The following is a 43,325-nucleotide window of genomic DNA, read 5'->3' as shown; positions in this document are numbered from 1 at the left end:
CGTAGCAGCTGTCGAGCCGCGGCGAGGCTGCGTTTACGGCCTGCCTGGCACACCGCTGACGCAGCCTCGCTTGCGCTCGGCAGCTGCTACGGGGGGGAGGTGGTGATGGGGATTGGCATTCGTAGCAACTGTCGAGCCCCGGCGAGGCTGCGTTTACGGCCTGCCAGGCACACCGCTGACGCAGCCTTGCTACGCAAGGGGTCAGTAGATGTCCTTGGACAGCAGCGTAAACGGCGTCTTCAACAGGATCTTGATGTCCAGCCACAGCGACCAGGTATTGATGTAGCGCAGGTCGATGTCGACGCGCTGTTGCATCTTCTCCAGGGTCTCGGTCTCGCCCCGGCAGCCATTGACCTGGGCCAGGCCGGTGATGCCGGGTTTGATCCGATGGCGGGCCATGTAGGCGCGGATTTTCCCCGAGTAGTAGTCGTTGTGTGCGATCGCATGGGGGCGTGGGCCGACCAGTGCCATGTGGCCTTGCAGCACGTTGAACAGCTGCGGCAATTCATCGATGGAGGTACGCCGGATAAACCGGCCGACCGGCGTAATGCGCGAATCGTTGCGACTGGCCTGGCGTACCTCATGGTCGTCATGCACACGCATGGAGCGGAATTTCCACACCTTGATCACCTCGCCATTCCAGCCGTGGCGGTCCTGCTTGAAGATCACCGGGCCGGGGGAGGTGAGCTTGATCAGCAGCGCGACCAGCAGCAGCAACGGGCTCAGCACGATGATCGCCAGAGCAGCCAGGCTCTTGTCCAGCAGCGACTTGCTCAGTGCAGCGGTGGGGCGGCTGGTCAGCGGGCTTTCGTTGAGGTAGATCGCTGGCAGCCCATCCACTTCGGCCACGCAATGGTTGAGCAGCAGCATGTTATTGAGGTCGGGCACCCAGATCACATCCACGCTGATCTCCAGCAGGTTGAGGTACAACGCCTCAATGTGGGTGGCGTCCTGCAATGAATGGGTGATGTAGAGCCGGCGGATGCCGTGTTGCCGGATCAATTGGGGCAGTTGCGGCAGCTCGCCGAGGATCTGCGCTTGCGCATCCTCGGTCGCCTCGGCACGGCTGCCGACCAGACCCACCAGGGGCGAGCGTTTTTGCCGTGAGAGGGTCCTGGCCAGGTCCACCGCAAGCTTGCCAGTGCCCACGATCAATGATTTTTGGCGTTCGTGAAGTTGGCGGTGGTAATACCGGGACAGGCTGTGCAGCGGTATGTAACACAGTGCCAATAACGGGTAACTGACCGCCGCCCAGAGTAATAAGGTTTCCACAGGGAACAGTGCGCTGGCATTACAGGCTACGCCCACGGCAAACAATATACCCATGGTTAACAGCCAGCCCATGAACAAGCGTCCAAGGCCCACGGCATAATCATCTTTCTTGCTGTAGACATCGCACAAGGTATACGCCGGGAGAGAGGCCAATATCGTAAAGGCGGCCAAGACGCGGTAGTAATACTCCAGTTGGCCAGTCTTCAAGATAACCAGCGTAAATAACAGTGCAACAACTAAGCTCGATGCGAGTGTCCATTGCCCCCAGAACGTCAAACCCCTGGGGGTCAGGTTGCGATGCATTCTAGTGTTATTAAGCATAGTTCTGCTCCCGGTGATGACCGCGCACGTGGTGGCAGGCGTTAAGGGTTAACGGTTAACTTTTATAAACGACAGGCACGCGCAGGCGCGTGCCCATTGATAGTAATGAACGGCAGGGGGCAGTGGCTGACGACTTATAACAAGGTCAGGAGGGTCTGGCGAAGTGAATGTTATAAAAGGGCAGGTAGAAGAGCTTTTAATAGGCAGGGTGAATTAAAAAAGTCTGGGTTGTTTTTATTTTTGTTAACGGCGTGGCTGACTAAGCTCGAGCGGCTTTTTGATTTTTTGCGTCAGGCAATAACCACGGTTTCTTACCGCACGAAACAGGCGTTCACCGTCGTTGACCCGCTTGAACTTTTCCTGCAAACGACTCAGGCACATTTCCAATCCGCGGTATAAATCGGGTTCACGACCTATATTACGGATCAACTCTTCTTTGCTGACCACGCGTTCTTCATGATGCAGCATCTTTTTAATCAGCGCCGATTCAATAGTGGTCAATGAAATACGCAGGCCGCCCTTGACCAGAGCGCGATCATGTTGGGTGAGCAGCCAGAAATCCTGTGGATACAGTGGCGTTCGTTCGGCGCTGATCTCTTGAGTACGCGTATGGTTATTCGGCGCGCTGTCAGGGGCCTTGGCGGTTGGCATTCTGGATTCTTGCCGCTTGGGGTTAAACGATTGTGAGGGCAAGTTAAGGGTGTGGGTAATAATGTAGGTATTAAAATGCGGGGTGATCTGTGGTTGGGAAAACGCCGGATTTGTATCGGCGGGGTCCGTGGTTGCCGGGGCGTTTACATCGTAATAGAAGAACTCTGCGTTGGGCGTGAAGTCCTGCAGTGCGATAGACGCAAGTGTTGGAGCGAAGGCGTGTTTCTTGAAAGAACTCATAGGGTCCACCCATATCAGGAAGATGCAGTTGTTAAAGGCAGTCAGCGGGGGAGTAATAGCCGCCCTGAAAGTATTCGAACGGCAAGTTTTTAGCCAGCATGGCGCTGTCGGCAAATTCGACCTGATCGGCGATGAAGCTGACCCTGCAGGCACTGATCAGTTCCAGCATGTGATCGTAAAGCCGGTCGAACAGGTCCGAACGCGTGTTGAGGCTGAGCCTGAGGGCAGAATCCGGAAAGGGCATTTTTATATAGTCGTAGAGCTCGAGGTCGACCAGCAGGTCTGCCGGCTTTGTATCGAGTCTGTAGTTGTTGTAGGCCAACGTGATACCGCTATGGTCTTTCAACTTATACAACTGACGCACCATCGCCCGGCGTTCTACCGGACCGGGCAGGGCGTCCAGTGGGTTGTCGAGACTGAGGGTGAAGGGTTGTTTGTGGTCTTCCAATGCCCGCGCGGCCTGAATGATCGCCTTGAGGATGTCGTCGTTCATCAGGGCCGATTGACCCATGCGCAGAAGCGTATGACTCGTCGCCGGGCTGACTGCCTTAAGCGTTTTGCGCGGTGGGTGGATATGGCGCAAGGCCTCAGTGCAGGCACTTTCAAGTTGTTCGGGATCAACGCCATCCGCTACGCTGATTTCGCTGCCCCACCAGGCATGACCGCGATCAACGATGGCTTGCCTGATGATCTTGAAGTGCGGGGTATGTACAGGGGGCATTTTTTCACTATTCACGGCTCGGCCCCTCCTTAGTGGGTTGGAAATGGCTAGCGCAAATAAGACCCCGGCTGAGTTTATAACCATAACCGCGAATATTTTGGATGATGTTTTCACCGTAGTGCGCCTTGATTTTACTGCGCAAACGGCTGATGGATTTTTCCAGTGCGCGGGAGTCGTAGTACTTGGTATTAAGTCCCATGACACGGGCGATCTCATTATGACTGAGCAGTCGGTTCTGAATAAGCGCTTCCAATACTTTCATTTCGACGAAGGATATTTCCAACTTTTTTCCGTCGCCATACAGGCACATGCGGTCCTGGTCGAGAATCAGGTCGCACTGATTGAGTCGAGCGCTTTCACTGAGAAAGGCATCAAACAGATTCAACTTTTTTTCGGGTGAAGTTTCGATTACCTTGATGCAGTAATCGGCGCCAGCCAGGTAGTATTTTGTTTTGCTCAGGGTCGACGCAAAGGTGATCACGACGAATATCGTGCAGTCGGGGTTTTCAGTTCGCGCTTTTTTTATTATGTCCAGGCTCAGGTTGCTGGCGGAGGGTGTATCAATTTCTATAATGATGGCACGGTAATGTACGTGGCTTTCCTGGGTGTCAATTAGTTGTCCGTAGCAACGTGTATCGACTTTTAAATTATTCGCTACAGTGCGAACTAAAAGCTCCCGAAAGTCCTCTGATTTCGATTGAGTCCGTGCAATAGCGAGGACGTTGGAAAAATGCATCACCTACTCCCTTTTCCGGCATGCAAGGCCGTCAGTTCAATCGCTGCTAGCGTTTAGATACTAATCGAATTGATTCCGCTAAAACGTGACAAATTTTAACATTCACCACTTGGTTTTTACGAGCGCAGGGGGGATTAGGGGGATATTTCACGGGAGGTTGTACCGACTTACACATATGCTAGTGCAAACTCTTAATGCTCGATAAGTATTTTAGTTCCAACGATTTTTTGACGGGTGCAGGTTTAAGCGTTGACCTTCTCAGGCAAAAAAAACGCCTGCAGAGCGCCCCGAAGGTTGGCGGCCGTCCCCTCGGATGGGCTCAACGGCGCAACTGCACTTCGGCCTCGATGCACGCCACCAGAAACTCCATGACTACCTTCACGGACGGCGAGCGGCGCATGTCGGGGTACACCGTGAGCCAGATATCACGCAAAGGGCCTTCGACCGCAGTGGGCAGCCTGACCAGCAACGGGTCGTGATCGCCCACCAGGGTCGGCAGCACCACCGCGCCGACCTGGGCCCTGGCCGCCATTTGCTGGGTGGCCAGGTCGCTTGCGGCAAACGCGATCTCACGGCCGGCGCGCAGTTGGTGCATCCAGGCTTGCTGGGGCAGGTGGTCACGGCTGCTGTCGTAGGCGATGAAAGTCCACTGCGCAGCCGGCAATTGCTGGAACGTCGGCGGGCCATACAACCCGAAGCGCACCACCCCGACTTTCCTGCGTACCAGGGCTTCCTCATCGGGACGCACCGTGCGCAGGGCAATATCCGCTTCACCTTTGTCCAGCGCGGCCAGTTGGGTCGACGGCATCAGCACCAGGTTCAACTGCGGGTATTGGGCGCGCAGCCGCGCTATATGGGGCGCAATGCAATAGTGGGCGATAGACGGCGGGCAACTGACCCGCACGGTGCCGGCCATTTCGATCGACGCGACCCGCGACAGGCGCATCACCTGCGTCGCCATTTCGTCCATGCCCGCCGCCAACTCCGCCAGCGCCAGGCCTTGCGCGGTCAGTGGGCGGCTGCGCGGCAGGCGGTCCACCAGTTTGACGCCGAGGGCTTTTTCCAGCGCATCGACGCGGCGCCCGACGGTGGCGTGCTCCACCTGCAACTCGCGGGCGGCCGCCGACAACGACTGGCTACGTGCCAGTACCGTGAAGTAATACAGGTCCTGCCAATCGAACATCGGGTTATTTCCGCACGGAGGTTGGGAAGCTTTGGGGAATTTTCCTACTGAGAGCGTCCTTTTACCATGGCCGCTTCCCAGTGCACACGGAGTTGTCCCCGATGAAAGCCATTACCTTGCAAACCTACGGCGGCCCTGAAGTCGCCCAATTGCGCCATGACGTCCCCAAACCCCAGGTGTTGGCCGGGCATGTGCTGGTCAAGGTGGCGTGCGCCGGGATCAACTTCATGGATATCCATACCCGGCAGGGCAAATATGCGCAGTCGTCGACCTATCCGGTGCGCCTGCCCTGCACCTTGGGTATGGAGGGCGCCGGCGTGGTGGTGGAAGTCGGCGCAGGCGTCAGCCATTTGGCCGTCGGCGACCGGGTGGCGTGGTGCATCGCCTGGGGCGCCTTCGCCGAGTACGCCCTGGTGCCCGCGGCCAGGGTGGCGCAGATTCCCGGTGCCATCGCCTTCAATCAGGCGGCTGCGGCGATGTTTCAAGGCTGTACCGCCCACTACTTGATCGAGGATGTCGCCAGGCTGCAGGCCGGCAGCACCTGCCTGGTCCACGCCGCGTGCGGCAGCATCGGCCAGCTGTTGGTGCAGATGGCCCGGCGCTCAGGCGCCACGGTGTTCGCCACCGGCAGCACCGCTGAACGCTGTGCCATTGCCCACGAGCGCGGGGCCCACCAGGCCTGGGTCTATGACGGCGGCCGATTTGCCGAGCGGGTGTTGGAGGCCACGGGCGGGCAGGGCGTGGATGTGGTCTTCGATTCGCTCGGCAAAAGCACCCTGCGTGACAGCTTCCGCGCCTGCCGCACGCGGGGACTGATCGTGAACTATGGCAATGTCTCGGGTTCGTTGACCGATCTCGACCCGATGGAGCTGGGGGAGGCGGGCTCGCTGTTTTTGACGCGCCCCCGGCTGGCCGACCATATGGCCGACGGCGCGACCGTACAACGGCGTGCCAACGCGGTATTTGCGGCGATGCTCGAAGGTACGTTGACGGTGGCTATCGAAGGGCATTACACGCTGGAAACGCTGCATCAGGTACATGAGCGCATCGAAGCGCGGCAACAGATCGGCAAGGCTGTGGTGTGGGTGGACCGCGACCTGCATTAATCGAAGACGAAAAAAAACCGGCTGATCAGGCCGGTTTGGGGTGCCCCGCGAACAGTGCGGGATTAAGCGTGGTTGTCCAGCAGGCGATCGGCACCGCCTTCAACAATACCGCGTTGCTGCAAACGATCGGCACCGCCTTCGGCCAGGCCACGTTCCTGCAAGCGATCAGCGCCACCTTCGGCGACGCGGTTGCCTTGCAGGCGATCGGCACCATCTTCGGCAACGCGGTTGCCTTGCAGGCGATCGGCACCATCTTCGGCGACGCGGTTGCCTTGCAGGCGATCGGCGCCACCTTCAACAATACCGCGTTGCTGCAAGCGATCGGCACCACCTTCGGCAACACGACGTTCCAGCAGGCGATCCGAGCCACCTTCGGCAACACGACTTTCGATCAGGTGATCCGCGCCGCCTTCAGCAACAACAGGGTGGGCAAATGCGTTTGCAGCGAGTACCGAGAAAGCGAGGCTAAGCAAGATTTGGCGTTTCATGATGGTGTGCTCCGAGTGTTTTAGTTGGGTGTTGCCTGGTATGGGTTTGATGTTACGCGTTGCATTTTTTAAGAGAACTTCATTGGGCTGATGGTGACTATCGATGCCAGCGATGGCCCGTTTCAAAGGGCCATCGCTGAGCCGGTCACGGCATCTGTGGCCGTTCCTGGGGGCGCAGGTCGAACACCAGCACCTCGGCATCCTGGCCCTGGCTCAGGCGGATTTGCCGCTCATCGCGCACTCGGGCACCGTCGCCTTCCTGCAAGCGCTGGCCGTTGATGTCCACGCTGCCCCGAGCCACATGGATGTACACGTGGCGATCCGGCGGCAGGTCGAGGGTCGCGGCTTCGTCGCCATTGAACAGTCCGGCGTACACCCTGGCGTCCTGGCGCACGGTCAGGGAGCCGTCGCTGCCGTCCGGCGAGATGATCAGTTGCAGGCGCCCTTGTTTCTGTGCCGCGCTGAAGTGCTCCTGTTGATAGCGCGGCTCGACACCGGCCACGGCGGGTACGATCCAGATTTGCAGGAAGTGCACGCCACGGGTCTGGCTGTGGTTGAACTCGCTGTGGGCCACGCCGCTGCCGGCGCTCATCAGTTGCACATCGCCGGGGCGAATCACCGAGCCGGTGCCCAGGGTGTCCTTGTGTTCCAGGGCGCCTTCAAGCACATAGGAGAAAATCTCCATGTCGCGGTGCGGGTGTTGGCCGAAGCCTTTGCCGGCCGCGACGCGGTCGTCGTTGATCACCAGCAGGTCGGAAAAGCCCTGTTCATCGGGGTTCCAATAGTTGGCGAACGAGAAGGTGTGGAACGACTTCAACCAACCGTGATTGGCGGCGCCGCGTTCGGAAGCTTTGCGAAGGGTCAGCATGGTCTTGTCCTCAAGTGAGCGCGGGCTGCGAGATGCAGGGCGCTTGCGTTGAGAAGAAGGTTACTGGTAACCGAAATATTCATTAAGAAGATGAAATCTGAATAACTGTCTCCTTTAGATTGACAGTTAAGGGCATGCCATAATGCCTTTCGCTTTCTTACCCTTGATGGATGCTTCCCGTATGAAAACCGTGGCCATGGCGCTGTTCCCGGACTTCCTCCTGCTTGACATGGCCGGGCCGCTCGAAGTGTTTTCCATTGCCAACCGCTACCTGCCGGCGGCGGAGCATTACCAGATCCTCACCCTGGGCACCGAGCCCGGGCCGTTGCGCGCCTCCAATGGGGTGCTGGTCCAGACTGACCTGCTGCTGGACCAGGCCCAGGCGGCTTATGACCTGCTGCTGGTGCCCGGCGGCCCGGGAGCCTATAACGAATGCCATCCGGCACTGCTGCCCTGGCTCAAGGCGGCGGCGCCACGGGCGCGGCGCTTCGGCTCGATCTGCACCGGCGCCTTTGTGCTGGGCCACGCCGGGCTGCTCGACGAACGCCGCGTGACCACCCACTGGCACTATACCGAGCGCCTGATCAAGGCCTTCCCCAAGGCCATCGTCGAGACGGATCGCATCTACCTGCAGGACGGGCGGTTGATTACCTCGGGCGGGGTCACCGCCGGTATCGACCTGGCGCTGTCGATCGTCGCCCAGGACCATGGCAAGCAAGTGGCGGTGGATGTGGCCAAGGTGCTGCTGGTGGTGATGAAGCGCCAGGGCGGCCAGGCCCAGTTCAGCCCGATGACCGCGTCCGTGGCGCCCCAGGAAACCCCGATCACCCGGGTGCAGAACCATGTGCTCGCCCATCTGGACCAGCCCTTCACCATCGAGTCCATGGCCGAACTGGCCGGCATGAGCCCGCGCCACTTTGCCCGGTTATTCGCCAAGGACGTGCAGATGACGCCCATGGCCTTCCTGCAGGGCGCGCGCATCGACCGCGCCCGGCAACTGCTGGAAACCACCGACCTGCCGCTCAAGACTGTGGCGTTCCACGCAGGCTTCGGCAGTGTGCGGCACATGCGCTTTCTATTCAGTGAAAAACTCGGCCTCAACCCGACCCAATATCGCCAGCAGTTCAGTTAACGACAGGATGTCCGTCTCGCGCACCCGATTGTCCGTATCGCTCCCTGTGCCAGCATTGCCCTGTTACAGGTAGCTGGCAAGATAAGGTCGAGCCCATGGAAAAGGATGCGCGGACGCCCAAGACCGGGTGTTTCAGCGCGATTGCAGACATGAATATGCCTCAGGCGATTGACGCGGATAGCACGGTGCGCTTCGGTGACTATGCCTTTCATCGGCAGCAGCGGCTGGTGAGCAAGGCGGGTTGGCCGGTGCCGTTGGGCGGGCGGGCATTGGATATTCTGGCGGTGCTGCTGGAGTCGCCAGGGCAATTTATCAGCAAGGCCACCCTGATCGAGCGGGTCTGGCCGTGCAGCGTGGTGGAAGAGAACAACCTGCGGGTGCACATCGCTGCACTGCGCCGTGCCCTTGACGGGCAACGCTTGATTATCAACGACCCCCAGCGCGGTTACTGCTTCGCCGCCCCCGTGCGGGTCGCGGCTGCCGCGGTGCTGCCCCGGCATAACCTTGCCCCCCGGCTCAGCCCGCTGATCGGTCGCGATGAACTGCTGGGCGTGCTGGTGCGGCGGGTGTCCGGGCAGCGCCTGATGACCCTCACCGGGTGCGCCGGCGTGGGCAAGAGCAGCCTGGCCCTGGCGCTGGCCGAGCGGGTGTTGCCGCGCTATCGCGACGGTGTGTGGTGGATCGACCTGGCCACGGTGGAGGCGCCGTTGATGATGCTGCGCCACCTGGCCACGGCCCTGCACCTGGAACCCGGCGGCAGTGTCACGCAGTTGTGCCGCCAGCTGGTCTCCCGGCAATTGCTGCTGGTACTCGACGGCGCCGACCTGCTGCTCGGTGCCTGTCGACATCTTTTGCGGGCGCTGCGCGAAAATGCGCCCCAGGTCAGCGTGCTGGTCAGCAGTCGCGAAGCGTTGCAGGCCCCAGGCGAATGGGTGCTGCGCGTACCCCCGCTGGGCGTGCCGGCACCGTCGGCGCTGGGCAGTGTTGAACAGGCGATGGCGTTCCCCGCCGTGCAACTGTTCGTCGCCCGAGCGTGTGCCGGCCAACAGGGCTTTGTGTTGCGCCGACAGGACCTGGTGCCGTTGCGGGACATCTGCCGGCGCCTCGACGGTATTCCCCTGGCCCTTGAACTGGCGGCCGCCCAGGTGGATGCGCTGGGCGTGCGCGGTCTACAGGCGCAGTTGCACAGTGGAGTGCAGGTACTGACCCGGGGGCGCCGCACAGCGGTGGAGCGCCACCAATCCCTGACCGCCGCCCTGGACTGGACCTACGAGCGCCTGAGCCTGCCGGAGCGCTGGCTGTTCCTGCAACTGAGCCTGTTCAAGATGGCCGTGACCTTGCCCACCCTGGGTAAGCTGGTGGCCGGCACCGAGCTGGAGCACGCCGATTTGTCGTACCTGCTCGGGCGGCTGGTCGGCACCTCGCTGTTGAGCCTCGAACCCGGTCCGGGTTATCCGCGCTATCGTCTGCTCAACAGCATGCGCAGCTATGGCCTGGCACTCCTGCGCAACCCGCAGCAGGTGGCGCGTTTGCAGCAGGGCTATGGGCATTACCTGGGGACGTTCTCAGGCCGGCCGTTTGTCCTGCAACTCGTCGAGCAGGCGGCGTACGCGGACTAGGTCCTGGGTGGCGAAGCCTTCGGTAAATCGCGCGTAGACCGAACCCAGCAGGTCGTGGGCGGCCTGCACACGACCCTGCTGTTGCCACAGCCGCGCCAAGGAGTCTGCACAGCGCAGCTCCCAGGCCAGCGCGCCTTGCTGGTGTGCCAGGCCCAGGGCTTCGAGCAGCAGCGCCTCAGCCCCGTGGATGTCGGGCATGGCCTCGGCGCGCACGCGCAGGATTTCCGGGCTGCACCAGCCGGCCGCACCGCTCCGGGCGCGTTCGAACAAGGCTTCATCCACGGCACGGGCGTTGAAGGTCACCAGGATGTCTGCGACCAGCCCCAATCCCTGCATATCAGCGATTTGCGCCGTGCCTTCGTAGCATTGCGCCCAGGTGTGGAACAACTGCACCGAATGCTTTTGCGCCTGTTGCAGGAGGAGGTCCAAGCGGTCGCGGGCCGTGAGGGTGTCGCCGTTGCAATGGGCGATGACCACCCCGGCCAGGGCCAGGGTGTAGCAAATCGACGTGCCGTGGTTGATCTGCAACGCCAGCTCCAGCGCCTGGCTGGCGGTGCGCCACGCACGTTCGGGAAAACCGCGCAGCCACAGGATGCGCGCGAGGATGGTCAACGAGGCCACGCTCTGGTCGTACTGCACGCCAAAGCCGTGGGTAAACCGATTGAGATGGCCGCTCTGGGCCATGCGCTGGATCACCTGTTCGGCATTCTGCTGCGCCAGCACCTGGTTGCCGGCGAAGTGCTGCGCCAGCACCCTCAGGCGTTGGGCGCTGAGGGCCAGCAACGGCTCGGCCTGCGGCCCCAACCGGTCGAAATGCAGGCTTTGCTCCAGGGCCTCGCGGTAGTTGCCGCCACACAGGCTGACCGCCATTTGCCCCGACACCGCGCGCAGTTGGCCGACCAGGTTGCTGTCGGCTTCGGCCAGGCGCCGTGCATGGGCAAAGGCTTCGATGGTCTGCGGCGTACCGCCCTGGGTGTGATAGGAAAAACTGCCGAAGGCCAACTGCAAGGCCATGTTCAAGTGCGGGCTCGGCGTGCTCGATTGCCCCAGCCGCGCCAGGGCCTTGCCCACGTACAGCCCGTGTTCGCGCAGCAGCGACAGCTCCTGCCACAACGGCATGGCGCTGACGGTGAGACGAATGCCCAGCAGGTGCACGCCCTGGTCGCCCAGGCCCCAGTCGAGGGCGGCACGAATGTCTTCGCGCAGCGGGGCATAGCGGTCGATCCAGGTTTGGGTGGCGGTCTGTTCCCAATCGTCCTGCGCCTGGTTCATCAGCACCAGGCAGCGCTTGGCGTGGTGTTCACGGGTGGCGTCGAGTTCATTGGCGACGCTGAGTTTTTCCAGGGCATAGGTGCGGGTGATGTCCAGCAGGCGGTAGACCACCTCGTCATCCCCGGCTTCCACTGTGAGCAAGGATTTCGCCACCAGCTGGGTGATCGAACCCAGCACCTCGGCCGGCGCAACCTGTTGCCCGGCGATCACCGCCGCCGCACTGGCCAGGCTGAAACCACCGCGGAACACCGCAAGGCGACGCAGGCAGATTTGCTCGCAGCCGGTGAGCAATTCGAAGCTCCAGTCCAGGGTGGCACGCAAGGTTTGATGGCGGGGCAGGGCGCTGCGTCGGCCACGGGTGAGCAGGCGAAAGTTGTCTTCCATCTGCACCAGCAGGCCGGACAGGCCGAAGCGCTCGATCTGCGCGGCCACCAACTCGATTGCCAGGGGAATGCCGTCCAGGCGTTGGCAGATATCAATGGCCAGGGGCAGTTCGGCTTCGCTCAGTTCGAAGCTGTCCTGATGGGACATGGCCCGCTCGATCAGCAGTTGCAGGGCCGGATAACCCAGGGCCTGGGCGCGGTTACCGGTGGCGGGCGGGCAGGCCAGGGGTTCCAGGCGCTGCACCGACTCGCCCTCGGCGCGCAAGGCCTCGCGGCTGGTGGCGAGGATGTGCAATTGGGGCGCGTGGCGCAGCAGGGTCTCGCTGATCAGCGCGATGTCGTCCAGCAGGTGTTCGCAGTTGTCGATCACCAGCAGCAACTGGTGCTCCTGCAGGCGGCGCGCAAACACGGGCAACGGTTCGTGCTCGGTGTGGGTGAGGTCGAGGAGCGCGGCGAGATTGGGCAGGATCATCGACGGCGCGCTGAGAGGCGCCAGGTCCAGCAGGCGAATACCGTCGCGGTAATGTCCGATCAACAATTCCGCCACGCGCAAGGCGACGGTGGTCTTGCCGATGCCGCCGGCGCCGGTCAGGGTGATAAAACGCTGCTCGGGCAGCTGCTGTACCAGGCTGTCGATCAGGGCCTGGCGGCCAAGCATGCGCGTGCGTCGCAGCGGCAGGTTGTGGCTCGGGCGTTGGGGGGCGCCTTCGGTCGGTAGGCTCATCGGCTCGATGCTCAGTGGCGCCACAAAACTGTAGCCACGCTGGGCCACCGTAACGATATAGCGCTGCCCGGCCTGGCCATCGCCCAGGGCCTTGCGCAGCGCCGCCATGTGCACCCGCAGGTTGCCGTCTTCCACCACGCTCTTGGGCCAGACCCGGGCGATCAGTTCCTGCTTGCTCACCACCGTGCCGGCCTGCTCCAGCAGGATCAGCAGGATGTCCACGGCCCGCCGTCCCAAGCGCAATGGGCGACCGGCCTCCAGCACCAGGCGCTGGCGCGGGTGGACACGGTAAGGACCGAAATGCACGGCCTGGTCGCGTGGGTCACTCATGGGTGGCCATGCTCTGGGAAAAGTAAGCGGCCAGCATATTCCAGGTGCGTGCCGACCACTAGGCAGCGATCTCCCGAGGCTTGTGACGCAGTTGGTGATTTCGCCAGGTCATCGGGTTGACGCCCTCGCTGCGCGTGAACATATGGCAGAAATGCGCCTGGTCGCAAAAGCCGCACTCCAGGCTGATTTGCGTGAGGCTCAAGGAGGAACCGGTGATCAACTCCTTGGCCCGCTGGATGCGTTGCTGGCGTATCCATTCCTGGGGCGACAGCCCGGTGGTGCACTTGAACGCGCGGGAAAAATGGCTGCGCGACAGGGCGCAGGCCTGGGCCAGGTCGGCAATCGCCAGGCTTTCACCGAGGTTGGCGAGGATCAATTGCTTGGCGATTCGTTCGCGCCGGGGGCACAGGCCGCCGGTGGCGGATAAGCGAGGAGCACAATACGCAGGTCGGGCCATGACGGATATCCGCAGTCGATGGGAGCGTTCCCGGTGAATGGATGCAGTGTAGACCGGCTCATTTTTGGCGCCGTACCGTCTGGCTGGCGAGTTAATCGTTGTTAATTTCGCCAGGTTCGGTCGCGGAAAAGACAGCACAGGCATGCAATCCAGGCAGTGTCCTGTCTGCTTAGCTGGCAGCCTGCTAACCGTTTGGATACCGCCATGAACCGCAATGACCTGCGCCGCGTCGACATGAACCTGTTGGTGATTTTCGAAGCGCTGATGTTCGAGAAGAACCTGACCCGGGTCGCCGAAAAGCTCTTCATGGGCCAACCGGCGGTGAGTGCGGCATTGGGCCGGCTGCGAGATTTGTTCGACGACCCGTTGCTGCTGCGCAACGGCCGGGGCATGGAGCCCACGCCACGTGCCGTGGCGATACTCAAGGAGCTGCAACCGGCCATGGACACCATTTCAGGCGCAGTCAGCCGCGCCAAGGATTTCGACCCTTCCACCAGCTGTGCGGTGTTCCGCATCGGCCTGTCCGACGACGCCGAGTTCGGTCTGTTCCCGCCGTTGCTCAGCCAACTGCGCGAAGAAGCCCCGGGCATTATCGTGGTGGTACGCCGCGCCAATTACCTGCTGATGTCCGCATTGCTGGCCAGTGGCGAGATCTCGGTGGGCGTGAGCTACACCACTGAACTGCCGGCGAATGCCAAGCGCAGGAAACTGCGGGACATTCCCTGCAAGGTGCTGCGCGGGGATGACGGCGTCGAACCGCTGACCCTCGACGACTATTGCGCACGGCCCCATGCGATGGTGTCGTTCTCGGGGGACTTGAGCGGCAATATCGACCTGGACCTGGCCCGTATCGGCCGTGCCCGGCGGGTGGTGCTGGCGGTGCCGCAATTCAGTGGGCTGCGGGCGCTGCTGGCCGGTACGCAGATTATTGCCACGGTGCCGGACTATGCGGCGTGTGCGTTGACCGAGGGCACGGCGCTGCGGGCAGAGGATCCGCCGTTTGCGATCGATGCGGCGGAGTTGTCGATGGTGTGGAGTGGGGTGCATGACAATGACCCGGCGGAGCGCTGGTTGAGGGGCAGGATTGCGCAGCATATGGCGGGAGGGGGGTGAGCTTGGCGGCTTCTGGGCCTCCCTCAGTTTGATCTGCATACCCCCCAACCCCGACTACCGGCTCTTGTAAGAAATTTCCCAGAGGAGTACAAATGTACTCCATGACAACCCTGACCCCCCGCCGCACCGCCATCCTGACCTTTATCCGCGACCGTATCGCGCAGCAAGGCCAACCCCCCAGCCTCGCCGAGATCGCCGAGGCGTTCGGCTTTGCCTCCCGCAGCGTCGCACGCAAGCACGTCGTGGCCCTGGCCGAAGCCGGTTTCATCGAGGTCAACCCCCACCAGGCGCGCGGCATTCGTTTGCTCAACCAGCCCCCGCGCCCGGAGTGGCTGGATGTCCCTGTGCTCGGCCGAGTGGCAGCCGGCCGGCCCATCGGCGCGGATGCCGACGTGCACAGCCGCCTGCAACTCGACCCCGCTACTTTCGCGAAAACCCCGGATTACCTGTTGCGGGTGCAAGGCGATTCGATGATCGAGGACGGCATCCTCGACGGCGACCTGGTGGGCGTCCGCCGCAGTGCCGAAGCGGTGAACGGGCAGATTGTGGTGGCGCGCCTGGACGGTGAAGTCACCATCAAGCGTTTCGAACGCAGTGGCGAGCGTGTTCGCCTGCTGCCGCGCAATCCTGCGTATCAACCCATTGTGGTCGGCCCCGACCAGGACCTGGCCATTGAAGGGGTGTTCTGCGGCCTGGTGAGGCAAGGCTGATGGGCGCCGTGGTTGCACTGGATACGCTGTTCAATGGCGGCCGCGTCTGGAAAGGCCGGCCTGTCGCGCCTCCGGCCAGCGTGCAGCCTACGGGGCTGGCGGCGCTGGATGCGGTGCTGCCCACGGGCGGCTGGCCGGAGTCGGCCTTGAGCGAAATCCTGATGACCAGGGACGGTATCGGCGAACTGCAACTGGTGCTGCCGACCCTGGCGCGATTATCGGCGGCGGGGGAGCGCATTGTGCTGGTGGCGCCGCCCTACACCCCGTACCCCCACGCGTGGCAGAACGCCGGGGTGGATTTGCGCCAGCTGTCGGTGGTCCAGGCCGAGGCGCGGGATGTGCTGTGGGCGGTGGAACAATGCCTGCGCTCCGGCAGTTGCGGCGCGGTGCTGTGCTGGCCGCGCAAGGCGGATGACCGCGCCTTGCGTCGCTTGCAGGTGGCTGCGGAAACCGGGCAGACCCTGGCGTTTGCCTGGCGCGCCTTGAGTGAAGCGATCAACCCTTCGCCCGCCGCCCTGCGCCTGGCCGTCGAGGCCAAACCTGCCCGGGTGCGGGTGCTCAAGTGCCGGGGTGGCTTGGCTCATCCGGCGCCGATTGCACTGGCGGGGCACTGAGGTTGCCATGCGCTGGGTGTGTATTGTCTTCCCGCAATTGGCGCTGGACGGGGTGCAGCGCCTGCACCCCGAGCCCGACCAACCCCTGGCGCTGCTGGCCGGCACCCCGCAGCGGCGCGTGCTGCAAACCGTCAATGACGCCGCCCGCGCATTGGGCCTGCGCCCGGGGCAATCGCTGACGGCCGCCCATGCCCTGGCCAAGACCTTTGCCTGTGCCGAATACGACCCTGTGGAGATCGAGCGCTGGCAGCAGTTCCTCGCCGCCTGGGCCTACCGCTTCAGCTCCCAGGTCAGTGTGTATTACCCGCGTGCCTTGCTGTTCGAGATCGAATCGAGCCTGGGCCTGTTCGGGCCCTGGCCTCGGTTCGAGGCACGCCTGCGCCAGGAACTGAGCGAGCTGGGCTTTCGTCACCGTATCGTCGCCGCCCCCAACCCGGCGGCGGCGCGGGTGCTGGCCAATCTCTACGATGGCTTGGCCGTGGCCGATGAGGATGCGTTGCTTCAGGCCCTGGCGCCATTGCCCATCGACCGCGCCGGCCTCGACCCGCAAGCGGCCACCGCGTTGTCGCGCATGGGCCTGCGCACCCTGGCCCAGGTGCAGGCGTTGCCCCGGCACACCCTGGCGCGGCGCTTTGATGCCAGCCTGCTCAAGCACCTCGATGCCTTGACCGGGCAGCGGCCATTGGCCCTGGCGTTCTATCAGCCGCCGGACCAGTTCGATGTGCGCATCGAGCTGAATTTCGATGTGCAATCCCACCAGGCCTTGTTATTCCCCCTGCGCCGTCTGACCGGCGACCTCTCGGCGTTCCTCTGCGGCCGTGACAGTGGCGTGCAGCGTTTCGACCTGCACCTGGAACATGCCGATGCACCGGACAGTGTGATCAAGGTCGGCCTGCTGAGCGCCGAGCGTGAGCCGGCGATGCTGTTCGAACTGGCCCGTGGGCGCCTCGAGCACGTGCAAGTCACCTCGCCGGTGCGTGGTTTTCGCCTGGTGGCCCAGGACCTGCCGGCGTTCGTGCCGCAACGCCAGGACCTGTTCGACGATCGCCCGCAACAGACCCTGCCGTGGGAACAACTGCGCGAACGCCTGCGTGCACGCCTGGGGGATGAGGCGGTGCAAGGCCTGCGCTTCCATGCCGACCATCGGCCCGAATGCGCCTGGCAAATGGCGGCGGATAAAAGCCCGTGCGCCACCTTGAGCAAGGTGCGGCGTCCCGGTTGGTTGCTTGACGAACCGACCTTGCTGGCCGAGCAGGGCGTGCAGATCCTCATGGGCCCGGAGCGCATCGAATCCGGCTGGTGGGACGGTGCCGACATTCGCCGCGACTACTACCTGATCCAGACCCGCGCCGGCCAGCAAGGCTGGGCCTATCGCTGCGTGGGACAAAGCGATGGGCTGTGGTTGCAGGGCTGGTTTGCATGAGTTATGCCGAGCTGCACTGCCTGTCCAACTTCAGCTTCCAACGCGGTGCCTCCAGCGCCCTGGAGTTGTTCGAGCGGGCCAAGCGCCAGGGCTACAGCGCCCTGGCGATCACCGATGAATGCACCTTGTCGGGCATCGTGCGGGCCTGGCAGGCGGCGAAGGCGGTGGGCTTGCCGCTGATTATCGGCAGCGAAGTGCGCATCGAAAACGGCCCGAAACTGGTGCTGCTGGTGCAGGACCTCAGCGGCTACCAGCACCTGTGCCGCTTGATCACCGTGGCCCGACGCCGGGCTGAAAAAGGTCGCTACCGCCTGCTGCTGGAAGACTTCGAGCAGCCGTTGCCCGGCCTGCTGGCGCTGTGGGTCGCCGAAGACAGCGACACCCAGGCCTCCATCCAATGGCTGCGCCGTACCTTCGCCGAACGCCTGTGGCTGGCGGTGCACCTGCACTGCGGCCAGGACGATGCGCGGCATCTGGAGCAACGCCTGCACCTGGCCGCCAGCCTGCATATCCCGGCGGTGGCCTGCGGCGATGTGCATATGCATGCCCGTGGCCGCCGCGCCCTGCAAGACACCATGACCGCGATCCGCCATCACGTGCCGGTGGCCGACGCCGGCACGCGTCTGCACCCCAATGGCGAGCGGCATCTGCGCAGCCTCGACGCCCTGGCCACGCTGTACCCGCAGGCGCTGCTCGACGAAACCCTGGCCATCGCCCAGCGCTGTCACTTCGATCTTGGCCAGTTGCGCTATCACTACCCGCGCGAGCTGGTGCCCGAGGGCCACGATGCCGAATCCTGGTTGCGCGCCGTCACCGACGAAGGCATCGCCCGGCGCTGGCCCCACGGGGTCGACGCCAAGACGTTGCAGCAGATCCATCACGAGCTGACACTGATCAGCAAACTGGGTTACGAAAGCTACTTCCTCACCGTGCACGACATCGTGCGCTTCGCCCGCAGCCGGTCGATCCTGTGCCAGGGCCGGGGTTCGGCAGCCAACTCGGCGGTGTGTTTTGCCCTGGGCATCACCGAGATCGACCCGAGCCTGACGAGTACGTTGTTCGAGCGCTTCCTGTCAGAGGAGCGCAACGAGCCGCCGGACATCGACGTCGACTTCGAGCACGAACGTCGCGAAGAAGTGCTGCAGTACGTGTTCCAGCGCTATGGCCGTACCCGCGCGGCGCTGACGGCGGTGGTCAGCAGTTACCACGCCGCCGGCGCAGTGCGCGATGTGGCCAAGGCCCTGGGCTTGCCGCCGGACCAGATCAACGCGCTGGCCGAATGCTGCGGGCGCTGGAGTGACGATGCGCCGCCCCTGGAACGCCTGCGCGAAGGCGGCTTCGACCCGGACAGCCCGATCCTGCGCCGTGTGCTGACGCTCACCCAGCAACTGATCGGTTTTCCCCGGCACCTGTCCCAGCACCCCGGGGGCTTCGTGATTTCCGAATACCCACTGGATACCCTGGTGCCGGTGGAAAACGCCGCCATGGCCGAGCGCACCATCATCCAGTGGGACAAGGATGACCTCGATGCGGTCGGCCTGCTCAAGGTGGATATTCTCGCCCTGGGCATGCTCAGCGCGATCCGTCGCTGTTTCGATCTGCTGCGTCGCCATCGTGGCCGTGACCTGTCGCTAGCGACGATCCCCAAGGAAGACCAGGCCACCTACGCGATGATCAGCAAGGCCGACACCATCGGCGTGTTCCAGATCGAGTCGCGGGCGCAGATGTCGATGTTGCCCAGGTTGCGGCCGCAAACATTCTACGACCTGGTGATCGAGGTGGCCATTGTGCGCCCCGGGCCGATCCAGGGTGGCATGGTGCATCCGTACCTGCGCCGACGGAACAAGGAAGAACCCACGACTTACCCGTCGCCGGAGTTGGAAACCGTGCTGGAGCGCACCCTGGGCATCCCGCTGTTCCAGGAACAGGTGATGCAGATCGCCATGGTCGCCGCCGACTACAGCCCCGGCGAGGCCGACCAGTTGCGCCGTTCCATGGCCGCCTGGAAACGCCACGGTGGCCTGGAACCGCATCAAGCACGCCTGCGCACCGGCATGTTGAAAAACGGCTACACCGAGGCTTTTGCCGCGCAGATCTTCGAACAGATCAAGGGCTTCGGCAGCTATGGTTTCCCCGAGTCCCACGCCGCCAGTTTCGCCTTGCTGACCTATGCCAGTTGCTGGCTCAAGTGCCATGAGCCGGCGGCTTTCGCCTGTGCGCTGATCAACAGCTGGCCCATGGGGTTCTACAGCCCGGACCAGATCCTGCAGGATGCGCGGCGCCATCGCTTGCAGATCCGCCCGGTGGATGTGCAGGCCAGCGACTGGGATTGCAGCCTGGAACCCATCGATGGCCAGCAACCGGCGATTCGCATGGGGTTGCGCATGATCTCGGGGTTTCGCGAAGAGGATGGGCGGCGCATCGAAGCCGCACGTCAGCGCCGGGCGTTCAGGGATATTGCCGATCTGGACGCCCGCGCCGGGCTGGATGCGCGCACCCAGGCGTTGCTGGCGGATGCCGGGGCCTTGCGTGCCCTGGCCGGCAACCGGCATACGGCGCGCTGGGCCGTGGCAGGGGTGCATAAGCAGCTTGGCTTGTTCGCCGGTCTGCCCAGCCCCGATGAGGCGCGGGTGGAACTGCCGAAACCGACGGTGGGCGAGGATCTGCACGCCGACTACGCCATGCTTGGCACCACCCTTGGCCCGCACCCATTGGCGCTGCTGCGCGCCGAGTTGCGTAAGCGGCGTTGCCGCAGCTCGAATGAACTGCAGGCGGTGGAGCATGGGCGCACTGTCAGCGTCGCCGGGCTGGTCACCGGTCGCCAGCGCCCCGGCACGGCCAGTGGCGTGACCTTTGTCACCCTCGAAGATGAATTCGGCAACCTCAACGTGGTGGTCTGGCGCGACCTGGCCGAACGTCAGCGCCAGGCCCTGGTGGGGTCGCGATTGCTCAAGGTGGACGGGCGTTGGGAGGCGGTGGGCGAGGTGCGGCACCTGATTGCCGGGCGCCTGACCGACCTGACGCCGCTGCTGGAAGGCATCACGGTGCGCAGCCGGGATTTTCACTGAGGCGGGTAGCGCCGGCGATGATTACCCCCTAATTTATACAAAATGAAACCATCGCCCCTTGATACGCTCCAAATTTTGCGACCGTCCTTTCTCTGCGCAGAGCCGAACGATGCAATTCTTATCCGACCCCCACGGCTGTGAAGGTTGGGCCGGCGAAATGGCCCAGCGCATTCGCGCATTTGACTGGTCAACCACCGACCTGGGACCCCTTGACCGCTGGTCCACCAGCCTCGCCTGTACCGTGCAGATGATGCTGGCATCCCCCGTGCCCATGGTGATGCTCTGGGGGCCGGCGGGGTACATGATCTACAACGACAGCTATTCGGTGTTTGCCGGTGGCCGCCATCCTTATTTGCTAGGCACGCCGGTGGAGCTGGGCTGGCCGGAAGTCGCCGACTTCAACCGCCATGTGGTGGACACCTGCCTGGCCGGCGGCACCTTGTCGTTCAACAACAAAGACCTGGTGCTGCTGCGCAACGGCCAGCCGGAAACGGTGTGGCTGGATCTCTATTACAGCCCCGTCGCCGGGGATAACCAGCAACCGGCCGGCGTGCTGGCGATTGTGGTGGAGACCACCGCCCACGTGCATTCCGAACGCGTGCGCCAGGAACTGACCCATAACCTGGAGCAGCGCGTGGCCGCCGAAGTCCAGGCGCGTTCCGCCGCCGAAGACCAACTGCGCCAGTCGCAAAAGCTCGAAGCCATTGGTGGCCTGACCGGTGGCGTGGCCCACGACTTCAATAACCTGCTGCAAGTGATCGCCGGCAACCTGCACCTGCTGGCCCGCCATGAACCGGAGAATGCCCAGGTGCAGCGGCGGGTCACGGCGGCCATTGCCGCGGTGGAGCGGGGCGCCAAACTGTCCTCGCAACTGCTGGCCTTTGCCCGGCGCCAACCGTTGTCACCGGCCGTGTACAACCCGCAGCGCATCTACGCCGGGCTGGGCGAACTGCTGCAACGTGCGTTGGGTGAAACCATTCATATCGACGTGCAGCTGCCCCAGGATTCCTGGTGCATCAACGTCGATCGCAACCAGTTGGAAAATGCGCTGCTCAACCTGGCGATCAACGCCCGCGACGCCATGAAAGGCGAAGGCGTGATTCGCATCACCGGCGAAAACATCATCCTCAACCCCAAGGATTGCCGCGGCAAAAGCATCAAGCCAGGCGAGTATGTGCGCCTGGCCGTCACCGACATTGGCGTGGGCATGCCGGCGGCGATCCTGTCGCGGGTGTTCGAGCCGTTTTTCACCACCAAGCGCGATGGCCACGGCACCGGCCTTGGCTTGAGCATGGTGTTTGGTTTTGTCCGCCAGAGCGGTGGGCATGTGGACGTGTGGAGCGAGGAGGGCAAGGGCACCGTGGTGCAAATGTACTTTCCGCGCAGCCTGGGCGAAGAGGCCCAGGAGACTCACCCAGAACCCGTGCCCCACGACATGGGCCAGGAGACCATCCTGGTGGTGGAGGACAACGAGGATGTGCGGGTGACCGTGGTGGACCTGCTCGAACAGGCAGGCTACACGGTGTTGACCGCCGAAGACGGCGACCGCGCGATGCAAGCCTTGCAGGACGGCGTGCGGCCCGACCTGATCTTCACCGATGTGGTGATGCCCGGCCGTATCAAAAGCACTGACCTGGCCGAGTGGGCCCGCGTCCAATCGCCGCCGGTGGCGGTGCTGTTCACCTCGGGGCACACCCGCGACATCCTCTCCAGCAATCACCTGCTCAGCGCTGACATTCATTTGCTGAGCAAACCCTACAGCCCCGAGGCCCTGACGCAACGGTTGCGCAGCGTGCTCACCGCCAGACAAGGTTGTTCATGACGTCACAGCGCAACATGCCTCCGATCACTGCCCAGCACCTTGGATTCGTAAAGGTGCGCGGCGCCCGCGAACACAACCTGAAGAACGTCGACGTGGACATTCCCCGGGATGCCCTGGTGGTGTTTACCGGCGTCTCCGGTTCGGGCAAATCGTCCCTGGCGTTTTCCACGGTGTATGCCGAGGCCCAGCGCCGCTATTTCGAATCGGTGGCGCCCTATGCACGGCGCCTGATCGATCAGGTCGGCGTGCCCGATGTCGACAGCATCGAAGGCCTGCCGCCTGCCGTGGCGTTGCAACAGCAGCGCGGCACCCCGAGTGCGCGTTCCTCAGTGGGCAGTGTGACCACCCTGTCGAGCCTGATCCGCATGCTGTATTCGCGTGCCGGCAGCTACCCGCCGGGACAGGCGATGCTGTATGCCGAGGACTTTTCGCCGAACCTGCCCCAGGGCGCGTGCCCGCAATGCCATGGCCTGGGCCGTGTGTATGAAGTGACCGAGGCGCTGATGGTGCCCGATCCGTCCCTGACCATCCGCCAGCGCGCGGTGGCGTCCTGGCCCCTGGCGTGGCAGGGCCAGAACCTGCGCGACATTCTCGTGACCCTGGGCTATGACGTGGATGTCCCCTGGCGCGACCTGCCGAAAAAGCAACGCGACTGGATCCTGTTCACCGAAGAAACCCCCACCGTGCCGGTGTATGCCGGTTTCACCCCCGAGCAGACCCGCGAAGCGCTGAAGCGCAAATTGGAGCCTAGCTATCAGGGCACCTTCAGCGGTGCGCGGCGCTACATCCTGCACACCTTCACCCACACCCAAAGCGCGCTGATGAAAAAGCGTGTGTCGCAGTTCATGCAGGGCAGCGCCTGCCCGTTGTGCGAGGGCAAGCGGCTGACCCGGGCGGCGCTGTCGGTGAAGTTTGCCGGGGTGGACATTGGCGAGTTGTCGCAACTGTCATTGACGCAATTGGCCACGTTGTTGCGGCCGGTGGCGGCGGGGCAGGACAAGATGAAGCTGTCGGTGGAAAAACGCCTGGCGGCCCAGCGCATTGCCGAGGATCTGCTGGAGCGGGTCAGTACCTTGATCGAATTGGGGTTGGGCTATCTGTCCCTGGAGCGCAGCACGCCGACCCTGTCGTCCGGGGAGTTGCAGCGCCTGCGCTTGGCCACGCAATTGGGTTCGCAATTGTTCGGGGTGATCTATGTGCTGGATGAACCCTCGGCAGGCCTGCACCCGGCGGATGGCGAAGCGTTGTTCAGCGCGCTCGAACGTTTGAAAGCGGCGGGCAATTCGTTATTCGTGGTGGAGCATGACCTGGAAACCATGCGCCGCGCCGACTGGTTGATCGATGTGGGCCCGGCCGCCGGCGAGCATGGCGGGCACGTGCTGTACAGCGGGCCACCGGCCGGTCTGGCGGACGTTGAGGCGTCGCAGACCCGGGCCTATCTGTTCGCCGACAAGCGCCCTGGGAACCCGGCGCGCCGTGAACCCAGCGGCTGGCTGAGCCTGGAAGGCGTGACGCGCAATAACCTCAAGGACCTGAGCGTGGATGTCCCGTTGGGCTGCTTTACGGCGGTCACCGGTATTTCCGGCTCGGGCAAGTCCAGCCTGGTCAGCCAGGCGCTGCTGGAACTGGTGGGCAGCGGCCTCGGCAGCCGGGTGGAAAACGACGAAGAGCCGAGCCTGGAAGACGACGCCCCGCAAATCAGCGGCGGGCGCATCAGTGCCGGCCTGGAGCACATTCGCCGCCTGGTGCAGGTGGACCAGAAACCCATCGGCCGCACCCCGCGTTCCAACCTGGCGACCTACACCGGTTTGTTCGACAACGTGCGCAAGTTGTTCGCCGCCACGCCAGCGGCGAAGAAGCGCGATTACGACGCCGGGCAGTTCTCCTTCAACGTCGCCAAGGGCCGTTGCCCGAACTGCGAAGGCGAGGGCTTTGTCAGCGTCGAATTGCTGTTCATGCCCAGCGTCTACGCACCGTGCCCGACCTGCCACGGCGCGCGCTACAACCCTGAAACCCTGGCCGTCAAATGGCAAGGCCTGAGCATCGCCCAGGTGCTGGGGCTGACCGTGGAACAATCGGTGGATGTGTTCGCCGAGCAACCTGGGGTACTGCGTTCACTGCACGTGCTGCGGGATATCGGCCTGGGTTACCTGCGCCTTGGGCAGCCGGCGACGGAACTGTCCGGTGGCGAAGCGCAACGCATCAAACTGGCCACCGAACTGCAACGCAATGCCCGGGGCGCGACCTTGTATGTGCTGGACGAACCCACCACCGGGCTGCACCCACGGGACGTCGACCGCCTGCTCAGCCAGCTCAATCAACTGGTGGATGGGGGGCATACGGTGGTCGTGGTGGAACATGAAATGCGTGTGGTGGCCCAGAGTGACTGGGTGATCGACATCGGACCGGGAGCCGGGGACCTGGGCGGCAAGGTGGTTGCCAGTGGGACACCGCAGAAGGTGGCCAAAAACAAAACCAGCCGCACCGCGCCATTCCTGGCCCGAGAGCTGCTCTAACAAGCGATGAGATCCAAATGTGGGAGGGGCTTGCCCCCTCCCACATTTGCTCAGCGTTGCGTCAGTTGGATCTGCGCTTTGGCCTGCTTCACCACATTCTCAACCGTAAACCCGAACTGCTCCTGCAACTTCGCCAGCGGCGCCGACGCGCCGAAGCTGTTCATCACCACCTTGGCGCCGGTCTGGCCGACATAGCGGTCCCAGCCCAAGGGGCCGGCCTGTTCCACCACTACCCGGGCCTTCACTGCCGGCGGTAACACGCTGTCGCGGTAGGCCTGGTCCTGGTCTTCGAACAGTTCCCAGCTGGGCATTGAAACCACCTGCGCGGCAATCCCTTCGTTTTTCAACTGCTCATACGCCGCGACCGCCAGGCTGACTTCACTGCCGCTCGCCAGCAGAATCACCTGAGGCTCATCTGCCCTCGCCAGCACATAGGCGCCCTTGGCCGCCCCCGATGCCGCCGCGTACTTCGTACGATCCAGCGTCGGCAGGGGCTGGCGGGACAGTATCACGCAACTTGGCCGGTGGGTCTGCGCCAGCGCGACCTTCCACACTTCCAGGGTTTCATTCGCGTCGCCGGGGCGCAGGGACAGCAACCCCGGCGTGGCGCGCAGTTGGGTCAGGTGTTCGATGGGCTGGTGGGTCGGCCCATCTTCGCCCACGCCAATCGAGTCATGGGTAAACACGAACACCACCGGCAGCTCCATGATCGCGGCCAGGCGGATCGGCGGTTTCATGTAGTCGCTGAACACCAGGAATGTCGAGGTGTACGGCCGCAGGTAGGACAGCGCCATGCCGTTGGCAATCGCGCCCATGGCGTGTTCGCGGATGCCGAAGTGCAGGTTGCGCCCGCTGTAGTCGTCGGCACTGAAACGCCCGGCACCGTCGAAGGTGAGGTTGGTCTTGGTCGACGGCGACAGGTCCGCCGAGCCGCCGAGCAGCCACGGGATCTGCCGGGCAAAGGCATTCAGCACTTCGCCACCGGCGGCACGGCTGGCCACGCCCTTGGCGTCGGGGTCGAAACCGGGCAGGTCATCCTGCCAATGCTCCGGCATTTCGCCGGCACGCATGCGGCGCAGCTCTTCGGCCAGTTGCGGCTCGTGCTGCTGCAACTGCGCCAGGCTGTGCTGCCAGGCGTCATACAACGGCTGGCTGCGCTCCAGCAGGGCGTCACGCAACACCGTGCGGGCCTCATCGGGGACCAGGAAGCTGGAATCCTGCGGCCAGCCATACGCGGCCTTGGTCAGGCGGATTTCCTCATCGCCCAACGGCTCGCCATGGGCGGCGGCGGTGTTGTGTTTGTGTGGCGAACCGTAGCCGATCACGCTGTCGACCACGATCAGGGTCGGCGCGCCGGTGTTGCGCTTGAAGGTGTTGAGCGCCTCGCTCAAGGCCTGCAAATCATTCGCGTCGGTGACGTGCACGGTGTGCCAGCCATAGGCCTGGAAGCGCTTGATCACGTCTTCGCTGAAGGCCAGCTCGGTGTGGCCTTCGATGCTGATGGTGTTGTTGTCGTAGATCCAGCAGAGGTTATCCAGCTTCAGGTGCCCGGCCATGGACGCGGCTTCACTGCTGATGCCTTCCATCATGTCGCCGTCGCCGCACAGGGTGTAGACGTTGTAGTCGAACAGCACCTGGCCGTCGCGGTTGAAGCGCTTGCCCAGCCAGCGCTCGGCCATGGCCATGCCGACGCTGTTGGCGCAGCCCTGGCCCAGCGGCCCGGTGGTGGTTTCCACACCGGTGGTCATGCGGTACTCGGGGTGGCCGGGGGTCTTGGAACTCATCTGGCGGAACTGCTTGATATCGTCCAGGCTGATCGCCGGTTGCCCCGAACGTTTGCCGTGGGCATCGATCTCGACCACACCGGCCAGGTGCAGCAGCGAGTACAGCAGCATCGACGCATGCCCCACCGACAACACAAAGCGGTCACGGTTGGGCCAGTCGGGATGCTCGGGGTGGTAACGCAGGAAGCGGCTCCACAGCGTATACCCCACCGGAGCCAGGCCCATGGGCGTGCCGGGGTGGCCGGAGTTGGCCTTCTGCACGGCGTCCATGGCCAGGGTGCGCAGGGTGTTGATGCATTGGGTGTCGACAGCGGTGGCAGCATGAGTCATGAAACCGTTCTCCCTCGGGTGGCGATCTACAGTGGAGGGCGGGGTGTGGCAAAGGTTTGATCCCATTGCCCGCGCCGCGACGAACGGGGATGGATTGACCCTGAACATGACAAGACCGGCTGGAATGGGCTAGCTTCAAGGGGGTAAGCCATTGATCAACATGCGGAGGTACGCCATGCCAGTGAAACACGACCTGTATCAGGATTTGGGGTTGAGCAAGGAAGCCGTTCACGAACGCAGGGCGAACGACAAGCGCCTGGACTCGCTGTTCACTCAATACGATGCGGCCGATGGGGAGGTGCTGAAGGCGGAATCGGCCAAGGCCAGCGATGAGGAGGTGGAGAAGCTGAAGAAGAAACGCCTGTTGGTCAAAGACGAGATCGTGGGGCGTTTGGGTTAAGCGCAACACTGCGCCTGTCATAGCGGGCGCAGATTTTTTCAGAATTGCCTGAAAGACATCTCTGCGCCGCCTGCCTATGATCCCGCTCGCCCACCCGGCCCTGGGGACTGTTGCGGCGCAAGGATTGCGCCGGTGAGCCGGGTGGGCACTTTCCGTTTCTACACCAGCAGTGCCCGGGTGCATTCATCTATGGAGCGCTGCTGCGTCTCGCCATACACCTTCAATTCATCGACAGTCGTGCGCCCCAGGGCCTTCTCGAATTCGGCCTGGTTCGAATTGGCCGCGTAGTGACTCTGCGCCCCATCCCCCAGGTTCGACTGGAAAATCCCCGCCGCACTCACCGGCAGGAAATCCTCATACACCAAGGGTTCGACAGCCACATGGCCGGCGGCGACCAGTGCCTCCAGTGTGCGCGGTTGATCGGCCTGGCCGCGTGCCGCCAGGCCTTTCTCCGTGGCGAAGTAGCGGAAGTAGGCGAGGCCCTGTTCACGCATCTGCCCGTGGTTATCCGGGAAGGCCTGGAAGTGCTGCTCCATCAACTGCATGTAGCGCGCGGCATTGCCCTCGTTGGGGAAGGCGCCCAGTTCGTCGCGCGCGGCATTCAGCAGTTGGTCGTACAGCGCGCGGCCCTTGGGCGTCAGCGCCACGCCACGCTGTTCGATTTCGCCGAAACGCGCGCTGTGGCTGCCCTGGGCATCGGTGAAGGCGATGGGTTCGTCGAGGGCCTTGAAGCTGGTCTGGCGCAACAGGATCGGGCACTGGCGGCGAGGCGGCCCTTCGATCACGGCCTTGGGGGTGATGCCCTTGCCGGGCATGGCGGCCTGGACCTGGTCGATGTCCAGGGTGCGCGGGGTCAGATGGTTGATGTGCGGGCCCTTGAAGGCCACCACGTCGGCGATCAGGCGGTGCTGGTCGCTGAGTTGCTGGTACTGCGCGGCGGTCACGGTCGCGGTGTGGTGCCAGCGGAAGGTTTCCAGGGCCTGGCGCACAAACTCATCGGCATCCGCAGCGTTGAGGCCACCGTCCTTCTCCGCTTGTTCGATCAGCGCCAGGGCGCCGGGAGTGAATATCGAGCGCTTGGCCAGGGCGGTTTCGGCAAACCCCCGCAGCTCGGGGTTTTCGATCAGCTCCAGACGCAGCAATGAGGTAAACACGCGAAACGGGCTGGTCTGCAGCGCGCTTTCGTGCACGGCGCGGAACGCCGTGGAATGCACCGGCACGCCGGCGGGGGTCAGGTCGTAGTAACCCACCGGCTGCATGCCCATCACCGCGAACAGGCGGCCGATGGTCGCCAGTTCCGCCGCGGTGCCGAGGCGGATGGCGCCATGGCGTTCCATGTCCAGGCGCTGGATCTCGCCGGTGCGTTGCAGCTGTTGCGCCAGGCCCGGTTCGCTGGCGAGTACGCGGGCGTTGGTGGCGGCGACCAGCTCCATCAGTGCGCCATACAGCGGAACTTCATCTCGGTACATGTCGGACATGGCCTTGGAAAAGCCCTTGCGGATCTCGTCGGGGCTGACATGTGCGGTGCTGTGCATAGAAAAATTCCTGATCACGATGCTGATGGGCGCGGCCGATACCTGGATTTTGTTGAGCTGTGGGCGGGCGTGCAAACGAAGAATCCTCTGGACTTCATTCTGCAAATGAATGAAATGACGTGAATATGACAAAAAACGGCGGCAGGGAAATTTCATTTTCCAGGCCCTTTTCTAAAGAAAGCTTCACGAGGTCCGCCCTGGCCGGCATGAAAGAATCGTCACGTTTGCAGAGCCGACAGTGGGTTTGCACGCCAAACACGATAAAAAAACATTCAGGGGCCGCAGTTAATGAAAATTTCTACACTGGCGCTGTCGATCACCGCCGCCGTTCTTGCACAACAGGCTTACGCTGATGACTTCGGGCTCGGCGCGCTGGGCACAGGCAATGGCCACAGCGGCTTTCTCGAAGACAGCCATGCGTCCGTCAGTTCGCGGACCATGTACTACAGCGCAGATAACCGCTCGGGCACCAACAACGACTTGCGCGAAGCAGCCACCGCGCTGCGTTTCGACTATAAATCCGGCTTCACCCAAGGCACCGTTGGCCTGGGTTTCGACGTGATGGCCTTCGGCGCCCTGCGCCTGGACGGCGGCGATGGTCACACTGCGGGCCCGGGCCTGGCGGGTAATGGCAACAGCTTCTTCCCGACCAAAAACAACGGCACCGAGCCGGCCGATGCCTTCGGTCGCGCGGCCGGCAACGTGAAGTTCCGCATTTCCCAGACCGAGTTGCATGTCGGTGGTGGCCTGGCGCCGGTGCTGCCGATCCTGGTCTCCAACGACAGCCGCGTGGCGCCGCAAACCTTTGACGGCGGCATCCTCACTTCCAGCGACATTCCCAACGTCACCTTCACCGGTGGTGAGCTGAACCGCGCCGAAGGCCGTGCCTCCAGCAACTCCACGGGCTTGAGCGTGGCCGGCGGTACGCGCGACAGCGACAGCTTCAAATTCGGTGGGGTGGACTACAAGCCGTTTGGTTCGTCCGACAACACCATCGCAAAAAACCTGACGTTGCAGTACTACTACGCCCAGTTGCAGGACTTCTACAAACAGAACTACGTCGGCCTGGTCCACGTGCTGCCCCTGGGCAACGACCAGTCGTTCAAGACCGACCTGCGTTACTTCGATAGCAGCAGCGACGGCAAGAATGGCGAGAGTGGCTACCAGTTCAACAACAACGGCGGCTACGCCAAGCACGCCAACGAAGTGGACAACAAAACCTACAGTGCCGCGTTCACCTACCAACTGGGCGGCAGCAGCCTGATGCTCGGCCACATTGGCGTGGGTGACGATGGTGGTTTTGTCTGGGTCAACCAGGGCAGCCTTGCCGACCCGCATGCCCAAGGTGCCGGCGGCAGCGACTTCTACCTGTTCACCGATGCGGTGGTGGGCCAGTTCTCCCGGGCGGGCGAGCAGGTCAACTTCGGGCAGTATGCGTATGACTTCAAGGCCTACGTGCCGGGCCTGAAAGCGTCCGTGGCCTACCTGGACGGTACGGATATCAAGTCGAAGGTCGCCGGTGGTCCTGACCAGAAAGAAAACGAAACCGACTTCCGCCTGGACTACGTGGTGCAGGCCGGTCCTCTGAAAGGCTTCGGTACCACCTTGCGTACCGGCACCTATCACGGCAAAAACACCGGCACCGCCGACCAGGACCAGACCCGCCTGATCTTCAACTACACGTACGCCATCTTCTAAGTCTTCATGTGCACCCGGGCGTCATTGGGCTCTACACTGCTCCTCACCTGGTAGGCGATGGAGGACCCGATGACGGCCACACCCGACACCCGAATACTGGACACGATCGAAGGCCAACGCCTGGCGACGCCGCAGGCCGAGCGTTGGCGCGAGTGGGGCCCCTACCTGAGCGAACGCCAATGGGGCACGGTGCGCGAAGACTACAGCGCCGACGGCGATGCCTGGGCTTACTTCCCCCATGAACATGCACGCAGCCGCGCCTACCGCTGGGGCGAGGATGGCCTGGCCGGCTTCAGCGACAAGGCGCAACGCTGGTGCCTGGGCCTGGCCCTGTGGAACGAGCGCGACGCGATCCTCAAGGAACGCCTGTTCGGCCTGAATAACGCCGAGGGCAACCACGGTGAAGACGTCAAGGAGTTGTACTTTTTCGTCGACGGTGTGCCCAGCCATGCCTATATGCGCATGCTCTACAAATACCCCCATGCGGCCTTTCCCTACGCCGACCTGATCGCCGAAAACGCCCGGCGTGGGCTGGGCGATGCCGAGTACGAGATCCTTGATACCGGCGTGTTCGAAGACAACCGCTACTGCGACGTCAGCGTCGAATACGCCAAGCACCAGCCCGACGATATTTTCATGCGCGTCACCGTGCACAACCGCTCGCAGCAGCCGACGCGCCTGCAGGTGCTGCCGCAGCTGTGGGCGCGCAATGACTGGAGCTGGACCTCGGATGTGCCCAAGCCGCAGTTGAGGCTGGACGGCGAACACGTGCTGGCCCGTCATCATGCACTGCCCGATCTGCGCCTCAGCGCCTGGGGGCAGGAGAGTGTGGAATGGCTGTTCTGTGAAAACGAGAGCAACTTCCCGCGACTGGGCGGGCAACCGGCGCCGGGGCCTTTCAAGGACGGGATCAACGATTATGTGGTTGAAGGGCTGGACGCTGCGATTCGCCGCGACACCGGTACCAAGGTGGCCGCGCGCTTTATCCTTGAGCTGGCGGGGCTGCAAAGCAAAAGCCTTTACCTGCGCCTTGCGCCCGTGGACGCGCCCGAGGTCAACGCGCGCAAACTGTTTGAACGGCGGCGCCAGGAGGCCGATGACTTCTACGCCGCCTTGCAGCAAGGCATTGCCGATGACGACGCACGCAATGTGCAGCGCCAGGCCCTGGCCGGCTTGCTGTGGTCCAAGCAGCTCTACTATTTCGATGTGAACCAGTGGCTCGACGGCGACCCGGCCCAGCCCGCGCCACCGCCCGAGCGCCTGCATATCCGCAATACCCATTGGCGGCACCTGTCCAACTTCGACATCCTGTCCATGCCCGACACCTGGGAATACCCGTGGTACGCCTCCTGGGACCAGGGTTTCCAGGCGGTGGCGTTTGCCCTGATCGATCCGGGGTATGCCAAGCAACAGTTGTTGTTGCTGGTGAAGGACCGCTTCATGCACCCCAACGGCCAGCTGCCGGCCTATGAATGGCGTTTCGACGACGCCAACCCACCGGTGCATGCCTGGGCCAGCTGGCGCGTGTACCAGCAGGACAAGGCGCTGACCGGTGTGGGCGACCTGGATTTCCTCGAGCGGATCTTCCACAAGCTGCTGCTGAATTTTTCCTGGTGGGTCAACCGCAAGGACGCCGAGGGTCGCAACCTGTTCCAGGGCGGCTTCCTGGGGCTGGACAATATCGCCTTGTTCGACCGCTCGGCCGCGTTGCCGCCGGGTTATCAGCTCGATCAGGCCGACGGCACCGCCTGGGTGGCGGCGTATGCACTGGACTTGATGCGCATCGGCCTGGAGTTGGCCAAGCGCAATGTCGTGTACGTCGATATTGCCGTGAAGTTTTTCGAGCACTTCCTGTATATCGCCGGCGCCATCAACCGCGTCGATGACAGCGCTGAAGGCCTGTGGGACGAGCAGGACCTGTTCTTCTACGACGTACTGCACCGTCCCGACGGCCAGAACGAGCCGGTGCGCCTGCGCTCCATTGTCGGCCTGATGCCGTTGTTTGCCGTGCTGGTGCTGGAGCAGCGTGAACACGAGGGGCTGGAAGGGTTGCGTGAACGGCTGTTGGGGTTCATGCATCACCGGCCGGACCTGGCCAAACTGGTGTCGCGCTGGAACGAACCGGGGCAGGGCAATCGCCTGTTGCTGGCGCTGTTGCGTGGCGAGCGCACCAAGGATTTGCTGCGGCGCATGCTCGATGATGACGAATTCCTCTCGGCCTTTGGCGTGCGCTCCCTGTCCAAGGCGTTCGCCGAGCAGCCATTGGCGTTGAAGATGAATGGCGACACCCTGTGCGCCCGTTACCAGCCGGGTGAATCCGACTCGCGCCTGTACGGCGGCAACTCCAATTGGCGCGGGCCCTTGTGGATGCCGGTGAACTACATGCTGATTGAATCGCTGCGCGAATTTCACCGCTACTACGCGGACAACTTCTCGGTGGAATACCCCACGGGCAGCGGGTATCTGGCATCCCTGGAGGACGTGGCCGACAGCCTCAGCCAGCGGTTGACCCGCCTGTTTCTGCGGGATGAAAACGGTTCACGACCGTCGATGGCGGGGTATGCGCAGTTGGAGGCGGACCCGGCCAGTCGTGACCTGGTGTTGTTCCATGAGTATTTCCATGGCGAGACGGGGCGGGGGTTGGGGGCTTCGCACCAGACCGGATGGAGTGCGTTGGTGGCGTTGCTGCTACAGCCCAAATGTGGGAGGGGGCTCGCCCCCGATAGCGGTGGATCAGTCAACTGATGACGCGACTGACAAACCGCCATCGGGAGCAAGCCCCCTCCCACAGAGATTCAGGGTTGCCCGTGAATCAGGAAGGGAACAGTTCGCTCAGCTTCATGGCCAGCATCATGTCGCCTTCGGTGCGCAGCTTGCCGCCCATGAAGGCCTGCATGCCGTCGGTGGAACCGTCGACGATGCCCTCCAGGGTCTCGCTGTCCATGACCAGGGTCACTTGGGCGTCCGGGTTTTCGCCTTCCTGCAGTTCACAGGTCTTGTCTTTGACCACCAGGGAAAAGTTCTTGGTGTCGTCGATACGGAAACCGAACACCAGGTCCAAGCCTTCGGCAGCGCTTGGGTTGAATTTGGCTTTCATTGCTTCTACAGCTTTAGCTACGTCAGTCATGGTTTCGATCCTTTTATGGTGAGTCCAGTGACCTTGGGGTCACGGTTGGCCGCACTTCATCGGAAGGTGATGAGTTGCGGCGCCTTCAACAGTTGCAAGTGGGTGTGACTGTTGAAGGAAGCCAGTGCCACCTCGCGACCGCGGAATTTCAGCTGGTTGAGCGAGGTGTTAACAATTTGCCAGTTCAGTTCGAAGGCCTGGGCGGCAGGCATCCGGGTAATCAGGTGGAGCAGGGCGGTGATGGTGCCGCCGGAGGTGAACACCGCGATCTTCTGCGTGTTGTCCGCTGCTTCCAGAATGCGTTGCAGGCCACCCTGGACGCGCTCGACGAACCCCAGCCAGCTTTCCAGCCCCGCGGGGTCATAGGTGCCGGCCAGCCAGCGCTCGATGATCAGGGCGAAGATGCGTTGGAACTCGCTGCGGTTTTGCGCGGCGTTGCGCAGGATGTCCAGGGCGTCGGGTTCGCTGCCGAGCAGGTCGGGGAGCAGGGCGCGGATGATCGCGTCGGCGTCGAATTCGTTGAAGGCGCTGTCGGTTTCCAATGCAGGTACCGGCAGGCCGAGGCTGCTGTATTGATCGAAGGCGGCAGTGGCGGTGTGCTGCTGGCGGCGCAGGTCGCCGGCGATGCAGCGGTCGAACACCAGGCCCATATCCGCCAGGTGGCGGCCGAGCACTTGCGCTTGTTCCACGCCGACGGGCGACAGCACGTCATAGTCGTCTGCACCGAAGGAGGCCTGGCCATGTCGAATCAAATAGATGCTGCCCACGTCCGTTTTCCCGGTACGTTGAAAGTCTGGCGAGGTTATGAGGATGCCAAGGTGCTGTCAATGAAAAAACATACGCTTGTTTTAAAAGCTCGTTGGAGCGCGTTCCTGCTGGCGGTTTGAGCACTGGCCGCCCGGCGATCCCGTCGGTATGCTTGGGCAATCCGCGCCTGGCGCCGTGCATTGTTAAGGAGACACATGGATTTTTTGGCTGAATACGCGAGCTTTCTGGCGAAGACCGTCACCCTGGTGGTCGCTATTCTGGTGGTCTTGATCAGCTTCGCGGCACTGCGCAGCAAAGGGCGTCGCAAAGCCGCCGGCCAACTGCAGGTCAGCAAGCTCAATGACTTCTATAAAGGCCTGCGTGAGCGCCTGGAGTCGAGCCTGCTCGACAAGGAGCAGCTCAAGGCCCTGCGCAAGTCCGAAAGCAAAGCCGAAAAGAAGAACAGCAAGAAGAAGCCCGAAGCAAAGCCAAGGGTGTTCGTGCTGGATTTCGACGGCGATATCAAGGCCTCGGCCACCGAGAGCCTGCGCCATGAAATCACCGCGCTGCTGAGCCTGGCCACGCCCAAGGACGAAGTGGTGCTGCGCCTGGAAAGCGGCGGCGGCATGGTCCACAGCTACGGCCTGGCGTCGTCGCAACTGGCGCGTATCCGTCAGGCGGGCGTGCCGTTGACCGTGTGCATCGACAAGGTCGCGGCCAGCGGCGGCTACATGATGGCGTGCATCGGCGAGAAGATCATCAGCGCACCGTTTGCCATCCTCGGCTCCATTGGCGTGGTGGCGCAGCTACCCAATGTCAACCGCCTGCTGAAAAAGCACGACATCGACTTTGAAGTGCTGACCGCCGGCGAGTACAAGCGCACCCTCACGGTGTTTGGCGAAAACACCGAGAAAGGCCGCGAGAAGTTCCAGGAAGACCTGGACATCACCCATCAGTTGTTCAAGAACTTCGTCTCCCGTTATCGCCCACAGCTGGCGATTGACGACGTAGCGACCGGGGAGGTGTGGCTGGGCGTTGCAGCGCTGGATAAGCAACTGGTCGACGAACTGCAAACCAGCGACGAATACCTGGCCACCAAGGCCAAGACCGCCGAAGTGTTCCACCTGCACTATGCCGAGCGTAAAAGCCTGCAGGAACGGGTGGGCCTGGCGGCCAGCGGCTCGGTCGACCGGGTGCTGCTGACCTGGTGGAACCGCCTGACCCAGCAACGCTTCTGGTAAGCCCCTTTGAGGTATAGGTAATACCTGTGGGAGGGGGCTTGCCCCCGATGGCGGTGGGTCAGTCACAGTTGCATTTACTGACACACCCTCATAGGGGCATAGGTATCTACACAACGTTGGCTCAACGCTGAACGCCCGGCAGATAGGGCTGTTGTGGTGAGCGGGCTTGTCCCGCGTTGGGCTGCGAAGCAGCCCCAAAACATAGTCCCGGAGCTGCCTGGCACACTGCAGCGCTCTTATTGGGGCTGCTGCGCAGCCCAACGCGGGGCAAGCCCGCTCGCCACAGTTACAGTGTTCCTCCTTAACTGACTGGTATTAGGGCAAGCCCCCTCCCACATTAGTTCGGTGTGGGAGGGGGCTTGCGCATCAGCCTCCCCACCACCAGCGCTCCGAGCAATCCCAATAACCCTGCCACCCACAACACCCCGCTGAACCCGTCCACAAACGCCTGCCGCGCCAGCGGTTGCACCATCGCCCGTGCCGGCTCCGGCAACAAGCCCATTGCCGCCGGCATATCCCCGGCCACCACCCGTGAAGCAATCCCCGCCGCCTGCGCCTGCCATTGCGTGTCGATACGTGCGCGCAACACGTGCTCGCTGTGGCTGCTCAGCAGTGCGCCATACACACCAATCGCCAACATGATCGCGCTGAACCGCATGGTGGTGCTCATGCCCGACGCCATCCCCGCACGGTCCCGTGGCACGCAGGCCATGATGTTTTTCTGGGTATCGCCATTGAGCAAACCGGCACCGGCACCGGTGACGGCAATCGCCAGGGCGAAGGGCAGGTAGCCGCCGATATCCACCGCCCAGGCACTTAGCAGGTTGCCGCAGCCCACCAGGGTCAACCCGGTTGCCATCATCGTTGCCGGTGCGAAGCGCCCCGCCAGCCGCGCGCCGATCCGGGGACAGATCAGCATGGTCAGGGCGAACGGCAGCATGCCCAGCCCAGAGGCAATCGCGGAGAAACCCAGGCCGTTCTGCAGATAGAACGGCAGCAACGTCATCATCACCTGGGCGCAGCCGGCGTAGGCAAACATCCCGAGCAAGGCGCCGATAAAACGCGGGTGGCGAAACAGTTGCAGGTCCACCATGGGCCGCTGCTGCACACGTTCGATCCCTGCAAACGCACCCAGCAACACCGCACCGCCGATCAGGCGTGCATAGGTCAGCGGGTTATCCCAGCCGATACGGTTGGCCTCGATCAGGCCCCAGATCAGGCACAACAGGCTTGCGCTGAAGGCCAGGCTGCCCCATGGGTCGAGGCGGGCGGATTGGCTATCGCGGGATTCCGGAATGGCGTGCAGCACCAGGCTCATCAGCGCCAGGCCCACGGGCAGGTTGAGGTAGAAAATCCAGCGCCAGCCCAGGTACTCGGTGATCACGCCGCCCAGGGTCGGTGCGGCCGTCATCGCCACGCCCATGCAGGCGCCCCAGAACGCCCAGGCCTTGGCCCGCTCGACTTCATCGTGGAAGGTATGGCCAATGGAGGCCAGGGCTGACGTGAGCAATAACGCTGCACCGACGCCCTTGACCGCGCGGGCGATATCCAGCCACAACGCACTCGGCGCCGCCCCGCAGCCAAGGGAGGCGAGGATAAAAATACTCAGGCCCCAGACCAGGGATTTCTTGCGCCCGAACCGATCGGCCAGGCTGCCGGCCGGCAGGAGCAAGGCGGCAAACGCCAGCATGTAGGCGCTGACCACCCATTCGATATCGGCAAAGTTCGCCCCCAGGTCGCGAGCGATGCTCGGCAGGGTCACGGCGACGATATTGGTGTCGAGCACGATCAGCGAGCAGACGCCGGACGCGGTCAGCAACGTCAGGCGTGGGCTGACCCGACTCATGATTGGATTACCTTGCAGGCAATATGAGGAATACGGTTGACGGACATCGCAAAGGCTCTCTAGTGTTGAAGTGCTTCGAGCTTATCCCCGGCTGCTGCTGACATTGTTAGCCCGTGTGGAGCGCTTCATTACCTTTGAGCTAATCCTGTTATGGACATCCGCCATTTTCGCTACTTCCTGGCCGTGGCCAGGCAGCGCAACTTCACCCGCGCCGCCGAGCAATTGGGCATTGCGCCGCCGACCCTGAGCCGGCAGATCCAGGACATGGAAACCAGCCTCGGCACGCGCTTGTTTATCCGTCGGCAACGCGAAGTCAGCCTCACTGAAGCCGGCGCCGCCTTGCTGGTCGAAGCCGAAGCCACCGTGCGCCAGTTCGAATTCGCCCAACGCCATGCCCAGCGCGCGGGGCGTGGCGAGATCGGTCATATCGAATTGGGTTACGTAGCCTCGGCGCTGTACGCCGGGCTGTTGCAGCGGCAGATGCGTGCGTTCGGCAAGGCATTTCCCGACGTCAGCGTGACGGTGCGCGAATGCGCCATGGCCACGCTGCCGAGTGCGGTGGCGGACGGGCGCTATGACATCGGCTACATCCGCTCGCCGATGACCTTGCCCGAGGGGGTGGAGGCGGTGCGCCTGGACGGCGAAGGTTTTGTCCTGGCGCTGCCCCAGGATTCCTGGCTGCTGGGGCTCGCGGCCATAGGCTGCGAACACCTGCAAAACGAGACATTTATCCTGCCGGAGCAAATCAGCGGCACCCTGCATGTCGCCGCGCAAGGCGGTTATGCCCCGCGCCTGGGGCCACAGCCGGGCGGGCTGGTCGCGGTGGTGGCGCTGGTGTCGATGGGGCAGGGCGTGGCGGTGGTGCCCGCGTCAATGGTCGGGCATGTGCAGATGCCGGGCGTGGTGTACCGCAGCATTCAGGGCTGCGACGCATCGTCGTGGCTGTCGCTGATTCACCGGCGCTTCGAGAAAGCGCCGGCGGTGGTGCGGTATATCCAGCAGGTCAAGCACTCAGGCGCGGCTGCACCGAATCCGCCAGGCGCGTAAGGATCAGGCAGCACGACACCGCCCCCGCATCCAGCACGCCGAGTGAGCGCTCGCCCAGGCGACTGGCGCGGCCGATCTTCGCCACCAGGTCCTTGGTGGAGTCGCGCCCTTGGGAGGCGGCGGTTTTCATCGCTTCCAGTGCATCACTGAAGGACGCCCCCGAGGCGTGCGCGCGCTCGAAGGCTTCCACCGCCGGGATCAATGTGTCCATCAGGCACTTGTCGCCCACGCCCGCTTCGGTGATGTCCTGCAACGAGGTCAGGCCGCCACGCAACAGGTGGGCGAAGGTGGCTGCGTCGATGTCGTCACGGCCACGCACTTCGTCGGCCATGCCGATAAACAGGCTGCCATACAACGGCCCCATGGAGCCGCCGATGCCTTCCATCAGGCTCAGGGTCAGTTCATCCAGGGCTTCGGCGAGGCTCAGTTGGCGACCTTCGATCGTGCGCCCGCAATGGGCGAAGCCCTTGGCCATGTTGATGCCATGGTCGCCGTCGCCAATCGCGCCGTCGACTTCGCTGAGGTATTCACGGTTGGCCACGATCACACTGACCAGGTCGGTGACGATGGCGCTGCCGTGGTGGCTGGAAAAATGCTGGCTCATGGTTCAGTCCGCCTGGGTCATGCCGATGGAGCGGCAGGGTTGGTCGATCAGGGTTTTCAACTCCGCGTCGAGGCCGAGCAGGGTCAGGGTCACGCCCATCATTTCCAGGGAGGTGAAGTAGTTGCCGACGTAGCAACGGTGAATCTTCAAACCCTTGGCCTTGAGTTGGCGTTCCACCTCGGCGTAGAAAATATACAGCTCCATCACCGGCGTGGCGCCAAGACCGGAGACCAGCACCACCACGCTATCATCCTGGCTGAAGTCGCGGTCGGCGAGGATCGGCGCGAGCATGCGCTCGGCCATGGCGGCGGCGGACTCAATGGGGATGACCTCAATGCCCGGTTCGCCGTGATGGCCGATGCCCAGTTCCATCTGGCCGTCGGGGATCTGGAAGTTGGGCTTGCCCACGGCGGCAATGGTGCAGGGCGTGAGGCCGATGCCAATCGAGCGGCAGTGGTCGACGGTTTTCTGCGCGACGCGAATCACGCCGTCGAGGTCGTAGTGCTGGGCGGCTGCGGCACCGCCGATCTTCCACATGAAGATTTCCCCGGCCACGCCGCGACGCTTGGCGATCTCGGCCTTGGGCGCGGAGGCCACGTCGTCGTTGGCGACCACGGTGCGGATGCGCATGTCTTTGCTGGCGGCCATTTTCATCGCCAGCTTCACGTTCATATTGTCGCCGGCATAGTTGCCGTACAGGCAGGCCACGCCGGCGCCATGGTCGGCGGCGCGGAAGGCGTCGAAAAAGCTCTTGGCGGTGGGCGAGGAGAAAATCTCGCCGACGGCCACCGCGTCGACCAGGCCGGGGCCGACATAGCCGAGAAAGGCCGGCTCATGGCCGGAGCCGCCCCCCGTGACAATGCCGACACGCCCTGGCCCGGAAGGCCTGGCCTTGACGATCACTCGTGGGTTGCTTTCGTACTGGCGCAGTTCGGGGTGCGCAACCAGGATGCCGCGCAGCATGTCCTCGACCACTTGGTCCGGATCGTTGATGACTCGATTCATAACGCGGGTTCCTGTTTTTATGGGTTCACCGCTATCCAAATGTGGGAGGGGCTGGCCCCTCCCACATTTGGACCTGTCGGGTGCTTAGGGCTCTAGTACAACCTTGAGCGACTTGTCGCCACGTTCCATCACCGCAAACGCTTCCTTGAAGTCCGCCAGGGCGAACTTGTGGGTCACCACATCGCGCATATCGATCTTGCGGTTGCCGATAAAGTCGATGGCCCGCGGGTACATGTACGGCCCCAGGTGCGAGCCGAGGATGTCCAGCTCCTTGCGGTCGCCGATGATCGACCAGTCCACCGTGGCCTCGTCGTTGAATACGCTGAACTCCACGAAGCGCCCCAGCTTGCGCAGCATCGCCAGGCCCTGGTTCACCGCCTTGTGGTGCCCGGTGGCCTCGATATAGATGTCGCAGCCATAGCCGTCGGTGATCGCGCGGATGTTGGCCAGTACGTCCACTTCGGCCGGGTTCCACACTTCGTCGGCGCCCATGCGCAGGGCGAGGGCGGCGCGTTCGGGTTTCATGTCGAGCACGATGAGTTTTTTCGGGTTGCGCAAGCGTACGGCGCCGATGATGCCCAGGCCCAGGGTACCGGCGCCGGCCACCACCACAATGTCATCATGGTCGACGTTGGCGCGTTCCGCCGCATGCAGTGAGCAGGCCAGGGGTTCGATCAGGATCGCTTCATCGGGGGCGATGGATTCCGGCACTTTGTGAATGATGCCTTCCTTGGTGAAGATCATGTACTGGGCCATGGCACCCTGCACATTGTTCTGGAAACCATAGAGGTCGTGTTTCTGGCACATCCAGTACTGGCCGTGGTTGCAGAAGCGACAGCCCCAGCACGGCACGATCTGCTCCGAGATCACCCGGTCACCGACCTTCACGCCGCGCTTTTCCGCGCCTGGGCCCAGGGCCACCACGCGACACACGAACTCATGGCCGGGGATCATCGGCGGCTTGACGTAGCGCGGTTGCTCGGCATCGCCCCAGAACGACGGCGCGCCGCGATAGGTCTTGATGTCGCCCATGCAAATGCCGCACAACTCGACCTTGGTGAGGATTTCATCGGGGCCGGGCGTGGGCACGTCGACGGTTTCCAGGCGATAGTCTTCCGGGCCATGGCAAACCACGGCCTGCATGGTTTTCGGGATGACCGGCGAGAGTTGTTCGGGTGTGCGTTCGGTGACAGTGGACATGACAAAACCTCACGACAGATAAATGAATTACTGAATGCTGTAGCCGCCGTCGATCACCAGGTTGGCGCCGGTGATCATCTGCGCGGCATCGCTGAGCAGGTACAGCGCCAGCCCGGCGATTTCCTCCGGCTGCGCAAAGCGGCCCGCCGGGATCTGCAATTTGGCCCGTTCGCCGACTTCACCGGCCCAGGCCTTCTTGCCCAGCGCGGTCTCGACGATGGTGGGGGAGATGGCGTTGACATTGATGTGCGGCGCCCATTCCATGGCCAATACCTTGGTCATGCCGACGATGGCCGCCTTGCTGGCGCAGTAGGCGACGTGGCGGTCGAGGCCGATCACCGCCGCCTGGGACGCGAGGTTGACGATGCGCCCGCTGCCCTGGGCGAGCATGTGCCGCGCGCAGGCCTGGGCCACGAAGAAGCTGGCCTTGAGGTTGATGTCCAGGGTGGTGTCCCAGGCGCTTTCGCTGACATCGACGGCCTTGTCCAGCAGGGCCACGCCGGCGCTGTTGATCAGGTAGTCCAGGCGTTGGAAGTGTGCGAAGACCTGGTCGATGGTGTGTTGCACCTGGTTGATCCGGCTGAGGTCGACGGCAATGCCCAGATGCCCGACACCCAGGCCTGCCGCCACTTCAACCACCGCCGGGTCGCGGTCGAGCAAAGCCACGCGGGCGCCGCGCTCCACCAGCAGGCTGGCACAGGCCAGGCCGATACCGGCGGCGCCGCCGGTAATCACCGCGCAACGGCCGTTGAGGTCGAAGGCTTGGTTCCAGAATCCAGACATTTACATGACTCCATTTTCGAAAACAGTGAAGATCTCGTGTGGGAGGGGGCTTGCCCCCGATGGCGGTGGGTCAGTCACCTGATCTATCACTGGTACACCGCCATCGGGAGCAAGCCCCCTCCAACACTTGACTGTATTTCAAGCCAATAACTACTTACCGCCACTGACCTGTTTGTACAGCGCATCGGCGTTGGCGTTAGTCACGGGCACCCACGGCAGGATGTAGGTCTTGGCCGTGCCATCGCCCCATTTCACGTCCTTGGCATAGCGCTCCCAGATCACCGACTGCGGTTTGTAGTCCTTGCCGGCCAGTGCGCGCAACGCCACGTCCAGTGCGCCCTGGGACTGGGCCTGGGCGTCCTGGAGGAAGGTGGTGACTTCGTCTTTTTTCGCCGCCTGGATCGCGTCCGGCATGCCGTCGATGGACGTGACGGGCACATCCTTGGAGGTCAGGCCGTGGGATTTGAGGGCCTGCACGGCGCCGAGGGCCATGTCGTCGTTCTGCGCGATCACGCCGTTGATGCCTTTGGGGTGGGCGTTCAACCAGTCTTCGGTCAGCGCCAGGGCCTGGGCGCGGTCCCAGTTGGCGGTCTTTTTCTCGATGATCTTGATGCCAGGGTGCTTGCCCAGCACTTCCAGCTCGCCTTTCTCGCGGTCGATCTGCGCCGACTGGCCAATCGGGCCCTGGATGATCACCACGTTGCCCTTGCCGTTGAGCTTGTCGACCATGGCCTGGGCCTGCAGGCGGCCGCCTTCGACGTCATCGTTACCGACGTAGGGCACCGAGGCGTCGGCGACCTTGGTGTTGGAGGCGATAACCACCACGTCGTTGCTCATGGCTTGCTTGACGGTGCCGACGCCGGCCTTGGTGTCGATCGGCACGAACAGGATTGCGTCATAGCGCTGGGTCACCATGTTTTCGATCTGGTTGTTCTGGGTCAGGGCGTCGTAGTTGCCGTCGAACACGGTCAACTGCACGGTGCCATCCTTGACCGCCGGGTGCTCCTTGAGCTCGCGGACCCAGTTCTGCATGAACTGGCCCTTGAGGCCATAGACGGCCGCGCCGACCTTGTAGGTCTTGCCATCAGCGGCCATTGCGATACTGCCGGCGAGCAGGGAGAGAGCCGCCGCGGCGGCCAGGGTGGTACCAAGTTTCATGGGGGGAACTCCGGTTATTGTTGTAGTGGTCGTTCTCTAGCGTTTTTTCTT

The 43,325-nt window shown here is 63.1% G+C and carries 35 protein-coding genes (1 of these 35 cut by a window edge); 15 read left to right on the top strand and 20 right to left on the bottom strand.

The genetic code is table 11. From position 1 onward, the window contains the following. Positions 1-201 precede the first annotated feature (201 nt). The 5 genes from BM416_RS03445 to BM416_RS03425 all read right to left on the bottom strand — a co-directional run bounded on the left by BM416_RS03445 (position 202) and on the right by BM416_RS03425 (position 5,124). Positions 202-1,593 (bottom strand): undecaprenyl-phosphate glucose phosphotransferase, encoded by a 1,392-nt coding sequence (locus BM416_RS03445; protein ID WP_027608671.1) that lies wholly within the window; start codon positions 1,591-1,593, stop codon positions 202-204. Between the two features lie 243 nt (positions 1,594-1,836). Further along, positions 1,837-2,484 carry a winged helix-turn-helix domain-containing protein gene (locus tag BM416_RS03440; protein ID WP_065925171.1) on the bottom strand — a complete coding sequence of 216 codons (648 nt, stop codon included), beginning with the start codon at positions 2,482-2,484 and terminating at the stop codon, positions 1,837-1,839. A gap of 31 nt (positions 2,485-2,515) precedes the next feature. Further along, entirely contained in the window at positions 2,516-3,220 is a 705-nt protein-coding gene (locus BM416_RS03435; protein ID WP_092485395.1) for a YuxH family protein, read from the bottom strand. Next, positions 3,213-3,941: a winged helix-turn-helix domain-containing protein gene (locus BM416_RS03430; protein ID WP_092485393.1), complete on the bottom strand. Its 729-nt coding sequence runs from the start codon at positions 3,939-3,941 to the stop codon at positions 3,213-3,215. Before BM416_RS03430 ends, BM416_RS03435 begins: the two co-directional genes overlap by 8 nt. A gap of 319 nt (positions 3,942-4,260) precedes the next feature. Then, the gene (locus tag BM416_RS03425; RefSeq protein WP_092485390.1) at positions 4,261-5,124 is read right to left on the bottom strand and encodes a LysR family transcriptional regulator; all 864 of its coding nucleotides are present in this window, start codon (positions 5,122-5,124) and stop codon (positions 4,261-4,263) included. A 101-nt stretch (positions 5,125-5,225) separates the two neighbouring features. Here BM416_RS03425 and BM416_RS03420 point away from each other — a divergent pair, with 101 nt between their 5' ends. Beyond that, the gene (locus tag BM416_RS03420; protein ID WP_092485387.1) at positions 5,226-6,230 is read left to right on the top strand and encodes a quinone oxidoreductase family protein; all 1,005 of its coding nucleotides are present in this window, start codon (positions 5,226-5,228) and stop codon (positions 6,228-6,230) included. Positions 6,231-6,292: 62 nt separating this feature from the next. Here BM416_RS03420 and BM416_RS03415 read toward each other — a convergent pair whose 3' ends face one another. Together BM416_RS03415 and BM416_RS03410 are read right to left on the bottom strand one after the other, a co-directional pair. After that, positions 6,293-6,718, bottom strand: coding sequence for a hypothetical protein (locus BM416_RS03415; RefSeq protein ID WP_092485384.1), 426 nt, complete (start codon positions 6,716-6,718; stop codon positions 6,293-6,295). Between the two features lie 145 nt (positions 6,719-6,863). Beyond that, on the bottom strand, positions 6,864-7,586 hold the full coding sequence (locus BM416_RS03410; RefSeq protein ID WP_092485381.1) for a pirin family protein: 723 nt from the start codon (positions 7,584-7,586) through the stop codon (positions 6,864-6,866). Between the two features lie 181 nt (positions 7,587-7,767). Here BM416_RS03410 and BM416_RS03405 point away from each other — a divergent pair, with 181 nt between their 5' ends. After that, on the top strand, positions 7,768-8,718 hold the full coding sequence (locus BM416_RS03405) for a GlxA family transcriptional regulator (RefSeq protein ID WP_092485378.1): 951 nt from the start codon (positions 7,768-7,770) through the stop codon (positions 8,716-8,718). Positions 8,719-8,813: 95 nt separating this feature from the next. Continuing rightward, on the top strand, positions 8,814-10,337 hold the full coding sequence (locus BM416_RS03400) for an ATP-binding protein (protein WP_092485375.1): 1,524 nt from the start codon (positions 8,814-8,816) through the stop codon (positions 10,335-10,337). Here BM416_RS03400 and BM416_RS03395 read toward each other — a convergent pair. After that, complete coding sequence (locus BM416_RS03395; protein WP_092485372.1) at positions 10,284-13,046, bottom strand: ATP-binding protein; 2,763 nt, start codon at positions 13,044-13,046, stop codon at positions 10,284-10,286. The genes BM416_RS03400 and BM416_RS03395 overlap by 54 nt on opposite strands. Before the next feature lie 58 nt (positions 13,047-13,104). Continuing rightward, positions 13,105-13,503, bottom strand: coding sequence for a helix-turn-helix domain-containing protein (locus BM416_RS03390; protein WP_027608661.1), 399 nt, complete (start codon positions 13,501-13,503; stop codon positions 13,105-13,107). Positions 13,504-13,707: 204 nt separating this feature from the next. On the opposite strand from BM416_RS03390, the gene BM416_RS03385 reads away from it, so the two are divergent. The 7 genes from BM416_RS03385 (at position 13,708) to uvrA (ending at position 24,769) form a co-directional block, all read left to right on the top strand. Beyond that, on the top strand, positions 13,708-14,616 hold the full coding sequence (locus BM416_RS03385; protein WP_027608660.1) for a LysR family transcriptional regulator: 909 nt from the start codon (positions 13,708-13,710) through the stop codon (positions 14,614-14,616). A 92-nt stretch (positions 14,617-14,708) separates the two neighbouring features. Next, complete coding sequence (lexA, locus tag BM416_RS03380; protein ID WP_092485369.1) at positions 14,709-15,326, top strand: transcriptional repressor LexA; 618 nt, start codon at positions 14,709-14,711, stop codon at positions 15,324-15,326. Further along, complete coding sequence (gene imuA / locus BM416_RS03375; protein ID WP_092485365.1) at positions 15,326-15,940, top strand: translesion DNA synthesis-associated protein ImuA; 615 nt, start codon at positions 15,326-15,328, stop codon at positions 15,938-15,940. Before lexA ends, imuA begins: the two co-directional genes overlap by 1 nt. A 7-nt stretch (positions 15,941-15,947) precedes the next feature. Then, positions 15,948-17,363: a Y-family DNA polymerase gene (locus BM416_RS03370; protein WP_092485362.1), complete on the top strand. Its 1,416-nt coding sequence runs from the start codon at positions 15,948-15,950 to the stop codon at positions 17,361-17,363. Continuing rightward, on the top strand, positions 17,339-20,431 hold the full coding sequence (locus tag BM416_RS03365) for an error-prone DNA polymerase (RefSeq protein ID WP_218190213.1): 3,093 nt from the start codon (positions 17,339-17,341) through the stop codon (positions 20,429-20,431). Before BM416_RS03370 ends, BM416_RS03365 begins: the two co-directional genes overlap by 25 nt. A gap of 109 nt (positions 20,432-20,540) precedes the next feature. Further along, positions 20,541-22,253, top strand: coding sequence for an ATP-binding protein (locus BM416_RS03360; protein ID WP_092485356.1), 1,713 nt, complete (start codon positions 20,541-20,543; stop codon positions 22,251-22,253). Further along, complete coding sequence (gene uvrA / locus BM416_RS03355; RefSeq protein ID WP_092485353.1) at positions 22,250-24,769, top strand: excinuclease ABC subunit UvrA; 2,520 nt, start codon at positions 22,250-22,252, stop codon at positions 24,767-24,769. The genes BM416_RS03360 and uvrA overlap by 4 nt, the downstream gene beginning before the upstream one ends. 50 nt (positions 24,770-24,819) lie before the next feature. Here the strand turns inward: uvrA and tkt are convergent, their stop codons facing one another. After that, positions 24,820-26,883, bottom strand: coding sequence for a transketolase (gene tkt, locus BM416_RS03350; RefSeq protein WP_092485350.1), 2,064 nt, complete (start codon positions 26,881-26,883; stop codon positions 24,820-24,822). Between the two features lie 175 nt (positions 26,884-27,058). Between tkt and BM416_RS03345 the strand changes: the two genes are divergently transcribed. Beyond that, positions 27,059-27,283 carry a DUF465 domain-containing protein gene (locus BM416_RS03345; protein WP_027608652.1) on the top strand — a complete coding sequence of 75 codons (225 nt, stop codon included), beginning with the start codon at positions 27,059-27,061 and terminating at the stop codon, positions 27,281-27,283. Positions 27,284-27,441: 158 nt separating this feature from the next. On the opposite strand, the gene BM416_RS03340 is transcribed toward BM416_RS03345, so the two are convergent. Then, entirely contained in the window at positions 27,442-28,818 is a 1,377-nt protein-coding gene (locus tag BM416_RS03340) for a 2-oxoadipate dioxygenase/decarboxylase HglS (RefSeq protein ID WP_092485614.1), read from the bottom strand. A gap of 288 nt (positions 28,819-29,106) precedes the next feature. Here BM416_RS03340 and BM416_RS03335 point away from each other — a divergent pair, with 288 nt between their 5' ends. Then, positions 29,107-30,516, top strand: a complete 1,410-nt coding sequence (locus BM416_RS03335; protein ID WP_092485347.1) for an OprD family outer membrane porin — start codon at positions 29,107-29,109, stop codon at positions 30,514-30,516. A gap of 69 nt (positions 30,517-30,585) precedes the next feature. Then, complete coding sequence (locus BM416_RS03330) at positions 30,586-33,261, top strand: MGH1-like glycoside hydrolase domain-containing protein (RefSeq protein WP_092485344.1); 2,676 nt, start codon at positions 30,586-30,588, stop codon at positions 33,259-33,261. Between the two features lie 67 nt (positions 33,262-33,328). On the opposite strand, the gene BM416_RS03325 is transcribed toward BM416_RS03330, so the two are convergent. Further along, positions 33,329-33,643: an SCP2 sterol-binding domain-containing protein gene (locus tag BM416_RS03325; protein WP_005788868.1), complete on the bottom strand. Its 315-nt coding sequence runs from the start codon at positions 33,641-33,643 to the stop codon at positions 33,329-33,331. 56 nt (positions 33,644-33,699) lie between these two features. Next, positions 33,700-34,410 carry a histidine phosphatase family protein gene (locus BM416_RS03320; protein WP_092485341.1) on the bottom strand — a complete coding sequence of 237 codons (711 nt, stop codon included), beginning with the start codon at positions 34,408-34,410 and terminating at the stop codon, positions 33,700-33,702. A 195-nt stretch (positions 34,411-34,605) separates the two neighbouring features. On the opposite strand from BM416_RS03320, the gene sohB reads away from it, so the two are divergent. Beyond that, entirely contained in the window at positions 34,606-35,631 is a 1,026-nt protein-coding gene (gene sohB / locus BM416_RS03315) for a protease SohB (RefSeq protein ID WP_092485338.1), read from the top strand. Positions 35,632-35,968: 337 nt separating this feature from the next. On the opposite strand, the gene BM416_RS03310 is transcribed toward sohB, so the two are convergent. Beyond that, entirely contained in the window at positions 35,969-37,477 is a 1,509-nt protein-coding gene (locus tag BM416_RS03310) for an MFS transporter (protein WP_092485335.1), read from the bottom strand. A 150-nt stretch (positions 37,478-37,627) separates the two neighbouring features. Between BM416_RS03310 and BM416_RS03305 the strand changes: the two genes are divergently transcribed. Next, positions 37,628-38,524 (top strand): LysR substrate-binding domain-containing protein, encoded by an 897-nt coding sequence (locus BM416_RS03305; RefSeq protein WP_092485332.1) that lies wholly within the window; start codon positions 37,628-37,630, stop codon positions 38,522-38,524. Here BM416_RS03305 and dhaL read toward each other — a convergent pair. From dhaL to BM416_RS03275, 6 genes are all read right to left on the bottom strand, one after another. After that, positions 38,481-39,128, bottom strand: a complete 648-nt coding sequence (dhaL, locus tag BM416_RS03300) for a dihydroxyacetone kinase subunit DhaL (protein ID WP_092485329.1) — start codon at positions 39,126-39,128, stop codon at positions 38,481-38,483. The two genes, BM416_RS03305 and dhaL, sit on opposite strands and share 44 nt — an antisense overlap. A gap of 3 nt (positions 39,129-39,131) precedes the next feature. After that, positions 39,132-40,133, bottom strand: a complete 1,002-nt coding sequence (locus BM416_RS03295; protein WP_092485326.1) for a dihydroxyacetone kinase subunit DhaK — start codon at positions 40,131-40,133, stop codon at positions 39,132-39,134. A gap of 84 nt (positions 40,134-40,217) precedes the next feature. After that, positions 40,218-41,333 (bottom strand): MDR/zinc-dependent alcohol dehydrogenase-like family protein, encoded by a 1,116-nt coding sequence (locus tag BM416_RS03290; RefSeq protein WP_092485323.1) that lies wholly within the window; start codon positions 41,331-41,333, stop codon positions 40,218-40,220. A gap of 27 nt (positions 41,334-41,360) precedes the next feature. Next, complete coding sequence (locus BM416_RS03285; protein ID WP_092485320.1) at positions 41,361-42,116, bottom strand: SDR family oxidoreductase; 756 nt, start codon at positions 42,114-42,116, stop codon at positions 41,361-41,363. Positions 42,117-42,266: 150 nt separating this feature from the next. Further along, positions 42,267-43,274 (bottom strand): substrate-binding domain-containing protein, encoded by a 1,008-nt coding sequence (locus tag BM416_RS03280; protein WP_027608639.1) that lies wholly within the window; start codon positions 43,272-43,274, stop codon positions 42,267-42,269. Positions 43,275-43,310: 36 nt separating this feature from the next. Beyond that, positions 43,311-43,325, bottom strand: partial view of an ABC transporter permease gene (locus tag BM416_RS03275; RefSeq protein ID WP_027608638.1) — the end only. Its footprint extends 963 nt past the window's final position; the window shows 15 of its 978 coding nt (coding positions 964-978); its start codon lies beyond the right edge, outside the window — the gene reads right to left on this strand; the stop codon is at positions 43,311-43,313.

It is taken from the genome of Pseudomonas sp. NFACC42-2, assembly GCF_900116055.1.
Taxonomy (GTDB): domain Bacteria; phylum Pseudomonadota; class Gammaproteobacteria; order Pseudomonadales; family Pseudomonadaceae; genus Aquipseudomonas; species Aquipseudomonas marginalis.
This window is presented reverse-complemented; position numbering and strand designations above follow the sequence as displayed.

What these genes read in the sequence shown, in the direction of transcription:
- BM416_RS03445 (WP_027608671.1), bottom strand. Translation starts at nt 1,593, where the DNA reads ATGCTTAATAACACTAGAATGCATCGCAACCTGACCCCCAGGGGTTTG.
- BM416_RS03440 (WP_065925171.1), bottom strand. Translation starts at nt 2,484, where the DNA reads ATGAGTTCTTTCAAGAAACACGCCTTCGCTCCAACACTTGCGTCTATC.
- BM416_RS03430 (WP_092485393.1), bottom strand. Translation starts at nt 3,941, where the DNA reads ATGCATTTTTCCAACGTCCTCGCTATTGCACGGACTCAATCGAAATCA.
- BM416_RS03425 (WP_092485390.1), bottom strand. Translation starts at nt 5,124, where the DNA reads ATGTTCGATTGGCAGGACCTGTATTACTTCACGGTACTGGCACGTAGC.
- BM416_RS03420 (WP_092485387.1), top strand. Translation starts at nt 5,226, where the DNA reads ATGAAAGCCATTACCTTGCAAACCTACGGCGGCCCTGAAGTCGCCCAA.
- BM416_RS03415 (WP_092485384.1), bottom strand. Translation starts at nt 6,718, where the DNA reads ATGAAACGCCAAATCTTGCTTAGCCTCGCTTTCTCGGTACTCGCTGCA.
- BM416_RS03410 (WP_092485381.1), bottom strand. Translation starts at nt 7,586, where the DNA reads ATGCTGACCCTTCGCAAAGCTTCCGAACGCGGCGCCGCCAATCACGGT.
- BM416_RS03405 (WP_092485378.1), top strand. Translation starts at nt 7,768, where the DNA reads ATGAAAACCGTGGCCATGGCGCTGTTCCCGGACTTCCTCCTGCTTGAC.
- BM416_RS03400 (WP_092485375.1), top strand. Translation starts at nt 8,814, where the DNA reads ATGGAAAAGGATGCGCGGACGCCCAAGACCGGGTGTTTCAGCGCGATT.
- BM416_RS03395 (WP_092485372.1), bottom strand. Translation starts at nt 13,046, where the DNA reads ATGAGTGACCCACGCGACCAGGCCGTGCATTTCGGTCCTTACCGTGTC.
- BM416_RS03390 (WP_027608661.1), bottom strand. Translation starts at nt 13,503, where the DNA reads ATGGCCCGACCTGCGTATTGTGCTCCTCGCTTATCCGCCACCGGCGGC.
- BM416_RS03385 (WP_027608660.1), top strand. Translation starts at nt 13,708, where the DNA reads ATGAACCGCAATGACCTGCGCCGCGTCGACATGAACCTGTTGGTGATT.
- lexA (WP_092485369.1), top strand. Translation starts at nt 14,709, where the DNA reads ATGTACTCCATGACAACCCTGACCCCCCGCCGCACCGCCATCCTGACC.
- imuA (WP_092485365.1), top strand. Translation starts at nt 15,326, where the DNA reads ATGGGCGCCGTGGTTGCACTGGATACGCTGTTCAATGGCGGCCGCGTC.
- BM416_RS03370 (WP_092485362.1), top strand. Translation starts at nt 15,948, where the DNA reads ATGCGCTGGGTGTGTATTGTCTTCCCGCAATTGGCGCTGGACGGGGTG.
- BM416_RS03360 (WP_092485356.1), top strand. Translation starts at nt 20,541, where the DNA reads ATGCAATTCTTATCCGACCCCCACGGCTGTGAAGGTTGGGCCGGCGAA.
- uvrA (WP_092485353.1), top strand. Translation starts at nt 22,250, where the DNA reads ATGACGTCACAGCGCAACATGCCTCCGATCACTGCCCAGCACCTTGGA.
- tkt (WP_092485350.1), bottom strand. Translation starts at nt 26,883, where the DNA reads ATGACTCATGCTGCCACCGCTGTCGACACCCAATGCATCAACACCCTG.
- BM416_RS03345 (WP_027608652.1), top strand. Translation starts at nt 27,059, where the DNA reads ATGCCAGTGAAACACGACCTGTATCAGGATTTGGGGTTGAGCAAGGAA.
- BM416_RS03340 (WP_092485614.1), bottom strand. Translation starts at nt 28,818, where the DNA reads ATGCACAGCACCGCACATGTCAGCCCCGACGAGATCCGCAAGGGCTTT.
- BM416_RS03335 (WP_092485347.1), top strand. Translation starts at nt 29,107, where the DNA reads ATGAAAATTTCTACACTGGCGCTGTCGATCACCGCCGCCGTTCTTGCA.
- BM416_RS03330 (WP_092485344.1), top strand. Translation starts at nt 30,586, where the DNA reads ATGACGGCCACACCCGACACCCGAATACTGGACACGATCGAAGGCCAA.
- BM416_RS03325 (WP_005788868.1), bottom strand. Translation starts at nt 33,643, where the DNA reads ATGACTGACGTAGCTAAAGCTGTAGAAGCAATGAAAGCCAAATTCAAC.
- sohB (WP_092485338.1), top strand. Translation starts at nt 34,606, where the DNA reads ATGGATTTTTTGGCTGAATACGCGAGCTTTCTGGCGAAGACCGTCACC.
- BM416_RS03310 (WP_092485335.1), bottom strand. Translation starts at nt 37,477, where the DNA reads ATGAGTCGGGTCAGCCCACGCCTGACGTTGCTGACCGCGTCCGGCGTC.
- BM416_RS03305 (WP_092485332.1), top strand. Translation starts at nt 37,628, where the DNA reads ATGGACATCCGCCATTTTCGCTACTTCCTGGCCGTGGCCAGGCAGCGC.
- dhaL (WP_092485329.1), bottom strand. Translation starts at nt 39,128, where the DNA reads ATGAGCCAGCATTTTTCCAGCCACCACGGCAGCGCCATCGTCACCGAC.
- BM416_RS03295 (WP_092485326.1), bottom strand. Translation starts at nt 40,133, where the DNA reads ATGAATCGAGTCATCAACGATCCGGACCAAGTGGTCGAGGACATGCTG.
- BM416_RS03290 (WP_092485323.1), bottom strand. Translation starts at nt 41,333, where the DNA reads ATGTCCACTGTCACCGAACGCACACCCGAACAACTCTCGCCGGTCATC.
- BM416_RS03285 (WP_092485320.1), bottom strand. Translation starts at nt 42,116, where the DNA reads ATGTCTGGATTCTGGAACCAAGCCTTCGACCTCAACGGCCGTTGCGCG.
- BM416_RS03280 (WP_027608639.1), bottom strand. Translation starts at nt 43,274, where the DNA reads ATGAAACTTGGTACCACCCTGGCCGCCGCGGCGGCTCTCTCCCTGCTC.